Genomic DNA, 57,671 nt, shown 5'->3' with positions numbered 1-57,671 from the left:
TACAATTTAATCCAATCAATGTGATGTTCTACAGTGTTTGGATGTGCAATGTCTTTACCTACGGATAAAGTAACGTGGAATGTTTCACCTGCTTTTACAGTGTCAACTGTTTCGATAACAGGAACGTGTTTTTCAGTAGCGAAATCGCCAGATTTAATGTAATCATGTACAGCCATAGTTAACCTCCTGGTTAGTCTTATATACATACTTAATGTCAAGAATATTGAGCACCTCTGTGCTTATGACTATATTATACATTTTCGATATAGTTTTAGCAAGTTCTTTTTCGATTTTTTTCGATTTTTTTGAATTAAATCAAAATTCTATTCCTTTAGCAGCTTTTATGCCCTTTTCATAAGCATGCTTTACTACCTTCATTTCTGTTACAGTATCCGCCATATCAATGATTTCAGGTTTAGCATAACGCCCCGTCAAAACAACATGAAGCCTTTTTGGCTTATTGTTAAGCATTTCCACTACAGAATGCACATCGATAAGCTCATAATTAATGGCATTATTTATTTCATCCATAACAATTAGATCCCATTTATCGGAGTTTACTTCCTCTACTAATGTACGCCAAGCGGCTTGTGCTGCTTCTTTGTGGCGAGCAAGCTCAGCTTCCCCTACTTCATCCCGTTTATAGTAAATAAAGCCTTTTCCCATAGAGCGAATTTCAACTTGATCACCTAGTTTAGCGAGACCTGCCAATTCACCATAGCCATTGCCGCTCTTAATAAATTGTAATATAAGAACCTTGAAACCTTGTCCGACAGCACGTAAAACAACGCCTAATGCCGCTGTTGTTTTACCTTTACCATTCCCTGTATTAACTAGAATTAATCCACGTTCTTCCATAATAGCTCCTTTAATACGAACTGTCCCACAGAATGTAATTGTGATAACACATAGTCATATAAACCTATTAAATACATTTATACATCTATTACTTTTGGGCTTTATAAGCAGCACATGTATCAACAAAATGTTGTGCCCCTTCATCAGAGCCAGCAAAGTTCAAATGTAAGTAAGAAGCTAATACATTTTTTGTTGCATAGCCGCCGTCATACGATTGAGGTTTACGGCCTCCTTCTAAATGAAAAGCCCATGGGAAGTCATCTATAGTTGGCTCCATTGTAGAGAAATGGAACTCATGACCACGAATAGCTGTATTCATAGCGCCTAATAAAGTATCTCTCTTTGCAGTTGCTGTAACATACCCCACCTTTTGAAGCTTTTGTTGCATCACACAATTGGCAGGTACAATACCTACAGTTTTATATACAGAGCCTTCAAAGTCATGAATGCTTTCACAAAGATACATAAGGCCACCACATTCGGCATAAATAGGCATACCTTGTGCATTAGCTTGGCGGATAGATTCCTTCATAGACTCATTGCTAGATAACTGGAATAAAAACATTTCTGGAAAGCCACCCCCAAATACAAGTCCGTCTACATCGGGAATTACCGAATCATTAAGCGGACTAAAGTAAACAAGCTCAGCCCCTTTTTCCTCTAACGCAGCAAGACTAGCTGGATAATAAAAAGAGAATGCCTCATCATAAGCTACACCGATTTTCACACGTTTTTCAATGGATTTAACATCTATAGCATCTGGTAGTTCGATAGTTGGTGCATTGGTAGCAATTTCCAATAGTGCATCGAGATTTACCATCTTCTCAACAGCTTCTCGAATCGTATTAATCGCCTCTGTTGGATCGATTTCAGTAACTGGTGTAAGTCCTAAATGACGCTCTGGAGAATGCATACGATCATCACGATAAATGGCACCAATAACAGGTACACCAATTTTATCCATCCCTTCACGAACCATACGCTCATGATTAGCAGAGCCTAAGCGGTTCAAAATGACACCACCAAAGTTTACCTCTGGGTCATAGTCACGGAACCCTTTAGCAATAGCTGCTGCACTTTCACCCATAGCCTTACAATCAATAACAAGCACCACCGGTGCATTTAACTGTTTAGCAATTTGAGCCGTAGAACTAACGCCTTCTCGACCACCATCGTAAAGGCCCATAACACCTTCAATAATGGCAAGGTCTACATCATGTGCCATTGTAGCAAAGAAAGGAGTCAACTTGTGAGGTGGCACAAGCCACGTATCTAAATTATAGCTGTCACGGCCGGATGCAATTTTATGAAAGCCCGGATCAATATAATCCGGGCCCACTTTAAAAGATTGCACCGTACGTCCACCATTTGCATAAGCGGCCAATAAACCCGCTACGATAGTTGTTTTACCAACACCAGAGTTGGTACCAGCAATGACAACACGTGGAATCTGTACTGTGTTCATAGATATTACCTCGTAATACGATGTGTTTGTTAACGATCCTTGCGTTTTGCAAGAATTGTAGATAAGTAGTTGAGTTTAGTATCTTTTGGCATATTATCTAAACCTACGAATACTTGCTCATCAGGCAAACCTACACGGCTAATCATAACCGCATCATCTGCCATATTATGTTTAATCAAGGTTTCTTGTACTTCATCAAAGTTTTTATATACCTTCATAATAACTGCATCATCTGCAACAGCCAATACAGCATCGATTTTTTCTTTAGGCGCTGTAGCTGGAACGATGGCCAATACCTCTTCCTTCTCTACGATTGGATAGCCAAGGTGAGATCCGATAGCACAGAATGCAGTAACGCCAGGAATTGTTTCAATTTCATGCCCTGTGTTTTCAATCAAACGGTATACATACATATATGTGCTGTAGAACATAGGATCACCTAATGTTAAGAATACAACACTTTTACCTTCATCCAAATAAGACAAGATAACGCGTTTAGCCTCTTGCCAGCCTTCCTCTTGCGTAGAATCATCCAACACCATTGGGAATACTACGGGAACGATTTCTGTATGTTCTTGGATATATGGGGATGCGATATCAAGGGCTACGGAACCATCTTTCTTTTCTGTTTTAGGTGTGATAATAATATCTGCTTCTCCTACGATGCGAGCAGCTTTCACAGTCATTAATTCAGAATCGCCAGGGCCTACGCCAATACCATATAATTTACCTTTCATGGGTATCTCCTATTCTTATAGTCACACTCTATTTATAATTGCAATATCTTTTATTATAACCAATTTATACAATATATACAAAGATACTATTTAATATTTGGTATTGCAGGACGATGTGGGCTACGTTTGCCATACAAATCGTCGATACAATCTTGCACATGTTGACGGAAAATATCATGAATCGCTTCATATTCACCTAGAGCACTATGAATTGGTTTAACCTCATATCCTGCTCCAGCGAGTTCATTCACTATGCTATCCTCTTCGTCACCAAATAAATCATTTTGTGCATGATCCCCGAGTACCAATAATAAAGGATGTACATAAATTGTTTTTGGGCGTTTACCATCAAGCCATTCCCAAGGCATTGCTACATCTGACACATATGGTGCGTTTTCAAGTACAGCAATACGCACATTCGTAAGTCCATTACGGATTAGCTTAAACTGTAAATTACCATATGAAGAATTGCCAGAACCAAGACCTCCATGACCAACCAATAACAAACCATCATCTTTGGAAATATTAAGAGATTTAATGAAACGGTCAATCAAAATTTGGTAATCATCTGGATGCTCTTCTTGTCCCATGTAGTATACGAGAGGTCTACCTACACGCAACACTTCGAGTTGTCCTTCACCTTCATGAGCAAGGATATTATTTTTTAATTTATCGAACTCTTCACCACCGGTGAAATGAAGTGGCTGCACATATACATGTGTATAACCTTCTTGAATCAGTTTCTCTAACGCCCCTTGTTCAGTAGGAATCTCAATACCACGCTCACGTAAGCGCTTAACGATGATACGAGACGAAAAAGCTAATTCTACAGTATAATCCGGATACGATTTACGAATATGTTCTACTACAGAATCGATATTATGTACACGAGCACTGTCCACAGTGGACCCAAAGGCAACAACTAAGATAGCTTGTTTCATGAATGTCTCCTTATATTAACTAATAATGTATCTTAATCATACCATAGACCATTCTCTAGGGGCATACCATGGTACGTATAAAATGGAAATTATTCTTATCTTTCATGGTAAAAGTAAAAATCCTCCTCATTGGATATCCAACAAGGAGGATTTTTATTAATGTGAAGGAGTGCAGTAATGTATGTCTAATTATGTAATAGCAAATATCAAGAAATCAAACCTTGCGCTTCCAAGCGAGAATTTGTCATCACAGGTTTTACGGATTCTCTAGGCATGGGCCGCTTCCGATCAGACATGCGGATAGCTTGACCTAAATGTTTCAAAAATAAATCTTGTACATGTGGGTTTTCCCCAAGCCCTTCATTCCAGATATCAACATTATAGCCTTCCTCAGCGAGTAAAGCATAAATGGAATCGGAGCGTTCACCGCCAAGATAGTCCATTAAATGTGTAGAACCTATGAGAGCCAATGGTACAACTAATAAATCTTTATGCCCCATACGATCCAAGAAAGTAAGAGCTTGTTTAAAAGTAGGGAAACCATTTGTAGTAAATACTACTACGTTTGGTGCTGCACCATACATTGCCTTTAATTGCAATGTACTGAACTCTAATTGATTTTGGCCATTCGCCATGAGCACAACAGATTTATTAAGTGCTTTTGTATTAACGTGACGAACAATGCTTTCTAATGTTGCTTCATAATCATCGGCATAATTTTTTACACCTAAAGAGGTAAGCAATGGTTTACCGATATTTACCTGGCTAAAACCATATTCATTGCTATGTAAAAACTTTAATGCTTGTTTGCGCATTTGTTGGTAGCACTGATCTGCCACCAATGTAATAGGTTGAATGTACACCTCATCAATTCCCATGCGAGCGAAATCTTGCATAGCCTCTGTGAAAGAAGAAATCTTATCTTCGTACTTCTCATTCCACTTCTCTACTAATGCATCAGATAAGAATACGCGGCGTACCTCCATATCACTATACATGGAACGTACTTTTTTCTCTATACTGCCAATGGATTTCTCCACAGCATCTTGGTAAATTGATCCAAAGGATGCAATAATTATGCCTTTCATATGTGACCTCCATATTACTCATACATGAAACAACTTTCACAATTGAAAACTGTTATCAACTACTATGTAATAATAGTACAAGATTAATCTATAGAAGTCAATGAGAAAAAATATCAAAATTAATATTTATAACGATTAATTTAATTGTAGTAATATTATGGGGCCCCATCAAAATAATCCTAAATAAAATTACTTATATATTCACATATTCATATCCTTATAACCAACAAGAATATAATTATAAAATGTACTATCATACTTTATTCATCACATTAATTTATTAAGGATTTCTTAATTTCTCTATACTTCTAGGGGTATAGGGTTTATTGACACCCCTTTTCCCTTTTGCTACGATTGAAATAAGGTTATATATATGCGATGAATCCATAGTTTTCATTATAATAGAGCTATGTAAATGATTGCATATTAGTGTAGTTATAGTTATAGATAGGAGTATAGAAATGAAAAAACAATTAGCTTTAGCATCCGCTATTCTAGGTCTTGCAGTATCCTTTGGTGCACCAGTTGTATCTAATGCTGCATATCAATTAAATGAAGAAGTAAAAGATCCTACACCAGCATTGAAAGAAGCCGCTGCAATTGGTGTTCGTACACATAATACAGAAGCTTTACAAAACTTGCCAAACAAAGATGCTATGGTTGTTATGAGCTTTGGTACAACTTATAAAGATACTCGTGTGAAAACAATCGATGCTACTGTAGATGCTATTAAGGCAGCACACCCAAATACTAAAGTGATAACTGCTTTCACAAGCCATATTATTCGTGATCGTATCCAACAAAAAGAAGGTATAACATACCCTACACCTGAAGAAGCTTTAGCTGAACTTAAAAAAGATGGTTACACTCGCGTTGCATTGGCATCTCTAGATGTAATTCCTGGTATGGAATATAACTACGATGCAGCAGTATATAATTTATACAAAAATGATTTCAAAAAAATGACACTCGGTACTTCTCTTATGTACTGGATGGGTCAAGAAAACCAAACTGACCAAGTTATTGAAACATTAAAAGCTGTTCAATCCCAATTCCCTAAATTAGGTAAAGAAGATGGTCTTCTTATCATGGCTCATGGTACTCCAGATCCTTCCAATGCATACTATTCTGTAATTCAAGACCGTATCCATACTCTTGGCATGAAAAATGTATTCATCTACACAGTAGAAGGTACACCAAATCTTGAACAAGTTATCCCTCAATTGAAATTACATGGTATTAAACATGTTACATTGATGCCTTTCATGATGGTTGCTGGTGACCATGCAAACAACGACATGGCTGGTAACGAACCAGATTCCCACAAATCCATTCTTGAAAAAGAAGGCTTCAAAGTTGACACTTACATCCATGGTTTAGGTGAAAACCAAAACATCCGTAACTTATTCGTTGAACGTGCTAACGAAGCTTGGGATGCATTAGAAAAATAATCAATATAACTAAGATCGTTATTGCATATATAACATTCATAGGAGTACATCATGAAAAAACTACTACTCGGTAGTATCGCTTTGGTTATGATTGTACTAGCACTAGCTGGGTGTGGTAAAACCACATCCAGCTCTTCTGCTACTACGAAGGAATTGACCTTTAATGGCCAAACCTATACTGTACCAAAGGATCCACAAAAAATTGCTGTATTATCTAATTCTGTTTTATCTATGCTTTATGCTGTCGATGGTAAAGCCATTAGCCGTGCCAATACAACGGATAAATTAGCCCCAGAATTAGAAGCTCTACCCGCTCTTGGTCAAACTGCAAATATCAACATGGAACAACTATTAGGCTTGAAGCCAGATGTGGTATTGGGTTTAGTAAATCAACATAAAAAATATGAATCCCAATTACAAGCTAATAATATTCCAACCGTACTTTTTGATTACGATGGTATTAAAGATAATGTACCAATGTTAACATTCCTTGGCGAGTTAACCAATCATCAAGATAAGGCTAAATCTATTATTAATACCTATGAAAGCAATATTACCAAGGTAAAAGATGCTGTTAAGAATCAACAGCCTGCACGTGTTGCCGTATTACGTGCCACAGGAAAAGGTGTAACTGCCGAAACTGATGAAGCAGTTACTGCATCTATGGTAAAAGAACTAGGCATGACAAACGTTGTTGCCTCCCACTTAGAAGGTACAACCAAGGATAAAACTGTCCCTTACTCTCTTGAAACATTGACTGCAGATAACCCTGATATTATCTTTGTTGTTACAATGGGTAAAGAAGAAGAAATTACAAAAGCTATGAAACAAGCTATGACAGATAATCCTGCATGGGCTAATTTAAAAGCCGTACAAAATAACCGCGTAATATACTTACCATCTAAACTATTCCTATTAAACCCAGGACTACAAACACCTGAAGCTATGGCACGTTTAGTTAAAGAAGCATACGGTATTAATGTTACATTCTAACATATTGTATCATGCGAAAGAGGGCATCCCCCAAATAGGGAATGCCCTCTTTTTCTATTAGTATCAAGCTACTCAACTAATCCTTTTACGCGCACATATTTTTTATTATCAAATGTATCAAGTTGTACATCTACAGAGAATACATCTCTAAACAACTCATCCGATATAATTTTACTTGTCTCTCCTGATGCTACTAAATGGCCTTCTTTTATAACAGCCATATAATGTGAATATTGAACCGCCTGTGTTAGTTCGTGAAGTACCATGAGAACGGTTAAATCTTGTTCCTTATTTAATCGTTTCAATAACTCCATAATTTCTAATTGGTGATTAATATCTAAATATGTTGTTGGTTCGTCTAAGACTAATAATTTTGGTTGCTGTGCTAGCGCCATAGCAATCCAAACGCGTTGCCGTTCACCACCAGATAGGGATGGGATTAATTGTTCTCGCAAATGATTCGTTTTCGTGATATGTAACGCATAGTCAACAATCTCACGATCTTCTTTAGCCGTGTTTTTCCACCATGTTTGGTATGGATACCGTCCACAATATACCAATTCTTCTACAGTCATATCCTTTGGCATATTCGGTACTTGTGGCAAAAATGCCATTTGCCGTGCCAGATTGTTTTGAGAATATGATTGTAACGGTTTATCAAATATGGTAATACATTCATGAGGGCTATGAATATATCCGATCATAGATCGTAAAAGCGTACTTTTACCACAGCCATTAGGCCCTATTAATGTCGTAATTTTACCGATAGGAACCGATACATTAATGTCATGTAGAATATGACGATTGCCAAGAGTTACGGATAACTGTTTTACATCAATAGCGGTATTCATTAGTTATCCCTCCTCAATAGATACAAGAAGAACGGCGCTCCAAAGAATGCCATAATAATGCCCACTGGTACCTCTATAGGGCTCCACATAACACGTCCTATTGTATCACTAACAACAAGAACTAGAGCGCCTAATAATGCAGATCCAGGCAGTAAATATGCATAGTCATTACCGATTATAAGACGTAACATATGGGGAATAACCAAACCTACAAATCCGATAAGCCCAGCTATACTTACAGCACCAGCCGCTAAAAGAGCAGCCACTGCAGTCATAATAAACCGTGTTTGTTCTACCTTAAGGCCTAATCCCTTTGCAGTTTCATCACCCAAACTTAAAATGGTAAGTCGTTTAGCTCCTAAACAGGCAAAAATAAGGCCAACTATAGCATATGGAAACAGCACTTCTACCTGAGGCCAACTGCGTGCAGCGAGTCCTCCTACCATCCAAAGCAATGCCCCTTGTACACGATCACCGAAGAATACAAGTAGTGCTGAAATACCTGAGCCTAAAAAGGCTGCGACCGCAACACCAGCTAAGATAATACGACTAGGTCGCACTCCATTTTTCCATGCTAGTGCATACACCATGAGTGCTGCAGCCATAGCACCTAAAAAGGCTACCAACGGAACTATATGATCATACCCAGGGAATAAAATAAATATGATAACACCAGCCAGCCCTGCACCAGAGGATACCCCTACAATCTGTGGATCTGCTAGAGGATTTTTCATAACTGCTTGCAAAATTGCACCAGATACAGCTAGACAAGCCCCCACTAACGCAGCTACAATATTGCGAGGCAATCGAATATTCCAAATAATTTGTGAAGATGTGTCAGTTAGCTCACTAGACCATAATGTATGCCAAATCTCAGCTAATGATACGGATGTTGATCCCCAAATAAGAGATATAATCATGCTCATAATAACGGCGATGATTAAGATACAAATCACTGATACACGAAATAATTTTCGTTCATTACTAGATGCCATATGAACCCCCTCTCAAAACCTACCTAATGTAATATAAGTCTCTTATAAAATGAACTCTATTTTACAGATACTACATTATAAGAAATTTAATATAGCATAATTACTGTGTTTATCTAATTTATGTTTAGCAATTATTGTGAAAAATATATACAGTAAAACCCGAATCGCAAAACTACTAAAACACGATTCGGGTTTTGTACTATTTAGATTCTTTGCCTTCTACGAAGAGCATGTCATTGCGTTTTACGTCTGTGTAAAGTAATGCATTACATACGGAAGCAGCGATTGGGCTACCACCTTTGTTGCCTTTTACAGTGATGTAAGGAACCGGAGATACTTCCATCAAATAGTCTTTGGATTCTGCAGCACCTACGAAGCCTACAGGAATACCAATGATAAGAGCTGGTTTAATGCCTTCTTCTAAAGCAAGGCGCAATACTTCGTACAATGCAGTTGGCGCATTACCAATAGCTACGATTTGGCCTTCTAATTGTTTGCCAAATGTACGCATAGCTGCGATGGAGCGAGTCACGCCTAACTCTTTAGCCATTTTAGCTACGTTTTCGTCTTTAATCAAGCAGTGTACTTCGTTACCGCGAATTTTAAGAGCTGGTTTAGAGATACCTGTGCGAACCATTTCTACATCTGTATAAATATCTGCACCATTATCCAAGGCTTCAATACCTTTTTGAACAGCATCAGGGCTCATTTTTACAAGTTGAGCATATTCAACATCGCCAGACGCATGTACTGTACGAGATACAACGCGCACTTCATCATCTGTTAAGCCTAAATCCTTTACATAATCGTAAATGATTTCCATGCTTTTATCTTCAATAGCTTTAGGATTTTTAACGTAATCCATTAGTGTCCTCCCATAATTTAAAGAATTCATCATTTGATGATACCACGTGACTTTCAAGTTTAACACGGGGTCTATCAATAACAATAACATGGATACCAAGATCCATAGCTGCTTGTAATTTTGTATCAGCACCACCTACAAGGCCAGAGTTTTTCATAACTACAACGCTTGCCTGTGTATCGTGGAACATGATGCGGTTCATATCATAAGAAAATGGACCTTGGACAGCAACAATTCGTTTTGGACTTACATTGAGGTCTTCCATCATTTGTAACACCTCTGCGGTTGGCAAAATGCGTGTCCAAACTTCGCAATCTTGCAAGGCTTCAGACTTAGCAAAGATGTGCATTGTCTTACTACCAGTAGTCAAATACACATGGTTATTGTTTTCCTTTGCTAATTTTCCTGCCAAATTCGCTGCTTCTACTTCATCCACTACGATATGTAATTTATCATATTCTGGCAACGGCACCTCTTTACGTTCAAAGCGAACGAAAGGAATCCCTACTGCCTTTGCTGCATCTTGGGCAGTTGCCGTAACAACTGCTGCGTACGGATGGCTTGCATCGATTAATAGGCGCACATCGTGCTCCTTAATCAAGTTTTGCATAGCCTCTTGGTCAAGACGGCCCGTATGTACGGTAATGCCTTTATGAGCAGCAAGCTCTGCTCCATATTGGCTCACAACGGTAACAAGTACATCTTCACCTGTCCGTTCTTGGATATCTACCGCTAAGGTACGACCATCCAAGGTACCGGCAATGACCCAAATCATAATTTGTAGCCTCGAGGTGTAATCATACGACCATTTTCAACATATGTTTGACTGTTACCAATGATAACAAGTGTTTGCATATCTACTTCTTCTTTTGTGAAGTTTTCAAGGTCAGAGATTACCATTTGTTGACCTGAACGACCTGCTTTTTGCACAATGCCAACAGGTGTTTTAGGGTCGCGGTATTTAAGAACGATTTCACGAACTTCATCTAAGTGTGTGACGCGTTTTTTACTACGTGGGTTATATAAAGAAATAACCATGTCCCCTTGCGCACAAAGGTCAGCACGTTTTTTAATTAAATCCCATGGAGTCATCAAGTCACTAAGAGAAATAACTGCAAAGTCATGCATCAACGGAGCGCCTAAAACAGAAGCCGCTACGTTTACAGCACTAAGACCAGGTACGATGTCTACGGAAGGGCGTTTTTCTGCTGGCACTTTATTAGCAAGTTCCAACACAAGACCTGCCATACCATATACGCCAGAGTCACCAGAAGATACAACTACGACTTGATGACCTTCTACTGCTAAATCAACAGCTTGTTGGCAACGATCTACCTCTTGCATCATGGCAGTGCCTACAGTTTCTTTACCTTCGATAAGATCTTTAATCAAGTCAAGATAAGTCAAATAACCTACAACGCGGTCAGCTGCCAAAATAGCTTCGCGTGCTTGGGGTGTCATGAACTCTTCATCGCCTGGGCCGATGCCAATTACTTTGATGTTACCTGAGCAATGGCTACCGTTGTTTTGGGATAAATTGTTTTGTGCTGTATTAGTGTTCGGCTCTTGGCCGCTAGTAATGCCGTTGTCTCGCATACGTTTCCTACTCCTATAGTTCCTTTTACAAAATTTGATTCTTCTAATTTTTCTTCTTCAATGAGTGGTGCCATATCGTCCTGCGTATAGAACACGATAGGCCACCCCATAATTTGCATAGCCTCTAAAAGGCCTACTTCATCTTGTTTTACGATGACCGATGCAGCCGTTACGAGGCTCTTTGGTGAAAGCTTATGTACTGCTAGCGATTGTTGAATGGCGTCAAGGATCAATTCCTTTGGTGTGCCTCGACGACAACCAATACCCATCGTATACGTACGAGGGCGCAAAATCAATTGATGAACATATTCGGTAATTACTTTGTCCGTAATGACTACGCGAGAAGAATCCTCTTCAGCGCTTTCATTTTTACATGGTGTTTCACCAAGTTGCTCCATAGAAACAACATGAACCGATCCATGTTCGCCAATATGAGCTTTCGCAGCTTGCTCTAAATGTGCTGCATTCGGTAAGCTTGCATCGATATAATAATCAATACACTCTCCCCCAACGATGGCAGAGTTCACATTGATTAAGGTTTGAAAATCATCTACCAACAGATGCTCGTGGCGTGCCAACACGTCAGGCGCTGGCAATCCGTTTACATCCGTAGCCGTCGTAATAACAGGGTCCGCATCAATGGCCAGCGAAATGGACTGCGTCCATTCGTTGGCGCCCCCAAGGTGCCCAGATAATAAACTGATTACATGATGCCCCACTTCGTCCATTACGACTACCGCGGGATCTTTGGATTTATGCTCAATATATGGTGCAATCATGCGCACTACGATGCCAAGCGCCATAATACATAATACTTGGTCGTAATCCTTGAAAATCTGTCCAATATGGTTTTTGAGGGAATCAAAATAAATAGCCTCACCACCAGAAGGACGGTTTCCTTTTTCAAAGCAATCCGCATGAGGTGCCACCAAAGACTTGATGCGTTGCCCCAGCTTTGCTCCTCGTTCGGAAACAGAAAGAATAGCCGTTCTATTCTTCTTAGCTCCCGTCGTAGGCACAACAGTTTCTAGATCTTTCATCTTACTAGTCCTTAGCACTGCGGTACATGTGAGCAAAGCCTTTATCATAGAGTTTAGATAATTCGTATTCACTATCTAATACATGACTTACTACAATCATAGCTTGGCGCAATACGCCTTCTTTAGCTACAATATCCGCAATGGTTTCCAATGTGCCACGGATAATGCGTTGGTCTGGCCAAGAAGCTTTTACCACGATAGCCACTGGAGTTGTTTTGTCATAACCACCCTCGATGAGTTCAGCTACAACCTTATCTAACATTTGAACGCTAAGGAAAATACACATTGTCGCTTCATGAGATGCTAACATGCGCAATTTTTCCTTTGGAGGCATCGGTGTACGACCTTCCATACGCGTAATAATAACTGTTTGAGATACATTTGGTAATGTATACTCTTGTTTCAAAGCCGCTGCTGTAGCAAGGAAAGAGCTTACACCCGGCACGACTTCATAAGAAATGCCCATGCCAGCCAATGCATCCATTTGCTCTTGAATAGCACCGTAAATAGCAGGATCACCTGTGTGAAGGCGAACTACACGTTTACCAGCCTCAACGGCAGCTTTCATAACAGCTAAAACCTCATCAAGGTTCATCGTAGCACTGTTATGGATTTCACAACCTGGTTTACAAGCCTCTAAAATGGCAGGGTTTACCAAGGAACCCGCATAAATTACAACATCTGCCTCTTGCACTAAACGATACCCTTTGCGAGTAATTAACTCAGGATCCCCAGGGCCTGCACCTACAATATGTACGTCAACCATATTACTCTCCTTCTGCGATACGCGTTGCAGATACAATGAAAATTGGACTCAATGGGTCTAACAAATGATAGGGACCAGCCTTGCGGTAACGGCTGATGGACATTTGGTAACCTTCATACGTGAAAGGACGACCTTTCAACTCTTTCAAGATTGTATAACCAGTCTCCATCGTTACAGCAGTTACTACTAGACGGCCACCTACTTTTAAAAGACGTTGCGCTTCGTCCATGATGCCTGTCATGCCACCAGCGCTACCACCGATGATAACCGCATCAAGCTCTGGCAATTCTTCCATGCCTTCAGGAGCTTTGGATTTGATTACGGTCATATTATTTACATTGAATTTCTTTATATTCTCATTGATAAGGTCGATACCTTTATCAAAGCGCTCAATTGCATATACATGCCCTTTAGGAGCTGCCAAGGCTGCTTCAATAGAAATAGAGCCCGTACCAGCACCTACGTCAAGGACTATGCTATCCTCCTCGATGCGTGCCTCATTCATAACGGCTTTGCGAATTTCGCACTTCGTCATCGGCACATCGCCGCGGATAAACTCCTCATCAGGAATTCCGAAAAAATGTCTCATCCTAGTACCACCATTACAGAATGACCAAAGCCTTCGAGCTCAGTTAATACCTCTAGCGTAGAGTCTACGATTTTTTCATCATCATAACTCAAGCGCTCAAGGGCTGCAGCTCTCGTTTCTTTTGGCCAACCTGCATCTATTAAAATACGCGCAATATGCGCTGGATTATATTCAGGATCCGTCAAGAATCCCATCTTTTTACCTGCTTCATACACGAGTTTCTCTGGAGCCGGTTGGCGCCCATGAAAACTCATCAAGTCCGCATCATGCCATACCTCATTAAGACGGGCAAAGGCAAAGGTCATAGAACTAATGCCTGGTACCACCTCAATAGGATTAGCAGAGAATTTCTTCTTTAAATAGGGCAACAAGCTATAATAGCCTGTATCACCACTAACCATAACCACCACGTCATGGCTCTTAAGCTCATGCTTAATTTGTTCAGCTAGTAAACTAAGTTTACCCGTTACAGGATATGTAATTTGTCCAGGCTCTTGAAAGTCCTCTAAGGACCGTTCACTACCTACCAGTACTGTAGCATGTTTAATTAAATTAAGACCTCTAGGCACCACATAATCAGGATTACCCGGACCAATGCCTACGATATACAAGGTATGTGCCAATGTTCAAGTTCTCCTATCTCTTTTGCATGTTTATCCATTGCCAAAATCTCGCCTTTTAAGGTCGTAATGATGATACCCACCTCTGCTTCGTTAGCTATATAACGCTCACTACGTAGAGATGCACGATCTACAACACGTTGGTACACACCAGTCAGGCCTTCTCGCTCTAAGATAGGGAATGTAGACTCTGTAGTTTGGCAACTAAATAACTCTTCACAAACTGCTTGCGATGCCCCTTCTAAGGCAGCATAGGCCACGATGCTCTCCATACGTCCATCACTCATGCGATTATGAGTATGGAAGCTACCGCTAGCTAGTTTGATTAATTTACCGATATGACCGATGATTAAGATTCGCTTGAATCCAATCTGTACAGCCTTTTCAAGCATAAATCCGATAAAATTACTCGTTTCTGCCATTTGGTTCTTATGAATACCTAATACTTGCTCTGCAAGATCTTGACCGATACGCCCCGGTACGAGAACAGCTGTTTCACATCCGTTAGCCTTCATAACTTTCAACTGTGGCACTAACGAGTTCTTAAACCCTTCTTCACTCATAGGCTTAACAATACCGGTAGTACCAATAATGGAAATGCCACCTTCGATACCAAGTGTATGATTCAAGGTTTTCTTCGCTAATACCTTACCATTAGGAACACTAACGGTTACCGTTACACCTTGACCATGGACACAAAGCTCTTCAAAGACGATGTTCATCATCGTCCGAGGTCCTGGATTGATAGCCGGTTCACCTGGCGGCATAGCAAGACCTGGTTTCGTTACGGTACCTACACCAAAGCCTGCTCGGAATCGTAGCTCACCAGTATTATCAAGGGTCACTGTCGTTTCCACATCATTGCCATGAGTTACATCAGGATCATCGCCCCCGTCTTTCATAACGGTCACCTTCGCCTCTGTATCGGATATAACCTCTACCGCTTTAATAGGCACCTCAATATACTGCCCTTGAGGATTTTCAATAACCACTTGGTCCACAATATTCTTATCTAAGAGGGCCAATAAACCAGCTTTCATACCTGCCGTAGCACATGAACCTGTGGTATATCCACCCTTCATGTCCTCCACTCTCATAAGGCCTCCTACACTAATAGTATTAGCGACTCAAACGAGTCTAACTACCCCTATCCTATGGACATATAGTATTAAGAACGGAAGTTAACGAATTGCAATTCTACAGGGATATCCAATTGTTTTAACATTTGGATTACTGCTTGCAAATCATCTTTATCCTTACCAGATACGCGCACTTGATCCTCTTGGATAGATGCTTGTACCTTAATTTTCATGTTTTTAATTGCTTTTACTACTTCTTTAGCATTTTCTTTAGTAATACCTTTTTTAATAGTAATGATTTGGCGAACTGTTGCACCTGCTGCTGGTTCAACTTTACCGTAGTCAAGATTTTTAATCGCTACGTTACGTTTAACCATCTTGCCTTTTAAAACATCGATAATGGCATTCAATTTATATTCATCATCACCGATGATTTTGATAGTGTCGCCTTCAAGACTAATTTCTGCTTTAGAGCCACGGAAATCATAGCGCGTACCAATCTCTTTTTTCGCTTGGTTTACCGCATTATCCACTTCCTGCATATCCACTTCAGACACAACATCAAAGGAACAATCTTTAGCCATTTTATACCTCCTACACCTGAACCTGTTGGGCATAAGGTTCATAGCATTACTTTCATCATCCTCATATTCCAAGTGAAAGTGTAAAACTACACCAAATCGGAATACATCTCTATAATTATACCTTAAAATACGCTTATTTTCTAGGTAAATCGATTTTCTTAATTATAATTGTTAGCTATGTATTAATGAAGCTTTTATAAGTATAGTGAAAGTTCTCTAATACGGTTATGCAACGCAATATACAAGACAATAATATAAAAAACTAGCAACATACATAATACATGTACATTGCTAGTTTCTGTATAACGCTATTATGTTGTATTTAGTTTATAGCTAAGAACTATAACTAAAAATACTAATTAAGCCAAAACTAAAGACAATACAAATTCAAAGGAATTCTACAACCAATTATATTATAAAACGTTTACCGCATCATATGTAGGTTGTACAAGCCATTCGCCTTTGGAGTTCATGATTCCCCATTTGCCTTTAGACTTAACAGAGCTGAAACCATGGTTAAAGGACTTAGCGTCTTCAATAATTTTGTTTGTATCTTTAAATAAAATATGACCATTATTATCTATAATTGTATAGCCCTCTTTACCAGTATGAACCCATGTTACAGTATCGTTGTTGAACGGTTCAATAGTTGCTTCTGTTTGAGCAGAATACAAAGATTTACCACTATTCATATCGATAAGGTTTTTAACATGATCTTTCACAACCACTAAACGATCAGTCCCTGCAAAGGAAATAGAATCATATTTGAAGGTTACTACTTGCTTACCTGTTGATACATCGAAAATGCCCCATTTCTCAGTCTTATTGTCTCTTAACGCTAATAGACCATTTAATTTATCCATTTCACCTGCATCATAATCGCCTGGTTGAATAACAACTTCACCTTTACGGTTCACAAAGTATAAGTTACCAGCATCTTTAATTACCGTACCATAAGCTGTGATAGGCCATACTTTATCTTTTTTGCTGTCAATTACAATATTACCAGAACGATCAATATAGCCACGTTTTGCACCATCATAGGCAAAACCACCTACGTGATAATGTTGACCACCTAAAAGCGCACCTCCAAGGATACCGCCCACGATGAAGCCACCTACAAGGCCACCTAAATTAAAGCCACTCACGGAGCGGCGGTATTCAGCTAGACCATTACGGTATCTATATACCTCTTTAGATGGAGCATTAAATAATTCTTTACCAGTACCATCAATCGCTACGATTTTACCTTTAGCATTTTTAACAAAAGCACGGTCTTCGCTAAATCCAGTCACGATTTGACGGAATTGTGGAGCAATCACTACTTTATCATCAGTAGTTTTAAAGCCATATTTACCTTTTTCTTTAAACTCTACATAAGAATCACTTGCATACTCTTGAGTTGCTTCTTGTTTTACTCGTTCTTTTAAAGCTTCCTCTTCAGAGATTTCTATACCCTTAGGGGTAACCCAAGTGTCTGTTTTCTTATCTACTTGAGCTAACACATTGCCCGTTTTATAATCAACATCTTTAATTTCTTTATACTTAGGCTCAATGGCAACGGTACCATCTGGACGGATAACACCCCATTTACCACCTTGTTTCATAGCTGCCAATACACCATGTTCAAGGACTTCGTCATTTTTGAAAGTAGTGCCTTTACCAGATTTTAAAGATTTAGGTGCATTGCGATAAGGATTTAATGCGCTCGCCACATCAGCTGCGATATAGCCAGAAAGTGCACTACGCTCTTCAATTTTTTGAGGAGTCATAACGCCTACACTAGCTTTTGTATTTTTAGTGGAGCTAGAGCTCTCTGTACGAACAGTAGAAGTTGATGTAGTCGTTGTATGTTCCTCACGAGTTACACGTGTACTAGTAGATGTTGGTGTATCGTGGTTTGTTACCGTTGTGCTACTAGTAGATGTTGTAGTAGATGCCGCAAAAGTTGTTGTAGACATAGCCGCTAACACACATGCGACTAATACAGATTTCTTGTTAATATTCATAAACCTCTCCTTTTATAGAATAAGCTATAACCATACAGTCGTTAACATACATATATAGTTCATAAAATATACTGTATAACTAAACACACGGTTTTACAGTAAAAAAAGTTCACACATAAATAATGTATAAAATTTAATAATTCAAATTATACTATATGGACCTCCATAAAAACAACGAATCATGAAAAATTCTTCATTTTTATTTTATTTGTTATAATAATACGTATGAAAGTAGCAACAATAATCGACTTAATTGTAGATTCTGATGTACACACACAATCTATAAATCATGTTATAAAACAACAGCATATCTCCCATCGCATGAGACGACGTTTACGAAGTGATGCCATCATAACAGTTAATGGTAAACCTGCTACCTGGAATACGCTTATTCATGGTGGTGATCATCTCATTATGAAGTTAACACCAGAGCAAGAGTTTAGTTTAAGCCCTATGGAACTAGATATCATATATGAGGACGAATATATTTTAGTCATTAATAAGGCGGCTGGTATTCTTATGCACCCTACTTCTACCGTACGAGATTATACGCTAGCAAATGGTGTACTTCATTACTACCAAGAAACAAATCAGCATTATGATTTCCATCCCGTACACCGATTAGATAAGGATACCTCAGGTATTGTTATCATTGCTAAAACATCAGTGGTCCAACATGCTTTTGATAAAAAACACACCCATTTTTACAAAAGCTACGACGCCATTGTAGAAGGACATCTCCCTTCTGTGCCTATAAGCATTAACTGGCCTATAGGTCGTAAACCAGGCAGTATCATTGAACGTTGTTGTACAGACCAAGGAAAGCCGGCTCGCACGGATATAACAGTAGTTAGTAAAAATATAAGCAAAATTAACTATAGTAAAAACAACTCTGATGATATGATTAATAATAGTAATATATGTCCAGCTGACAACTCTATAATAGCTTATAATCACTTTACTCATGTGCAATGCTTATTACACACAGGGCGCACTCATCAGATTCGAGTTCATTTATCTCAACTAGGGTATCCACTAGCTGGTGATGACTTATACGGTGGTCATCTAGAATCTATTCAACGCCAAGCACTGCATGCATCGCGCATAAGCTTTTACCATCCCATAACAAATGAATGGCTCGAACTGCATGCAGAGATGCCAGAGGATATGAATGTATTGCTGAATGATTGATCTGATATAACACCACTAAATAAATGCTAACACACAGAAATAACCCACATGGGTCACAAAATAAGACGAAATTTATGCATTAGTTATACAAAAAATATTGGCCCTTTATAGTGTTTCTTGATATACTTAACTTGAATTGATATATGATTGCAATAACAGAAATTCATCTAGTTCTTACAAGCTAGAAATATTAGCAGTCACGGTATTAATAACATGATATAACAGGCCCTATGGCCAAGGAGGACAACATGCCATTAGTTACTACTACAGAAATGTTCAAAAAAGCCTATGAAGGCGGCTATGCTGTTGGCGCTTTCAATGTAAACAACATGGAAATCGTACAAGGTATTGTAGATGCAGCAAAAGAGGAACAATCTCCTCTTATCTTGCAAGTATCTGCAGGCGCACGTAAATATGCTAAACATATTTACCTTGTAAAACTTGTGGAAGCCGCTCTTGAAGACAGCAATCTACCAATCGCTCTTCACCTTGACCACGGCGATTCCTTCGAAATTTGTAAAGACTGTGTAGATGGTGGTTTTACATCTGTTATGATTGATGCATCTCATCATGATTTCGATGAAAATGTAAAAATCACAAAACAAGTTGTTGAATATGCTCACGCTCACGGCGTTGTAGTAGAAGCAGAATTGGGCCGTTTAGCAGGCGTTGAAGATGATGTAAACGTATCTGATGCAGATGCTCGCTTCACTGATCCTGAACAAGCTGCTGAGTTTGTCCATCTCACAGGTGTAGACTCCTTAGCAATCGCTATTGGTACTAGCCACGGTGCATACAAATTCAAAGGCAACCCTTACCTCGATTTTGATCGTTTGAAAAAAGTTGGCGAATTATTGTCTAACTTCCCAATCGTATTGCATGGGGCATCCTCCGTATTGCCTGAATTCGTAGCAAAATGTAATGAATTTGGTGGCAACATCCCTGGTGCACAAGGCGTACCTGAAGAAATGCTTCGCAAAGCAGCTCAAATGGCGGTTTGCAAAATCAATATTGATACAGACCTTCGCCTCGCTATGACTGCATCTGTACGCGAATACTTGGCTCAAAACCCATCTGAGTTTGACCCACGCAAATATTTAGGACCTGCTCGTGATGCTATTAAAGGCATGGTAGCTCACAAAATTAAAAATGTATTAGGTTCCTCTAACAAACTATAATCAATGGCTAGTGGATTTTTAAAAGGAACCTTAATTTTAACAATTGCCGGTTTCGTAGTGAAAGCCATCGGTAGTATCAACTGGATTCTTCTATCTCGCATCTTGGGTGGTGAAGGCATCGGTATCTACCAGATGGCCTTTCCTATCTATTTGTTACTATTACAAATTTCGAGCGCAGGTGTGCCGATTGCCATCTCTATTTTGACGGCAGAACGATTAGCCTTACACGACTTTGGTGGCGCTAAGAGAGTATTCAATATTTCTTTTACAATGTTGACTATAACAGGTTTTATCGCCAGTCTTGCCATGTACTTTGGTGCAGATTGGTTAATCTCTAGTGGTCTCATTGCTGAAAGCCGTGCCTACTACTCTATCATCGCGCTCGCTCCGGCAGTATTCTTTGTAACATGGATTTCCTGTTTCCGCGGATATATCCAAGGCTATGAAATGATGACGCCCACAGCGATTAGCCAAATTGTAGAACAATTGCTACGGGTTATCGTTATGCTCGGTGCTGCTGCTATTTTATTACCTTACGGTTTACCAGCCGCAGCAGGTGGCGCTAGCTTGGGTGCAGGTGTAGGTGCTTTTGGAGCCTTCCTGGTGCTGTTGTATTATTACTACAAATTACCTAAGGCTAGTAATACTGGTGAAAGCTATGATGGCCCTCGTGAATCAGCTAAAGAAATTTTGTCACGACTCTTAACATTGTCCATACCAATTTCCTTAGCAAGTATCATGTTACCGTTGACGGCGAATCTCGACTTGCTTATCGTACCACGTCGCTTATTAGATGCTGGGTTCCCGATGAACGAAGTAACAGAGCTCTTCGGTTACCTTACTGGGATGGCGGTGCCACTCATCAACTTGGCTACCATCATTACCGCAGCCCTTGCAACAAGCATTGTACCAGCTATCTCTCATGCCTTTGCAAAACGCGATCATCAAGGTATCTATGATCGCACTGCAGGCTCTATGCGACTAACATTTATGGCAACCGTACCATTTACAGTGCTATTGTATGTACTTGCTGCCCCCACTGTTACACTGATTTACAATGCGCCTAAGGCAGAACTAGCAACGCAAATCACGGCGTTCTCGATATTCTTCCTAGGTGTACATCAAGTAACAACAGGTATCCTACAAGGTCTCAACAGACCACGTATTCCAGTCATAAATATGGGGATTTCCCTCATAATCAAGGTCATCCTTAACTGGACACTGACTGCTATTCCTTGGCTGGGCATCGGTGGTGCCGCTTGGGCAACCGTTGCTGACATAGGCTTTGCCGCATTACTCAACTTAATTTATATCAAAAAATACACAGGCTACTTCCTTGATATTTCCCTTCTTTGGAAAAACGTGGTCAGTGCCGGTGTTATGGGTATACTTATTTTCATGAGTTACCATTACTTAATAGACATCCTACCAATGTGGGCCAACTTTATACTCACTGGTATCGAAGGCTTATTGCTCTACGTTATTATCATGGTCCTTTTAAAAGGCCTTAATAAAAATGATGGTGCTAGCATGCCACTCGTTGGTAGATTCTTTAGATAAGCTCTATATACTTACATAAAAATAGGTTCCTAATAGTCACCTATATGACCATTAGGAACCTATTTTTATTTCCTTATTTTAATCTTTTCCTTATTTTAAGCCTGTATACCTATCATTGTCAAAATTTCCATAATGATTGGAATTACTACAACAAATAGTATGGTACTAATCATGACTAGACCTGTAGCAAATGGCAAATCAGCTTTTGATTCATTAGCTACAATTGGCAATACTGCAATAACAGGTCCTGCTGATTGTACAACAAAGGTAATAATTGCAATTGGTTCTAGAACAATGCCTGCTCCATATTGTAAAGCCGTAATCAAACAGAACATGATAATCGGGGAAATAACAAATCGTCCTATAATCCCACCAATGGAGTCTTTATTTAAACGCATGCTTTTTAAGCCCGCATCATGAAGTACAATACCAATATAAATCAAGGATAATGGGGTTACCATATCACCTAAATAATTCAAGGTAGTATGCAAAATTGGAAGTAAAGGAATTTCAAAGAACAAGAAAATTAATGCCACAAAAAAACCTATCAATGGTGGGGGTAATAACTTCTTCCAATTAAATTTAGGCTTCTTGCTTTTGCCTTCAGTAGATACTGAACTACTATTTAAACTATCAATCTTATGGAGGCCATTATTAAAATCTGCTTCAGAATTTGGCAGTGGATCTAGTTCTATAAGGAATACCCCTACCATCCATACGGAAATAGTGTTACCGATGTAATATAACAGGAAATACGGCAGCGCATCTTGCCCAAAGAGTGCGATTTGCACTGGTAACCCAATAAACAAGCAGTTATCATTTACTACCATATTGATAAAAATACCACGTCGTCCTCTAGGAACTTTCAGCATTTTCATCATAATGAACGCTACGATATATGCAATAACATATGTTAGGACAACCACTAACATGCCATATCGTAAATTCCATATATCTGAAGTATGTAGGTGATGTAATACAGATACAAATACTCCCGCTGGTAATGCAACCGACATGATAAATCGCGATAAATTACCACTAAATGTGGGATTAAACATACCCCTCCCTTTTAATATATATCCTAACAAAATAAGTAGCACAATAGGTATGATACTTTGCAAAGATGTTAGAAAAACCATAGTAAACCTCCCGTACAGTTCATTCGTAGTTTATCATATCATGTTTCGCAATAAACTTATACAACTATATCTTGAAAGAAAATATAGTAAAATGTATCAACTTTAACATATTTTCTCTATTATAAGTCTTATAATTATATCTATTAGTAGTGTTTTTATCCATAAAAATCTGATACACTAACATCAGGTTGTACAGATTTTTACACATATGAGGTGATATTATGACGAAACCATTTATTGGCATATCTGGCAATATCTTACGAGATAATGGTGGTCCTTACGTAGATTTATTGCGTTCTTACGTAAACCAAGACTATCCTCGTTCTATTGAGGAAACTGGTGGCATTCCTGTTATAATTCCATTTACCGAAAATCTTGATGTAGCTCGCGAAACGGTAGCAAAGCTTGACGGCTTACTATTATCCGGCGGTCATGATGTATATCCCCTTCACTATGGAGAAGAACCTCTGCAAGGTCTTGGTGATGTATTTCCGGAGCGCGATCAATTCGACTTTGCTTTAATTAAAGCAGCAGAAGAAAAACAAATTCCTATCTTTTGTATCTGTCGTGGCTTACAAATCTTAAATGTTTATCGTGGTGGTTCTTTATTCCAAGACTTAAAATATGATCAAAACTGTACAATAAAACACTCTCAGAATCAAACACCTTCTCTTGGCACCCATACTGTAAAAATTGATTCCAAATCAAAACTAGCTGGTGCTATAGGTTGCAATACTTGGATTACGAACTCCCATCATCACCAAACAGTAAAAAATGTTGGTAAAGGATTACAAGTTGTAGCAAGAGCTAAGGATGGTACTGTAGAGGGTTTAGAGGATCCATCTTATCCTTGGTTAGTAGCCTGTCAGTTCCACCCAGAAATGATGTCTACAAATGATGAAAATGCAAAGCGTTTATTTACTGCATTCGTAAAAGCAACTCAAGAAAATATAACTAAATAGTAGGAAGATTGTATCATGAAAGAAACAGGAAAATTTGGCTTTTGGAGTATTGTACTCCTTGGCATCAATGGTATTGTAGGAACAGGTATTTTCCTACTACCAAACAAAGCATATTCTATAATTGGTTCCGCTAGCTTAGGCGTCCTGTTATTTGACGCCGTTATCGCAGGTTGTATCGCCCTTTGCTTTGCAGAGGCAGCTAGCCTATTTACACGTAATGGCGGTCCTTATCTATATGCAAAACATGCATTAGGTGATTTCTGGGCCTTTGAAGTAGGCGTTCTAAAATGGATCGTCACCGTTATTGCCTGGGCGGCTATGGCCGTTGGCTTTGCTACAGCATTAGGTGCTGCAGTACCAGCTTTAAGTGGTGATTTTGCAAAGGATGTCATTTCATTTATCTTAATTGTAGGCCTTACCATTGTAAATATATTTGGTGTTAACGTATCCAAATTCGTTAACAACTTAATCACTATTTCTAAGCTAGTCCCTCTTGCCCTATTTATTGCAATTGGTATTTTCTTTATAAATGGAGCTAACTTTACACCAGTCTTCCCTCAAGACATCTATCTAGATGGATCATTTGCTCAAGCTGCGGTTCTTCTATTCTTTGCCTATACAGGGTTTGAAGTTATCGCCATTGCTGCAGAAGATATGAAAAATCCTAAAAAGAATTTACCACGTGCTATTATCATGTGTATGCTTCTTGTATCGGTTCTATATATGGCAATCCTTGCCGTATCCATTGGTGTACTTGGTACAGATTTAGCAAATACTAAGGCTCCAGTACAAGATGCATTCAATGTGATCGTTGGTCCTATTGGCATGTATATCGTATTAATAGGCACCTTAATCTCTATGGGCGGTATCAACTTTGCTGAAGCTTACTATGCGCCTCGTGTGGCAACATCCATGGCGGAAGATGGTATGCTACCAAGTGCTTTAGCAAAACGCAATCGTTACAATGCACCATATGTAGCAGCCATCGTTACTGCCATTGCCAGTGTATTACTTGCCTGGTCTGGTTCCTTTACAACACTAGCAGCCATCAGTGCGGTATCTCGTTTTACACAATACCTACCAACTTGTTTGGCTGTTATTATCTTCCGTCGTAAATGGGCAGACAAAGCACGTTCCTACACAATCCCTGGTGGCTACTTAATCCCAGTCATCGCTATCGGCACATCCCTATGGATGCTTGCCCAGGCTCAAACTAACCAATTATTATGGGGTCTAGGCGGCTGTATCGTAATCTTGCCATTCTACTACTCCTACTGGAAAAAGAAAAAAGCTGGTCTCATTAAAGACCATGACGAAATGTAAATAATACAAAAAACTACCAGTTATTCACAATATCTAGTGACTTATCCTTTCATAGTAGAAGGTCTGTTTAAAAGATATATGTTTAACTGGTAGTTTTTATTTTATCTATTAATCGTAATTAAATTAGCTCTATCAAAAGAGTCGTATCGACTAATATAGATCCTCTTCTATAATAGTGTCCTTCGTTAAGTCCTCTTCGATATAACCAACTTCATCGGTAGCTTCGTCTTCGTCACGTGTATCGATATAGATACTAATAAGGGCTAATGCGCCTTCTTCATTGAGGGTTGCAATGGTACTCATAGGCCCATAGGTTAAAATAAGACCATCTTCTTCATCGCGAATGATATGAGGCACCGCATCAAAGTGTTGGTTCATTAATTGATCAAAGTAATCCTCTACATCTAGGCCGCTTTCAAGGGTTATAGATTCAGCATCGCCTTTTTGGAATACAACGCGTGTGTCTTCATCGATATATTGATAGAAATCGTCTACATCAACATTCGCGGTTTCAAGCCATATACTAAGGGCTGTAGTCCAGTCTTTCACAGTAGTAGGCGCAGAAATAAAGGCATATTCGCTTTCATCAGTGCCAAAACGAAGATCATCATACTCGATACTATAATTTTCTTGGCTTGAAACGATACGATCTACAAGTCCTTCATCATTTACGTCTACAAAAATCATGTACACGTAATTATCGTTACTTTCATAGGAAACGGTTAAACCATGACGCCCCTCGTGAAATAACGCATCCTCCTCATACACATCAGTAATATGCATGACCTTGCAAGTAACAGGTACATTATCAGCCTTGATGGACTCAGTCATAGAGGACAAAAACTCAACAGTTTCATTGCGGTTTCGTCCAATGATGCCACGGCCTGTAGACAGATACTCACAATCTTCACTTAACATATGTTCAATACCGTGAATATCTGCGGATTCAAGAATAGATTTTATCAATAAAAGAGCTTGTATTTCAGTCATTCTACTTCTCCAAATGTTTTTTAACTATATCTTCAATATTAGCAATATCAATATTACCCTTGAACTTCTCAGGAATAGTAACTAACTTAATATCAGTTAACATATTACGAAGTTGCTCTTTAGTATAGGGCATATTCGTATCATAATTTAATACACTAGTGAAATTCGTTTTTCCATCTTGTGTATAGAATAACATCATCCCCTCTTTATTAGCCTTTTCTTGTTCCACTAAAATGCCTGGCACACCATCATTCCATACAATGCGTTTAGCAAAGTAAACATAACCCTCAGGCGATTTAACCGAATTAATAATCACCTCATCCAAAAAGCTACTAAGCTCAATCGAATCTGCACTGCTTGCCTTCTCTACCGTTTCTACATAAACAGTGTGAGTTATACCAGAAGGGCTTTTATAAGACAAACCATTTTGAACATCTCTTACAGAACCTATAACTTTTGCATCATTAAGAATACGGTAGATAAAATTTTCACCCTCTTTTTTCGTTGTATGAGAATATGCATCACTATCTGTTAGTGGTTTTATAGATGGTAGCACGTAATTAACAAGTAAGGGACTGATTACCTGTCCCATATTCTGTTTGGCCTCAGTCAAACCTACATGATATCGAATAGTTGAATCATTAGCTAAAGCAAAGTTCAAATTAGAATAAAACTGAGCTTTATTATTTTTCTTAATTTTACCATATAAAGAATCCCAGTAACTATCCATTAATCCTGCATACGAAAAACTTGCACCATGAATATCTTCAGGTTTATAAGAAAGTGATCCAAACTCTTTTATGTTTGTTGGTCGTTCATAATCTTTACGTAAATCTTCTTCCGTAATCGAATCAAATGGCTTTCCCATGTAGTCAGAGCTTTGCCAATTCTGTTTATTTTCAACAATTAAGCCTATCGTCATATCATGTGAGAAAAGTTCATACGCTGTATATTTATCAGTTATATTATTTTTCTGCACTTTATAATAACTTATATAGGGTACAAGAAAACGAATTCCTTTTCCACTATGATCAATAATCTCTGTTTGTCCCTCATATATATTAAGAGGTCCTACATAGCTTTCTCGGATAACTGTTTCAGCCTCTTTTTCAGATAGACCATTATCTATATATAGCTGCTTAGTTTCATCATACAGCTTATTCTTTTGAAAGTCTCTCAAGGCTCCCTCTTGTATGCTTTTAATTGAAGAATCACTATGTATATAACTTTCATAAGCATTTACAGGAATTCTATGATCAGCACCGGGAATATTAACATCAACAGCCCCTACTAAACCAGTAATTAAGCTGATATATACTGAAAGTACTATTGTTTTACGAATCATTTATCTCTCCAATTTTAAAATTCCCAACTATAGTACGTTAATTGTAACATAGTCCAATTTTTTATGAAAATTTTCTTCGTCTGTCATATAATAGAATAGTTAATAATTACATTTGGAGGCTCCTATGAAATATACAACCATCGTTTTTGATTGCGACGGCACATTGCTCAATACAGCTACAGATTTAGCCAACGCCGTAAATCATGTACTACGTACACATAACTTCCCTGAAAAATCGCTAGCAGAGGTAAAAGCAGCACTCGGTAATGCAGTAACCTATTTGATGCGTCAATGTTTACCAAGTACAGTAGCTGATCATGAATTAGAGCCATACATTGAGGAGTTCAAAGCTTACTATGGTGAGCATTTAAAAGACACAACAGCTCCCTACCCAGGCATCCTAGATATGCTTGATGAATTGCGTGAGCAAGGTTATAAATTAGCCATCGTATCCAACAAAATCCAAGAAGGTGTAACACCGCTCAATAAAGAGTACTTTGGCGATCGTTTACCTGTTGCCATCGGTGAAAGACCAGGATTACAACGTAAACCTGCTCCAGACATGGTGTTACAAGCCTTGAAGGAATTAAACTCTCCCCCAGAAGAGTCTATCTATGTAGGTGACTCTGAAGTTGACGTAGCTACTGCAGAAAACTCCGGTCTACTTTGCATTGGTGTTACATGGGGCTTTAGAGAAGAATCTCTCCATCAAGAACTAGGCGTAACACATATTGCACGCAAAGCAGAAGATATTGTAAGCATTGTTGGAAACTTAAATAAATAATAATTTCCTTTAGGTAAAAGCATATTATAATAGTTTGAAAACTATATAAACTCTTGCACAATAAAAGAGGTTCCTAATGGTCACAAGTTGACTCATAGGAACCTCTTTTTAATTTACTTTTACTATACCCGTTCAGCTAAATATTACAGACTGACTAAATACATTAGGATAAACAAATATGGGCGTCTGATCAAATACACCTTATTTATAACTAAACCGCGCATCCATAATCATCTGGCGCAACTGCTCAATGCGAACACCATTTGGTAGCTTGTCTCTATAAAACTGCAACTTATAATAGTAACGAGTATCTTCATAATCAGTAACTAATACCATATCCGTCCTATTATGTAATGGCCAGCCATACATAAATTCGGCTAGTAAACTACGCACACCATCATTATCGACCTCTGTTACATCATACTTAATAGGCAATACCATCTTTGCAGTAGGTTCAGGAACCGTTCTATCTTTAACAATTTTTTCAATCTCATTATCTAAGGTCGCACTTGTATTATCAATAGTTCTAGCCTTCACATGCATGAAGACACCATCAGAGGTTCTAAAGGCTCTGCCATCTATATCTTTAGTTTCCCCTTTAGTCTCTACAGCATCCTTCAATACACGGAACTGATACGGTCCATAAAACTTGGTTGCTGTAATAGCATCTAATTCTTCATCATATTGGCCATTATGTACATTCGTAACATGTATGATAGGTCTTATATCCACTGCTTGTGAAAGCATTGGTGCTACAAAACATAAACCTAAAGTCAATAGCATAATATAACGTTTCATATGAGTTTCCCTCTCCCTAAAAACTATTATCTTATTTGTATTGTAACATAATTTATCTATCCTATAATAATAATTACAAAGCGAAAAAGGTTCCTATTGGTCACCTAGGTGACTATTAGGAACCTCTAATCTATTTACTTTTATTATCCACAACACTATATTGAACTTGAGGCCTCTAAATGGGTCCAGCCTTTGCTAATCTTCTAGAGATTGGCGGTGATCAATATGAGTACATTCAAAGTGTTATCATTAATGATTTCCTTTGGCATACTTGTGGCGACCATTATCATGGCAGCTAAATGAATTGACATCTAGCAAAAGTTAGCTTTTCACAGAATTAGGCTATGAAAAAAGGCCCGACTGTGAAGTCAGACCGTTTCTTCAACATTAAATTCTAGAAGCGAAGTCTGGCGACCAAACCATTTATGCCTCACTTTGATTTAAATTATATCATATCTAAACAAGGAAAGAAATCCAAAGATTTCTTTCCTTGTTTTCAATTATAAATCATCATAATGCATACGATAGTGACTTAGATCACCGACAAGATGTCCTTTCAATTGCTATATTTGTAATATATTCCTACTGGGCTGACGGATACGTAGAATTGACTACATGCACAGTAGCACACATCGTGTGATAGCCGACCGTCTGGGCAAGCTTTTGTTCAGATGGTCTTTTTTATTGCCTTCCCGTAACAAATGCTTCTTTATCTATATCTGAATATTCACCTATATGAAAGGAGTTTTCTTATGAGAAATCGTTGGTTTATTGCATTGGCAGCCATTGGTTTGCACATATCCATTGGTAGTGTATATGCGTGGAGTGTACTCACACGTCCTATTATGGCAGATATGGGTTTTACTTTATCGCAAACAACATGGACATTCTCATTAGCCATTTTAATGCTCGGACTATCTGCGGGCTTTCTTGGATCCTTTGCAGAAAAAATTGGCCCTAAGAAAAGTGGACTTCTCGCTATGTTATTCTGGGTAACGGGATTATTGGGTACGGCCTATGCACTTAGCATACACAATCTTACCTTACTCTATCTCTTCTACGGCATCATCGGTGGCATTGGACTAGGCATTGGTTATATAACACCAGTTTCTACACTCGTGAAATACTTTCCAAATCGCCCAGGATTTGCTACTGGTTTAGCTATTATGGGTTTTGGGTTTGCTTCTCTCATTGCAGGGCCTCTTATGCAATACCTTGTAGCTCAGGTTGGATTGGTAGATACTTTCATTATCCTCGGTGTAATCTATCTCGTAATTATGGGCGCCTCTTCGCTCTATTTGAAAGCACCTCAACCAAAACACCCAACTCGAACTACGAAAGATAAATCCGCCATGTACGTTCATACCCATGGCATGCTAGCCAATGATGCCATGAAAACTTGGCAATTCGGGGCCCTTTGGTGGGTGTTCTTTATTAATATTACCTGTGGTATAGGCCTACTATCCTTAGCGTCCCCTATGGCGCAAGAAGCCATTGGTATGACACCTACAGCAGCTGCATCACTGGTTGGTATCATCGGTATCTTCAATGGCGGAGGGCGCATTGCATGGTCTACTATCTCCGATTACCTTGGACGAGCACAAACTTACATACTATTCTTTATTATAGAAATCGTCGCATTCTATCTACTCGCCCAAACCAATAGTGCGCTAACATTCCAAATTTTAATTCTTCTCATTATCACATGCTATGGCGGCGGATTCTCCTGTATGCCAGCATATCTAGCTGACCTCTATGGTATACGTCAACTATCGACTATTCATGGCCGTATTCTAACTGCTTGGGGATTAGCGGGCATCGCAGGCCCTATGCTCGTATCATACTTTCACGAAGCAGGATATGGCTATACTACTGCTTTAGAATGTTTTGCCGCTCTATTTGTGTTAAATACAATTATTGCTATAATCTTAAAAATATACAGTAAACGAAGACTGCATAACTAATACGTACTGCCAAATAAGGAAATCTCCCTAGTTGCTATCATATTACAACTAGGGAGATTTTTTACTTATGTATATATCTTTTACAATTACTATTAAGATATGATCGAATTATAATAGTCGATTACATCCTTAAGGTTTATATATTCCTCACGAATATATAGACCATCAATGTGTTGTCTATCAACGTGTACTACAGTTCTCCTTTCACCTGATGTAGGTATGATTAAAGCATTTCTAATAATGGCATCTTTATATTTACCACGCAAATAATAGTAATAAAATGCTTGCTTATAATTAAATGCATTCACATCATTAGAAAAATACTTGGAATCAAACAATAAGATTAATGGTTGAGTTCTACTAGTTACAATTTTTAGGTAATGATCAAACTGTATTGAAAATCGACTACGTTCACCATTTTTACGTTGCTCGATATCCATGTTATCTGGTTTTATTATATTTAGCTTGGTAGGTTGTAGCTCCGTTGTAATTTCATAATCATCACCCGAGATTAGTACATGATTAGACAAATACGAATGTACCATACGTTCCCAAAACCATTCAAAATACAGAGTTAGAAACTTAGAGGACTTACTATGATTACTTTTCCATTGAAAGTATCTTATCAAAGAGTTCAACAACAACCGTTCATGATCCTTGAAAAGACGACCAATTAATGTTTGTAATTTAGAGATGCAAAAATTGTACTCGTCAAAAATAGGATTATAAAATTTACGTTTATAAGGATGGATATCATCTAATAAAGATTGAAATGATTTATAAAAATCATATAAGACATAATCCATACACTCAGTTATAAAAATTGACTCATCATATTCACAGTTAACTATAAATGGAGAATATATAAAATTTCCATCACTTAATAAAGGACGAATTGAATTTATTGTTTGATGCCAATTGATGTGCCCTTTATAACCTTTAGAGGTATCCCTTATTTGACGATGATATAATCCAAGCTCTAAATAATATCTAAGAATATAATGATATGCATCTACAGGAATCGTGTCAGTTAATTGTCCAGGCTCAACCCCATACAATTGTCTATCTTGCTCTATAATATGTAATATATCTTTCATCGATTGTAATATCCATAACTTCTCATCTCGTGAAGTGACTTTACCAACATTATAGTGCTTAGGAAAGGATAGTAGAATATTACCTTCTTTCACTACCATCCCTACAAACGAGCAGCTCAACCTCTCATTATATCGATCACAATATGGATAAATATCCCAATCGTCGCAAAAAGACTCTGTCAAATTATCACCATCATTAATAATTTCAAAGTGATAGTCCAATACATCCTTTTCCATATCATAACTTCCCATATTGCTCGATTACAGATTTACTTAAAATATTTTCTCGCTTCTCAAATGCATAATATAATTGACTAAAAGATGTTATACCGTCAGCAAAAAGGCTTCCACTAGTATACGAAACACGCTCTACATCCTGCCATAAGTAATGTAATAATTTATTAGCAACTTGATCTCTATTTAAGTCATCATTACCTTTATCCTTTAAGAAGAAAGGCCCTAGCTGTTTGTCTTCTGCTAATCCTAAATCATTTATTATAACATGATTGATTGCTTGATATAGTTTTACCCACTCATACTGATTGTCACTTGTAAAATTAATACTAAAATTATTGACGTAGCCATTATTATTTGACTTAACAGGTTCAACTCCGACATATTTAAAATCGAATCTTCGTTTAAACGCAGTATCAATAACATTAACATTTTGATCACTTGTATTAACGGTACCTATGATATGTAAATTCTTTGGAATAACAATCTTATATCCTGGCTTTATAGCTCCATTTAAAATAAGGTATTCATAAATGGATTTATTGTTAATACCATACATGCTTTTACCTGTATCATCTCTATCCAATAGCTGGAATATGTCACCAAAAATACTAGCAATATCACCACGAGACATTTCCTCTAAAATAAGATATACATCTATACCACTATCTTGATTTCTTAACGCAGCAAATAGAGCAGTTGTAAAAATTCCTGGTACAAATTCATAAGAAATTTTCCCATCTTTTGTTACAGGCATAATATTACCTACAAAATCAAAGTAAGAGTAATCACGATAAATAGTGGTACGGAAAACATAAGGGTTATCATCACATTCATTGAAGCTTGGATAACTTTGTCTTATTAAAAAGCTTATACTATAACTTTTGCCAGTACCAGGTGCACCATACAACATTATCTGTAGTGGATGTTCTCTTTGATCTATTGGTAAAAATATTTTACTACTTTTTATAAAGGGTGATAATTTAGGTATAATACTTTCAAATTTATTAATAATAATATCTGCTTGAGTATCTGAAATTGAGGCAAGCCCACCTTGAAGATTTAATGAACTTCCATCATTAAACCAACTATTAATCTCATAAAGACTTATTGGGTTATCAAATTTATGTACACAACGTAATACGGCTTTGTTAGTTTGTAAATCAGGTAAAATTAAATAATCAACAATTTGAAAAACACAAACTATGGAACCCGCAGGTTGATTAGAGCCCGCTCCAGAATCTTTATTATACCCTAAGCCAAATCTTCCGATTTCTATGTTCTTTTCAGTTGCATAGTTGTACGTAACAACATCACCAACTTCAAGTTGATACCAAGAGAAACCAGATTCTTTAAAGTTTGCAGTTGCTCTCCATAACAATCTCTTTTCATTTTTTGCTACATTAGCTGCCTTTGTTTTTTTCTTAGTTATCTTTTTTCGTCTCGCTTTCCAATAAACTTGCGCTTTAGCCCTAATTTCTTTTTCCACATTTAATGTTGATATATCTAGTTCTTGACCTTTTGGTGTTAATAAAATACTACTATTTTGACCTTTACCCTCACGACTTAAAATACCTAAAACTTCTAGCTCTTTAATTGCAAGACTAAATCTTTTAGTAAAATCCTTATAAGGGATTCCTGTTTTCTCTGAAGTATATACAGCTTCAGCATATTCAGCAATATATGGATCCATCTTAATTATTTGAGAGCGTAATTCTGCTGCCGTTAATGGACTACTCGATTGACTAAGTATCGTTAAAATAGGTTTTATTAAATAAGAAACTCTTTCCTCTGTTGTTAAATTATCAATATACCCCATATTTTCCCCTACATTTTTCCAATAAAAAAGTATACCAAATCTTTTAATCTAGCTATATTACTTATATTTTATCATAGATAAATCAAATTATGAATATTTCATGAACCACAAAAATATAAATATTTAGTACTGAAAATAGAAAAGGTCCTAATAGACAAATTAATGACAATTAGGAACCTTTCATATTTTTACTTTTATTATTACTAACACTATATTGAGCTTAATCCCGCTAAATGACCCAACCGTTACTAATCTTCTAGAAATTGACAATGAGAGATTATATGAAAAAAGGCCCGACATAGAAGTCAGACCGTTTCTTCAATTCAATAAATCTAGAAGCGAAGTCTGGCGACCAAACCATTTATGCCTCACTTTGATATAAATTATATCATATTAAACCAAGGAGAGAAATCTAATGGTTTCCTTCTCTGTTCTTTTTACACCTAATAGACAGGTTGCAAAGGTTATGAATGACTACATTAGTAGTCATTCATAAGACTTCCAATTCCAATTTCTTCATACCTTATTAATTTAACATCAGAATATCACTTCAAATATTGATGAAAAGCTCTTTCTGCTGCAATCATTTCAATGGTAATATCATTGATATCACCATTAGTATGATTTTTAAGTAACCCTAAAGATCCTGTTCCCAATATATAATCTTCATCCCCCTCAGTAGGCATTAAGAAGCTATTTTTAGTAATTATCAGATGATTCTCAGTAGCAAAATCACGATAGGCTAATTCATATAGAATCTGTTTTGTCAACGACTCAATGCCAGGTACATTACTTATATTCCCATTTTCATCAAAGGATGTATTATAATACTTAGCATCATAAATAACTAAATTATCATTTTCAAAAGTAACAATATCTGGCATTAAAGTATTAGTAGTATCATACTGATCTGACCCCTTTTGCCTCCATTTAGGTTTATCTATAATATTCTTTAAGTATGTCCGTTTTTCTACCATATGTTTATAGGTATATCCTAATTCAGACAGCTTTTTATCTAAGCTATTATTCTTAATAACTGCACAGACATCTTGCCATACTAGATTAAAACTATTAGTCCCAATAAAGGATATTTCATCAGAAAGATTATTCGATTTACTCTCTAATAAATAGTCTTTTAAAAGTTTTAGTATATTTTGTCTATCAGAGCGAAATTGAACAGATATCTCTTGATTTATACGATTAATAATATAATCAAGATCACCTAATGTACTAAGACTTTCTTCAGTAAAAAATACAGAGGTCATATTTAATATAGAAAATATCTCTTGAAACTCCATACAAATTAAAGTTAATACAATTCGATGCAAACGATAAAAGAAGTTATTAATATTATTCTCTTGATTTAGTGTAAACCAATCAAAATAAATTGGTGTATCTTCGATAATATAAGCATCACTCATAGAAACAGTCTGATTCCACAGTATTTGCCCATCACCATTAACTTCAATAATACTCTGCTCAGATTTATATAATCCGTTTTGCATATAATCCTTTAATAGTTGAATAGCAATAGATAACATATTAATAAAATCTGATTTTTCACTATCATCACTAACTTGTTTCTGCTCCTTATAATTATATTTTTCTATTACTTGTAAGATTAATTTAATGAGTGGGTATCCCAATTGACTATCATTAATATAGGTACTTTCATTAAGATACTTTGGATAAACAAATAAGTAGCTATCTCCTAATTTTAATATCCCTACATATTGAAAGTAATAAATATCCTTATTATTTTTACATAAAGAAATTAGAGATGATTCATCCATAAGTATTGATAGGTCTTTAACTTTTGATATTGAAGTACATTTTAATATATTTAATCTCCTAAGTTCACGAGCTACATAACTTAATTTTTTACCTTCTAGATTTAGTAAATCTGCCAATTCGTCGCGAGTATAAGCTTTCCATTCTTGAACTAATTTAATTTTCATCTGTCGAATCCTGATTATTGTTAGTACTAATAGGATTAATATCTATTTCTTCTCTAAATATAGTAAGCGGGTTATCATCAAAAGCCATACACAATTGTGAATAGGTTCCATAAATCCCCTCTTTAAACAATTTACCTCTAAAGGCACGTGCTGCATCCTCATATAAATACATTAGTACTTTATCTTTTAATACTTTTGAAATATATAATTTGTCATTATCGTTCAATACATTTTTAGATACGAAATATGGACCAAGTAATTTATCCTCTGGAATATTTAACTTAGAAAGTCTCTCATTAATCTGTTCACGATAATCATTCCATTTATATTCTTCATCACCACATTTAAATATATAGGATTCAAACTCATCAGAATTGTTATCAACAGCATCATTTACACCTAAATAGGTAAATTCCCAACGTCTCTTAAAAGCAGTATCCATAGGCATAACACCTTGATCAGCACTATTCATTGTAGCCCAAATATATAAATTATTAGGTAAATAAAGAGTAGAAAAATTTTCTCCTAATTTCTCCTGAATATTTTCATTTAATAATTCATCTATAAAGGCTTCATTTTTAAAGTAGTCTTGTAACTCTTTTGTAACAGCAATACTATATTCACTCTCACCATTACTATTCCGGTCTAATAATTGAAATAAGTCACCAAATACAGCTGCAACATTTGCTCGGTTGATTTCCTCAATAATAACTAAGTAGTTTTTATCTGGATTCTTCAATGCCTCAACTAGTTGATTAATCAATATACCAGGGACAAATTTATAAGTAATTTTTTCAGAATTATCTCCTGTAGGATATGGTTTATACTGCCCCACAAAATTACCATACATATAGTTAGGATGGAAAGTAACACGCATAAAATTCTCTCCAAAATACTGTTTTGACTCTTGATTTAACTTATAACTTTTGCCAGTTCCAGGAGCACCAAAAAAAATCCGCTGATGAGGAATATTTAACGGCTCAACTATAGTAGGTGTACTAAAAAAAGAATATTCATGTAAGTTTTTATAATTATCTAAATAAAAATAAAAAAGTTCCTTAGTAAATGCATAGACATATTCATTACCTTTTCTTTGTCTTGCAAATCCAGACGTAATTGCATCGGCAATTGTTTCAATTTTAATTTGTTTAGAAATAGTACCATTAGCATCTGAATATTTTAATTTCCAAGCACAAATAACAAGGTTATCATTATAATTATAGATACCTAAATGTAATACACACGCTCCATTTGTTAAAAGATGGTATGCATAATTAATATATTTAGAATATTGCTGTATTCTTTGTTCATTCTTTAAGCTATTTCTACCTCCCGGTGTACAATTTTTTATACATACATAGAATGTATAATTTTTACGGAAATTTGATACATTAATTTTATAAATCTCAGGATAATCTTCTACCGCTTCAATACTATTTATTGTGTTACCATTAACCATTAACACTTCTTCTAAAAGATTTTTAACATCTATATTAGTTAACGAATAATTATATTCTCCTGAAATAATTTCTCCGCAATTAGTAGCCCACTGGTATTCAGACATATTTTACCTCATTTTTTAAAATACTGATTCATTATTGCATTTGCAACTACTTCTACCATTTTAACTGGTACAGCATTTCCAATTTGTCTCCATTGTTCACGAAAATCCCCACTAAACTCATATTCATCTGGAAACGTTTGAAGTCGTTTAATCTCATTTATTCGTAAAAATCTATTTTTCCAATGAAACGGCCCCATATTATTAGAAAAACTAGCTTGGATAGTCCAAGATGGTTTTTTAGGTGATAACTTTAGCAAAAAAGACCAATATCTAGATCGCCATTTAAATATCGGATTTGGATAACCTCGCTTTTCAGTAAAATATAAATAATTATCACCAGGAGGTACCAATTTCAATAATTCTTTATGTTTTGATCCAGCCTGCATTTCACTATCAATAGGTAAATCATAATCCAAATCACCTATTGCTTCTCCACATGTGACCCAAGGTTTTCTTTCAAATAATTCAACTTCTTTATCTGGATTATAATGTGTCGGTTCTGGAAATAAAAATCTTTCACCAAAGTCCTCTCTAACGCCAACACATATAAAGCGTTCTCTCATTTGAGGTACCCCATAATCTGCAGTATTCACTACTTTATAAGTTAACTTATAGCCCAATTTTGTTGATTCACTAATTAGCAAATCAAACGCAGCTTTATGCGGTTTATATACAAAACCAAATACATTTTCAAAGAAAAACACCTTAGGCTTTAAAATTTCTAAAGCTCTAAAATACTCATACAAAGTAAATGCATTCTCATCTTCTAATGCACGTTTTTTTTCAGTACGATAAAATCTTGACTTTGAATAAGCCGGACAAGGTGGTCCACCAACTAAAACATCAATATCATCAACAGTATAATTTATTGATGATAAAAGTTCTGTATAATTTATTTTTCTAATATCATCACAAACTACCAAAGAAGATAAATGATTATTTTTTAATGTTTCACATGCTGGAGGCCAATAATCCGTAGACATCAAAATATTAAATCCTACAGATTTAAAACCTATATCGATTCCTCCACCCCCAGAAAATATACTTACGACATTAGGCATTACATTAAACTCTCCTTTACATACTCAATCATTGCTGCCCCCATTAAACAAGGTACTGCATTGCCAATTTGTTTTTGTACACTTCGTCTACTTCCTTTAAATATATAATCCTCAGGAAATGTTTGCAATGCAGCTATTTCTGGAACACGTAAACGTCGATTCTCCCAATGAAAAGGCCCCACCCATGGGCCTGGTTGCGCAGTTATAGTCCAAGATGGCTTATCTGGTGATAACTTTAATAGAAAACTCCAAAATCTTTTATCCGCTATAAATTTAGGATTAGGATAACCTGCCCACGCTGTTAAAGCCTTATAATTCTGCCCAGGAGGAACTTCACATAGATCATCATAATATGTTCCTCCTTTTGTTACCTCATAAGGTTCGAAATATTCATCTCCAGAATATGGTGCCAATACATTACCAACAGATACATATGGTAATAACCCCTCTTGTAAAGAATCCGGATTTCCATGTGTTTTCCTTGGTGCTTCAGATATAAAATCTCCTTTTATACCAACTATAAATAACCGTTTTCGTTTTTGTGGAACTCCATAATCTAAAGCGTTTGCCCTTATAATTTTATAATTATATCCTGCCTCTTGAATCAATTTAATAAAAGAATCAACAATAACTTTATTAGTTGGGTGGAGTAAGCTTTCAACATTTTCAAAAACAAAACCATCAGGAGATAATTCAAGAACTACACGTAAATATTCATCAACTAAAAAGGCTCTAGGATCATTAATGCCTTTTCTAGTTTCATGTCCAACCCAATATCCTGCTTTAGAAAATGGTTGACAAGGTGCTCCGCCTATCACTATGAATTTATCAAACTCATATTGCATTATTTTATCTCTAATAATATTACTCGAAATTTTACTCAAATCACCTTGAATAATAGTAGTATTCTTGAAATACTTTTTATTAGACTGAAGTGTCTCAATGCAATCTTTTTCTATATCAGTACTAAAAATAACTGGTACATCTGCCATATGACTAGCTATATCTAATCCACCAGCACCAGAAAATAAACTAATGGCTACTATTTTATTCATATAAACTCCATAAGATACTAAAAAACTATATACAAAAATATAGTATTAAATAATAGTTATATAGCAAAATAGATATTTAATGTATACTCCAAAGGGAACATATATTCTATTATACAAAATTAACTTTAATTTATCTATATATCATTTTACCTTCTAATTGTATTATATTAGTAATATAATACAACTTATAATTATATTATGTTCAATAAAAAATTCATACTTTTAATTTTAAGTAAGTAAAACTAGAAAATATTAACACTATGATTATCTACTCTTCCACAAAACAATCCTTCATCCAAGATTTCGAACAAGGTGTCTTGGTAAAAAAGCTACATCAAACGTTAACAGAAAAATATCGTCGTGTAGGCGAATCTGAAATTCATTCATGGCAAACTTCATTATCTTATATGGCTAATGTCATGCGTGATATAGCAATACCAGACTTGGCCGGTGTTGCCATTGAATATATTGTTCCAAACACCCAAAAGCGTGTCGATTTTATAATTACCGGTCTTGATCAACATAATAAAGAACATGTTATTATCGTTGAATTAAAACAATGGGGCGAAGCTTTCAAAGTAGCAGATAAGGATAATATTGTATCTACCTATCTCCGTGGAGGACTCCATGAAGTTACGCACCCATCCTACCAAGCCTGGTCCTACTGTAGCCTCATTGAAAACTTCAATGAAGATGTACAGACGAGACCTATTGAATTACATCCATGTGCATTTTTACATAACTTTGATGAAAGCATCTCAACTGAATTACGAGATTCAATCTATAGCGCTATATTAGACATATCCCCTATGTTTACATTAGGCCAAATGAATAACTTACGTAACTTTATCAAGACCTATATTCCAAAACCTGACACAACAAATATCATAGAGTCTATCGAGCATGGTAGGCTCAGACCATCTAAAGCACTTCAGGATTCGATTCTAAGTATGTTGAAGGGCAATAAAGAATTTGTTCTTATTGATGACCAAAAGGTTGAGTTCGAACGTATAAAAAAGCTGCCCTAGATGCTATTAAGAATAATCAAAAAACGGTATATATAGTTCGTGGCGGGCCCGGCACTGGTAAAAGTGTTGTAGCAATAAACTTATTAGCTGAATGTATCCATAACGGCTATATAGCGCAGTATATTACATCTAATGCAGCACCACGAAATGTATATAGTACCATGTTACAAAAAGGATTCAAGAAAACAGAGATTAAAGCATTATTCCAAGGTAGTGGCACATTCCATACACGTTCTAAAAATGCACTTCAAATTGCAATTGTTGATGAAGCACATAGATTACGTGAAAAATCTGGAATGTACCAAAATGAAGGGGAAGACCAAATCAAAGAAATTATTAATGCCTCCCTCTTTAGTGTCTTCTTTATTGATCGAAATCAACGTGTTACTTTTAAAGATGCAGGTACTATCGATAAAATATTAAAGTTTAGTACTGAGCAAAAGGCTCTTGTTTATGAGGGCGCACTAGAATCCCAGTTCCGTTGTAATGGCTCTGACGGCTATTTAGCTTGGTTAGACAACGTTCTTCAAATTGCAGAAACAGCAAACTATGATGGTTTTGAAGGTGATTATGACTTTAGGATTTTTGATGATCCTAATGCTATGTATGCTGCTATAAAAGCAAAAAATGAGATAAACAATAAGTCTCGAGTTTTAGCAGGCTATTGTTGGGATTGGCCTAAGGAAGGTCGAACAACTTCTCTTGTAAAAGATATCCAAATACTGGAACATAATTTTGGAATCAGCTGGAACTTAGAAAATTCTACCACATATGCAATAGATCCAGATTCTATTAATGAAGCAGGCTGTATTCATACCACTCAAGGCCTTGAATTTGAATACGTAGGTGTTATTATCGGTGATGATCTACGTTATGAAAATGACAAACTCATCGTAGATATTAATAAACGTGCTAAAACAGATCAGTCTATCAAAGGTATCAAAAAACTTTTAAAAGAAAACCCTGAAGAAGGACATCGTATTGCAAATGAAATTGTAAAAAATACATACCGTACATTAATGACACGTGGCCAAAAAGGTTGCTACATCTACTGTACAAATAAAGACTTAGCCAATTACTTTAAATTAGCCTATAATCATCAGTTAAGCTATACTTACGATGAATCTCAAGTTGTTCTAGCGACACAACCAATGGCCGCCGATAAAACGAGTTCTAATACAACAAAATAGAGTCTTAAAGACTTGATATAGTAAAATGAGCCTGTGGCACTATAATAATATAGTGCTACAGGCTCATTTTTAATTATTATTCAACTCATAAATAACGACTACTTAGTATTCTTAATATCATAAGTAACCATTTCTTTTGGCATCTTAGCCCCCAGTCCACTTTGGAATGTATGATAGTAGTCCTTATTGTTATTAGTATCTACATATTGCACAATATCACGATAGTCTTTTACCAATAGATTACTATTATTAGACATAATAAAGTGCGTATATACAAATTGTTTGTCATGAGATATTAACATATACAAAGTTGTATTAGGGCGCTTAATTTGCAAGTATACAGATGGCATAGCATCATTCCATACAGTAGCAAATTGAATTGGTTGTCGCATCGAATATTTGTCAGACATAATGATACTTCGTACAACTTTTGGGAATATATTCTCTAGATGTTGCATATCAGTATCTGCTATTGGCATCACCATAATCCCTTCTTTATAATGATTGCTATTATGTATGTACATATACGAATCGCTTTTATCTACCCGTACCATTTTACTTGTTTTTAGTATTAAAAATGTAAAATCATTAATTTTCAATGTCTTACTTTTAGAAAAGATATCCTTAGCGGGTTCAATAGATGGTAGAACATAGTTTACCAAAGGTGACATTATAATTTCTTTAGTCTTATCTACACCTTGTTTCTCCAATGAATTCAACTGTTTTTTAGGTGTCAAATTGTAACCGATATGATAGGAAATTGTAGGTGTATCCTTCATTGTAAAATTGATACTCCCTACCATCGGAGTCCCCTTAGCATATGTTACATCCCATGTGGCTTTTTCTATAGTAGGATACATAAATTTATCAGCATATAAAGAAGGATTAGGCGCTTTATACACTCCAGCTGTTTTCTCTGCAATAGCTTTCATATCATCAATAGTCAACTTGTTATATGAAATCTTACTATCTTCCCAATTATTTCCAGCTGGTTGATGTCGTAATTCATAGGCCATAATTCCATTAGGACTCATAATTATTGCCTGTTTGAAAGCAGAGGTGCCATCTGAAATTTTTTCAGTATTACCATACCTACTTGGATATGGCATAGTAAATTTTATATTTGCTCCATCCTCCTTTAAAATAAATACTGTTGAAGAAAAATTTAACGAATGGTTTAACTCACGATTTGAATAAATTACCTTATCTAAATCTATATCACCATTACCTACCACAGCTTTGGGCATATAATCTTTTATTTCTGCTTCAACCTCACGTTCCATCTTGTGTACATCTAAATCAGTCTTGCGATAATTTTGATATGCATCCTTTGATATTGTAGGATCCGCACCTGGTATATTAATATCAATCGCATGACTTCCTAACGTAACACAGCTAAAACATAGTGTAGCCATCAATATACGTTTCATAATAGACTCTCATCCTTTCACATAATGCCTCTCAAATAGTATATATGTATAGAATATCATATTTTAGTTGACATTTAGTAGTACAATATAAGTATAGAAATGAGGAGGTGATACCTATGAAGTTTACAAAACGTATGATTGTCATGACGCTTTTAGCCGTGACAGCGGCTGTATCTACAGGATTTGCTTATGATTATGTATGCAATGGATCACAAGCAAATTGCAATACCAATGCTCAGTATAAATGTAATACAGATACTCAATACAATTGTAATACAAACGCTCAATACAACTGTAATAATAACAATACAGTTTGTAACAATACTAGCCAAAGTTACTGTAGTCAAAACTCTAATACTAGAGGATGTGGCGGATATAGAAGATAATATGATAAGTACACTAAAAGCCTATAGTACAGTATATGTACTATAGGCTTTTATAGAGTTTATAACAAGAATACTATTTAATGCATCAATGTACTGATAAGACACAATTTAAAGCTACACTTGTATTAGGAGTTCATGCGGTTAAAGTATTCAATGGCTTTTGGTGTAAAACCAATATAGGTATTACCAGCTGCGTACGGTCCTAGTTCATATGGTTGGTAAACTAAATCAATGTTCCCCTTACCACGTAAGCAATAGTTATCGGTTACATATTTTACACTCCATCCACTTGGAATATAGCTCTTTGTATGATTACCTGTATAATAACTTAATACATGGGATCGTAAGCCGTTATCCAATTGTGCTTCATTCGCAATTTTTATATAGTTATATAATGGAATGCGTTGACCTGTTACTTTATTATATACAAGACCTCTTGTATTATACATACCATGAGCAGCTCCGGCGTAGTAATAATAGGTAGTTAGTAGGATTGAAACAACTTGACTATCCTCATAGGTAACCTTATAGTTTTGAGAAACTTGATAAATATGTTGGTTGTAATACATATCCTTTGCTTCGAGTACATAATTTGCAATATCTGTATTAATAACTCTTTGAGCATAAGCATGATCTGTATAAACTAAAGGATACTTTAAATCTAAATTTACATCTGATTGACTGCCTGTAACAACAGTTGCATACGTTGGTACAGTTAACATAACACCTAACATAGAGATCATACATAGCTTTTTAAAGATTCCCATAATAATGTCTCCTTTTACAAGCACCTTAAATAGGTTTATTACTATGTTAGTTCTACAAGCTATAATAAAACTCCTCTTTTATATTTTACTTTTTTGATAGTTTATTTCACTTTATAAAACAGCTAAAATGATTTAGTATTTTACACTAAAATATAAATGTAGCTATATCATACTTTCACCATACAAAAAGGACCCTCCAAAGAGAGTCCTTAATCTGTATTATTATGCTATTAAGCGTTTTTAGCTACTTCCATAAACTCATTTATCTTATTTCTTATGAAGAGTCATATTTTCAAAAGCTGTACCATAAGCTTCTTTAAAGATATAGTTACCTACAACATATTTAGGATCACGCAAAGCTACATCAACGTATTGTTGTTGAATATTACCGAAATTTCCCAAAGCCACACCTTCATAATTAAAATCTTCCACACTATTTATCGTTAATTTCATACCAGAGCTAGCTTGTTTAGCATATATGAGGAGTGAATAGTCTTGTGCATACTGTGGAGTACGTAATACGCTGGCTACAGAATGGTTTATATCATAACGATAAGTAACTAAAACCTTGTGAATATATGAGTTAGTTCTACGACTATTATTATTTTCAACCTCATATACAACTGCCTGTGCTTTATAAATAAACTGGTTCTCTTCTATTCTTTTAATGGAACTCTTATCTACAAAATACGTAATGGCATTTTCCCCTGTAAGAATAGGAATATTATTCTTATCATTTTTAATAGCTTCCAGCGATATAGCTTGAATTTGTAATGGTATTACTATACATACTAACAATAACATAGAAAATAACTTTTTCATTAATTTGAATCCTCTCTTTCAATATTTATCACACACATTCTATGTATAGAATATCATATTATAAAAGTATTGATAATCTATTACTTTCACCACATAAAAAAGGACCCTCCAAAGAGAGTCCTCAATATATATATGGTTATGCTATTAAGCGTTTTTAGCTACTTCAACAAGTTTAGCGAATGCTGCTGCATCGTTAACTGCCAAGTCAGCCAACATTTTACGGTTAACTTCAACGCCTGCTTTAGCTAAACCAGCGATGAAACGGCTGTAAGTTGTACCGTTGATGCGAGCCGCTGCGTTGATACGAGCGATCCACAATTGACGGAATTCGCGTTTTTTTGCACGACGGTCACGACGAGCGTAGTATAACGCTTTCATTACTGTTTCGTTAGCTTTTTTGAACAAACGGGAACGTGTACCACGGTAACCTTTAGCTAATTTTAAAATCTTTTTATGACGTGCATGAGCTGTAACGCCCTTTTTCACTCTTGCCATTGTATATTCCTCCTAAATTACGATGTATCGATCTAATAGTTAACGATTAAGCGTATGGTAAGCATTTAGCTACGCGTTTATGGTCAGCTTTTGCAACCAATGTAGCTTTACGTAAATTACGTTTACGAGCTGGAGATTTTTTCTCAAGAATGTGGCTTTTGAAAGCTTTCGCACGCTTGAATTCACCAGTACCAGTTACTGCGAAACGTTTAGCCGCTGCGCGACGAGTTTTAATTTTTGGCATAATATAATCCTCCCAATACCTTATTTACTTACTAAAATCATGGTCATGTTACGACCTTCTAATTTAGCTGCTTTTTCAATAGACGCTGTTTCTTTGAGTTCTTCAGCAAAACGTGTCAACACTGCCATGCCTAGTTCTGGATGTGAAAGTTCACGACCGCGGAACATAATGGTTACTTTTACTTTGTTACCTTCAGCCAAGAATTTGGATGCGTTTTTCATTTTTACGTAAAAGTCATGGTCTTCAATATGTGGACGTAATTTGACTTCTTTCAAAGTTACGATTTTTTGTTTCTTTTTCGCTTCTTTCTCGCGTTTTTGTTGTTCATAACGATATTTACCGTAGTTCATAATGCGAGCTACTGGTGGTTTAGCGTTAGGTGCAATTTCCACAAGATCAAGATGCTGTTCTTCAGCCAATGCCAAAGCCTCACGGCCAGACATAATACCGATTTGTTCGTTTTCAGGACCTACGACACGAAGTTCACGAGCACGAATTTCTTCATTAATGCGTGGTGTATCCTTGCTAATAGCGTTCACCTCCAAGAGAATAAAAAAAACGGACGGCAAACACCATCCGAATAGAATTCTCTATATTAACCTCATACTTCTTGGTATTAGGTGAGTGGCGGATGGCCTCTGCTTCATAAATTACTTAATTATAATAACAAATTAGATAGTGAAAGTCAACAACAATCTTAGATTGCTCTCAGCAATTTATTATTACAACTCTTACAGTATAACAGAGATTATAAGTTCTGTATATAGGTATACTTACTGACACCTATCCCCCTTTATGTATACAATATTTCTATAATATAATTATTAATTCTATAGAAAAATACGATACAATAATATATATAACATATTCTACCTAACTAGGTATTATTCTAACTGAGTATTATCTAACTGAGTATCATCTAACTAGGTATTGTCTAGCTAGATATTATATAGTAATAGGTATTACACAAATTGAAAGGGGTTTTATTATGAGTGTAACAACTAGTTTGCCTTCTCAAAAAGCGCGTACAACAGTTCAAAATATAGGTCTTATTCTTGCCTTTATTGTTTTAGGCAGCATTTTATTATTACCAACGCCAGAAACATTATCTACCGGTGGTCATCGCATGATTGGTGTCCTCGCCTTTGCTATCATCTTGTGGATGACATCGGCTGTATCCTATCCGGTAAGTGCGACCATGATTACGGCACTCACAGCCTTGTTACTAGGCTTCTCTCCAAATCCAGAGGCGCCCATGAAAGCTATGGGCACAGCTAATGCCTTAAAATTGATTATTTCAGGTTATTCTTCCCCAGCAATGATTCTTGTAGGTGCCGCTATGTTTATTTCCGTAGCCATGCGTAAAACAGGTCTAGATCGTCGTATTGCCATGCTCGTGTTATCTAGTGTAGGCACAAAGGTAAGCCGCATCTATTTAGGCGTTATTATTACAGGTCTTATTCTTGCCTTTTTTGTACCGAGTGCAACGGCACGTATCGCTTGTCTTGCTCCAATTATTATCGGTATCGTTGAAAACTTAGGTATTGAACGTAAAAGCCGTGTAGCAGCCCTACTCATGGTAGGTGCCGTACAAGCAGATACATTTTGGAATATTATGATTCAAACAGCTGCCGCTCAAAACCTCGTAGCTGTTGGGTTTATGCAAACACAGATGAATACATCTGTAAGCTGGATTGATTGGCTTACAGCAGCTGCACCGTTCTCCATTATTATGGCTATCATTACCTACTTTGTAACGCAAGCTTTAATTAAACCTGAATTTAAAGAACTCGTTGGCGGTGATGTACAACTCGCTAAGATGCGTAAAGAAATCGGTCCAATGACCTTTGATGAAAAGAAACTATTATGCATCTCTATTGGTTTATTAGCATTGTGGGCAACGGGAGGTAAATTACATACCATCGATACTACAACAACTACAATTATAGCAATTGCCTTATTCTTTATCCCTAAAATTGGCATTATGGACTGGAAATTTGCACAGCCAAACATCGACTGGGGATCGATTGTTATGTTTGGTGCTGGTATCGGTCTTGGTTCCGTATTACTTAAAACGAAAGCGGCCACCTGGCTCGCTCAAGTATTTGTAAATGCCTTTTCCCTTGAAACGGCAAGCGTATTCCTTTTGATTGCTATTATGGCTACCTTCTTGATTTTAATCCACCTTGGATTTGCTTCAGCTACAGCCCTTTCCTCTGCCATGATTCCTATCGTAATCTCTATAGTTATGGGACATTCCGCAGAAGGACTTAATCCACTTGGCGTAACAATGCTCATGCAATATGCAATCTGCTTCGGTTTAGTATTACCAGTAAACTCTCCACAAGGCATGGTAGCTTACGGTACAGATACATTCGACGTAAAAACATTTATGACTACAGGTATTCCATTAACCATCATCGGTTATATAATGATGCTCGTATTTGCACTTACATACTGGCACTGGATCGGAATTGCTTAAGTCTAAATATTCTAAATAGACCAAATATTCTAGATAATTCTAATATTTTAAATTAAACATACTATAAAAGGCTCTGTCTTATGACAGAGCCTCTTGATTTTTATATGCCTTTCAATATAAAACGTCTATGTTCTTTTCAATGTAAAGCTTTCACAGATATTTATTTATTCTAATTCCTTACCTTTTAGTTCAGGAATTAAGAATACAGTTGCTAAAATATCGATTACATAGATAATCGCGAGGAAAGCGATTGCCACTTGATAAGAGTACAATGAGATAATCATACCTACTACCATTGGGCTAAAGCCACCTACGGCACGACCGATGTTAAATAATACGTTTTGAGCTGTTGCACGAGCACTTGTTGGGTATGCTTCCGCCATTAAGGCACCGTAGCCACCCATCATACCATTTACAGAGGCCCCTAATATAGCACCGGCAAATAGCATAGCTGTTGGATCAGATAGTTGAGAGTAAATCAAGATAGATGCCACAGCACATATTTGGAACAAAATAAATGTCGGTTTACGACCAATTTTATCAGCCAATCGTCCGAATAACCAAATGCCGACCATCATACCACATACAGTTACGGCAGTCCACAAACCCGATTTTGTAAGGGAAAACCCTAATTGCTTACTCAAAAAGTTAGGCAACCAAATCATAATACCGTAATAACCAAAGTTTTGAACAGATGTTAAAATAGCAACACCTATAGAGGTCTTTGTAGTTCTTACATCTTTTACTAATAACTTGAATGAGTTCGTATGGGAGTGTTCTTTAATTTCTTTACTTTGAACAAAGATTTCTGGTTCATGTAATTTCGCACGGAAGAACCAGGCTACAAAGGCAGGAATAATACCAACCATGAACATACCACGCCAGCCAATATAAGGAAGTAATACGGGCGTTAACAGTGCTGCGGCCAATACGCCTAACTGCCAGCCGATGGCAACATAGCTCGTCGCTTTTGCACGGTGTTGTGCAGGCCAGGCTTCAGCTGCTAAGGCCATACCAATACCAAATTCACCGCCTAAGCCGATACCGGCAATTGTACGATATATGAGAAGATCCCAATACCCTTGTGCAAAAGCACATAGGCCAGTGAATACAGCAAATAATACAATAGTCCATGTCAACACACGAACACGACCAAACTTATCTGACAAGGTACCAAAGATAAAACCACCAATTACAGCACCTACCAAGGTCCACGTCACAAGGGAACCTGCTTGACCTGTGGTCAAACCTAAGTCCCCTGAAATTAAGCTCAACATAAAGCCGAGAATCAAGAGATCAAACCCATCCATGGCATAGCCAATAGAGGAACCAATAACAGCTTTCCAACCGTATGAATTTACTTTTTTCATAGTCATTTCCTTTCGCTACTCACAGGTAACAATTAAAGCGAATATAATACAAAATCCCCCTCTTATAATCTCATCACTATTAAATTATACAGACTAATTTAAATTGTGCAAGATGTGAGGGGGATTTATAACATTATAATTACTAGGAGAGTAAATAATTAGTTGCGTTCTTTAATTTCAGTTTTAATAGAATTGAAGAATTCTTCGAATGGTACGGAGCCCAATTCGTCACCACCGTGTTTACGAACGTTAACTGTGCCTTCTTCGACCTCTTTATCACCCACAACAAGCATGTATGGAACCTTTGCCATTTGTGCTTGGCGGATTTTATAACCGATTTTTTCGCTGCGGTCGTCTACTTCTACGCGTACATAGTCACGGTGCATTTGTTTTGCCAAGTCCTTAGCATATTCAACGTGTTTTTCAGAGATAGGCAAGATTTTAACTTGTACAGGAGCCATCCATGTTGGGAATGCACCTGCATAATGTTCAGTTAAGATACCGATAAAACGTTCCATGGAGCCGAAGCATGCACGGTGAATCATAATAGGGCGATGTTTTTGACCATCTTCGCCAACATATTCAATTTGGAAACGTTCTGGCAAGTTCATATCCAATTGGATAGTACCACATTGCCATGTACGGCCCAAGGAGTCTTCAATATGGTAGTCAAGTTTAGGACCGTAGAATGCACCATCACCAGGATTAATTACGTATGGAATGCCTTTTGCTTCGATAGCATTACGCAATGCTTCTGTCGCTGCTTCCCAAATCGCATCATCACCCATTGCATTGTCAGGTTTAGTGGATAATTCCACATGGTATTTCAAGCCAAATTGGCTATAAATGCGGTCGAATAATTCGATAACTTTCATCAACTCAGATTGCATTTGGGATGGCAACATAAATACGTGAGCATCGTCTTGTGTGAAAGCACGTACCCGGAACAAGCCGTGTAATGCACCAGATAATTCATGACGGTGAACTAGACCAAGTTCAGCGTAACGCAATGGGAAGTCACGGTAAGAGTGCATTTCGTTTTGGTAAACCAAGATACCGCCTGGGCAGTTCATAGGTTTAATTGCATATTCTTCTTCGTCGATAATTGTAGTGTACATATTTTCACGGTAATGGAACCAGTGACCAGATGTTTCCCACAATTGTTTGTTCAAGATGATTGGTGTACGGATTTCTTCGTATTCAAATTCATGGTGAACTTCGCGCCAGAAGTTTTCTAATTCGTTGCGAAGAGCCATGCCTTTTGGCAAGAAGAATGGGAAACCAGGACCTTCTTCTTTGATAACAAACAAGCCAAGTTCTTTACCAAGCTTACGGTGGTCTCGTTTAGCCGCCTCTTCAAGCATGTGAAGGTATGCATCCAGTTCTTCTTTTTTCTCGAATGCTGTACCGTAAATACGTTGTAACATTTTATTTTTTTCATCGCCACGCCAGTATGCACCTGCAATGCTTTGTAATTTGAAAGCTTTCACCTTACCAGTAGATGCCACGTGAGGTCCTGCACAAAGATCGATGAAATCCCCTTGAGAGTAGCAAGAGATTACAGCATCTTCAGGAAGATCTTGAATCAATTCTACCTTGTAATCTTCATTTTTAGCTTTAAAGAATTCGATAGCTTCTTGACGAGGCATAACGGATTTAGTAATCGGTAAATTTTCTTTTACAATACGGCTCATTTCCTTTTCGATTTTACCCAAATCTTCAGGAGTCAAAGTATGTTCCATATCGATATCATAGTAAAAACCCTTATCGATAGCAGGACCGATAGCCAATTTAGCTTCAGGCCATAAACGTTTAACCGCTTGTGCCAAGATATGAGAAGCTGTATGGCGCAAAGTATGTTTGCCTCCTTCATCTTCGAATGTTAAGAACGCAACTTCAGAACCATCTACAAGTTCTTCGCGAAGGTCTGTTAATTCGTCATTTACGTTTGCAGCTAGTACTTTTTTAGCCAAGCTGTTAGATAGTTGTTTTACTGCTTCCCCAAGAGTAGTGCCAGCAGCGTATTCCTTTGCACTACCATCAGGTAAAATGATTTTTACATCTGCCATTTTTCTTTCCTCCAATTTATAAACTAGGATAGCTTTGATTTTTCACTGTCCCCAATAGACCTACTTACCACACAATACATATACAGTGAGTAAATATCTTGAAGAAATTGGGTAATAAAAAAAGACCCTCTATCCCTACAAACAAGGGACGAAGATCATTCGCGGTTCCACCCTAGTTAACTACCTATACGAATATATGTGTATAGTTAATTCACTTCATTAAGCCCGATAACGGTGGCGGCCGTACTTGCCTACTTAGGTTCGACAAATCAGTTTAAAGGGGGTAACTCTAATATATGTGTAAGGCATTTCCAGCATCTGCCTCTCTCTGGTACACAGGGATAAAAGAATCATGTCCTTTGCATCACTTTTACTAGATTATAGTATCATAGAGGACTAAAAATTTCAATACAGTTTAACTGGAAATTTAATAAGAACTATAAATTGTAATTGTTGTTAGAGCAATATACTATAAACTTCACCTTTATTTTTACCTATATACATTTATTTTTAAAAGAAAACGGCCCGAGAATGATATGGCCCCCTTTACTAGACAACCAGTGAAGGCGGAACATATCAGAATCTCGAGCCATTTTACATACATTATTTGCAAATTAACGTTTGAAGTTTGTAGACAGCATAGCACCAATTACTTTTTCCAATTTGCTAGTGGAAAGGTCTGGGCCTTTGTAAAGTGTTAAGAGTACATCATTAGAGTTATCTTGTTTAGATACCATCATAACGCCACTACCGCGAGCCCCGTTATCATCGTAATCTTTCGCTACGATAACAAGGTTCAAATAATGGTCCTTCATGTATGTATACACCTTGCTTGTACGCGCAGAGGAACCGATCATTTTTGCCATGTTCATACCACGGTTAAATACGATTGCATTTGCATTATGAGGATTTGCCGCTAATTGTTGCTTCTCTTCTTCATTTAGAGGCATGAGGTTTACCATGAGGGAATCACCCATCTTGCCGCGGAACATGGCTGGCATCGTTTCGCGTACGTCATCAGGAATACCTGTGTCAGCAGTCAATTTCAATTCCTTAGGAACGGTCATGTATAAAACGCCCTTGCTATTGCGTCCCACCTCTGTCGTACTGAGGTCTACAGCGCTAAGCATAATGGAATCTTTAATGGTCGCCACTTGATTAGCCAACGGTTTTTCAGGAACGCCACGGCTCGCCAATTGTACATCGCCAGATTTAGTTTTCTTCAATGTTTCCACATTCCAACTTGCACCTTTTTTGTCTGCATCGCTAGCTTCTGTGAAAGCATTCGCCCCATCCTTTGTACCTACATATACATAGGTTTGAGCTGGGATGATGGTATCTGGTGCACCAGATTTATTGAATGCCGCACCATATACTACATTAGGAATCACAGTAGAGCCAATTTGTAAATTGTTGTTAGTTTGGCTTTCCACATCAAAATTGATATTCCCTGTGAAAGTCATATCAGGACCGTGGTTGATAACAACCACATCTCCTGCTTGAGGAATGATTACAGGACCAACAGGACCCGCCATAGCTACACCTGCCATCGATACTCCAAGGCAAGCTGTTAATAATGCGCGTTTCAAAATAGATTGTTTCATAGATATACTCTCATTTCTCTATAATTTGTATACATTTGATGTAATTGTAAATCTAGTATAGTCATAAAATTCCCTCATACGATTTACAATAAAAATTATACTTAACCTTCTATAGTGACATAGTCGGATAAGCTACTTAATACTTCAAGCGCCAAGGGCCTTGTAGATGGTGTACAGCGCAACATGCACCGCCCACTCGTATCTACCGAGGTCATAACACCTAAATATTCATAGCCTTCAATGATGCGATTGATGAAATTCGTATGCTTAGGATCAATGTGAAAGTACACATACGCTTCTTCTCCAGAGGTGGTTAAGTCGGGTACATCTGGAAATGCACCGATTGATTTACTCGGCTCTAAAGCTGTACTGCTCATAAACTATTCATCTTCTTTAGATTTGCACTCACGGCGCATCATGGAGTAAGGTTCAAGAGGTGTATCCATATAAATGCGAACTTTCATTTGTGCATGCGGTGCTACATCGATAGGATTGCCATCTTCATCTGTCATTTTTTCGATTACCGTTTCAACGAGTTCCCCTTTTGGCTGGCAGAATTCTACCTTATCGCCTACCTTGAAGTTATTACGTTGTTCAAGATCAACGTATTTTTCTTCTTCGTTGTAACCCATAACTAAACCGATGAAATCATGGCTCTGAGTATTCGTAGATTTACCATAGTTTTGAGCCGTTTCATCAGGGCGACCTTCTGCAAAGCCGTCTGTATAAGGGCGATGGGAAATCTTTTCTAATTCTGCAATCCATTCTGGACGAACGTACCAATCTTTACCTTCTTTAAGGTATGTATCAATCGCTGTGCGATATACTTTTGCCACTGTGGCACAGTAGTGAACGGATTTCATGCGACCTTCGATTTTAAGGCTATCAATACCAGCTTCATATAGATCTGGAATGCGGTGAATTAAGCACAAGTCTTTAGAGTTAAAGATATACGTGCCATGTTCATCTTCTTCGATTGGGTAATATTCACCAGGTCGATTAGATTCCACAAGAGAATATTTCCATCGACAAGATTGAGAACATTGACCACGGTTCGCATCGCGATTACCTGTCATATAGTTAGACAATAAGCAGCGACCAGAGTAAGAAATACACATAGAACCATGTACGAAGGACTCAATTTCAATATCTACATGATCCTTCATTTCTTTAAGATCTGCTAAGGATACTTCACGAGCCGCTACAACACGTGTGGCACCAAGCTCTTTCCACATCTGAACTGTATGCCAATTCGTAGTAGAAGCTTGTGTACTTACATGAAGCTCTAAACCTGGAGCCACGCGCTTAGCAAGGCTAAAAATCCCCATGTCTGCAACGATGATAGCATCAACACCGATGCTTTCAAGAAATTTCAAATACTCCTCTAAACCTTCGAAGTCCTCGTTATGAGGAATGATATTACATGTAACATGAATCTTTTTACCATGTGCATGTACAAATTCTACAGCTTCCTTTAATTCCTCATCGGAGAAATTAGAGTTACCTGCGCGCAAGCCAAAACGTTTGCCTGCACAATATACGGCATCCGCACCATAGCGGATAGCCATTTTAAGCTTGTCCATATTACCTGCAGGACAAAGCAATTCCATAAAATGTTCTGCCATTATTTGTTGTGCCCTTTCCACACACTCACACTCATACCATCACCCATTGGGTAAATAGTAGTGTTAAACAATTCTTTATTTTCAACATATGTTAAGTATTCTTGTAACCGTTTTACGATGGTTTTGAACCGTTTTGGTGGTTCCTTATCGCCCCTTACATAGCCTCTAAAGAGTACATTATCTGCAAGAATGACGCCCCCTTCTTTCACATGTGGCAGAATAAGTTCAAGTTGTTTTAAATATTGCCCCTTTGGACCATCTAAAAACACTAGATCATATTCGCCTGTGAGTTCCGTTAAGACTTGAGATGCATCGCCTTTCAGCAATGTAATATTATCGGCATAATCGGATTGGTTAATATAGTATTTCGCCATTTCGTGACGCACATCATCCAGTTCAATGGATGTAATATGCCCCTCTTCCTCGTCGAGTAGCGGAGCCATCAACAAAGCGGAGTAACCAATGGCGGTGCCCACCTCTAACACAGAGGTGGGCCGGTATAAACCTATTAACTCTTCAAATAGATGAACCTCAGACTCTCGTAAAATCGGCACATCATTAATCATCGCGTAAATACGCTGTTCATTTAAAATATCATTTAATGTCATGAAAGTAGATTAAATCTCCTACATTATCTATTGTTAGTACCACTAGGAACTACCAACGTAGAGCGTTCAGCAGGATTTGCAGGTTCTACCTGAATTTGTGGTACTTGTTGTGCATTAGGAATAACATTCTGCATCGATTCAGGTACAGGTGTCGTCGTTGGTACATACGTATTGTTATTTGTATTATTTCCATAGGATGGAGCAGCCGGCGTTACTTGCGTCGATGATTGATTTTGTGTTGAACCTGGTACCGGATCTGCAATCTCAGCTGCTGGAACTGTAGTTGGTGTGTATTTATAACTAGGCTCTACATCAACATATTGAGAATCTGCTTCCACAGCTTCTGCAGAACTATAATTATAATTAGGCTCTGTAGTCGCTACTGCTACGTCATAGTTAGGGCCAGCTTGTGCAGCTACTTCAGTATTAGCAGAAGAATTTTTAACTGTATCAGCACCATAAATTTTATTAACCGCTGCTAAATGTTCTTCGTATGATTTAGAGAAGTGATTATGCCCCTCTTTATCTGCTACGAAGTATAAATAATCTGTATTTTCAGAATGTAATACTGCATCTAGAGCTTTTTTACCAGGATTTGCAATTGGACCTGGTGGTAAACCTTTAGATACATATGTATTATATGGGCTTTGCAATTGTGTATCCCCAATCGTTACATTTTCCTTTGCATAACCAAGCACATAGGAAATAGTCGCATCAGATTGTAATGGAATACCATGAGCTAAACGCTTTTTGAATACCCCTGCAATAGTTGGACGGTCTGCATCAAATAAAGACTCTCGTTCAACGATAGATGCCAAGGTTACAAAATCATGGATACTCATATGTTGAGCTTGAATTTGTTTCTTCACAGCTGGTGTAAGGTAACGATTCATTTCGTCAGCCATCATTTGAATAACATCACGAGGCGTAGCACCTACGGGGATTTCATACGTGCTTGGGAACAAGAAGCCTTCTACAGGATATGTAGCAGGTTTTGTGCCT

At 37.0% G+C, this 57,671-nt stretch carries 55 protein-coding genes, 1 riboswitch and 1 other annotated feature (2 of these 57 running past the window's edge); of the genes, 14 read left to right on the top strand and 41 right to left on the bottom strand.

Annotated features, from left to right (window positions below):
- The 6 genes from E7L28_RS01315 to E7L28_RS01290 form a co-directional block, all read right to left on the bottom strand.
- Window positions 1–176, bottom strand: the 5' end (the start) of a protein-coding gene (locus E7L28_RS01315; RefSeq protein WP_004696242.1) for a class II SORL domain-containing protein. The gene continues 214 nt to the left of window position 1, outside the view; the window shows 176 of its 390 coding nt (coding positions 1–176); its start codon is at window positions 174–176; its stop codon lies beyond the left edge, outside the window.
- A 139-nt stretch (window positions 177–315) separates the two neighbouring features.
- The gene (gene cobO / locus E7L28_RS01310) at window positions 316–858 is read right to left on the bottom strand and encodes a cob(I)yrinic acid a,c-diamide adenosyltransferase (RefSeq protein ID WP_008714156.1); all 543 of its coding nucleotides are present in this window, start codon (window positions 856–858) and stop codon (window positions 316–318) included.
- 88 nt (window positions 859–946) lie between these two features.
- On the bottom strand, window positions 947–2,323 hold the full coding sequence (locus E7L28_RS01305; RefSeq protein ID WP_021148280.1) for a cobyrinate a,c-diamide synthase: 1,377 nt from the start codon (window positions 2,321–2,323) through the stop codon (window positions 947–949).
- A 29-nt stretch (window positions 2,324–2,352) separates the two neighbouring features.
- Window positions 2,353–3,060, bottom strand: a complete 708-nt coding sequence (gene cobI / locus E7L28_RS01300) for a precorrin-2 C(20)-methyltransferase (protein ID WP_012864519.1) — start codon at window positions 3,058–3,060, stop codon at window positions 2,353–2,355.
- Between the two features lie 86 nt (window positions 3,061–3,146).
- The gene (locus E7L28_RS01295) at window positions 3,147–4,001 is read right to left on the bottom strand and encodes a sirohydrochlorin cobaltochelatase (protein ID WP_120055323.1); all 855 of its coding nucleotides are present in this window, start codon (window positions 3,999–4,001) and stop codon (window positions 3,147–3,149) included.
- Window positions 4,002–4,207: 206 nt separating this feature from the next.
- A complete protein-coding gene (locus tag E7L28_RS01290; RefSeq protein ID WP_004696252.1) occupies window positions 4,208–5,089 on the bottom strand; it encodes a sirohydrochlorin cobaltochelatase in 882 nt (293 codons plus the stop codon).
- A 461-nt stretch (window positions 5,090–5,550) separates the two neighbouring features.
- Here E7L28_RS01290 and E7L28_RS01285 point away from each other — a divergent pair, with 461 nt between their 5' ends.
- Complete coding sequence (locus E7L28_RS01285; protein ID WP_004696254.1) at window positions 5,551–6,540, top strand: sirohydrochlorin cobaltochelatase; 990 nt, start codon at window positions 5,551–5,553, stop codon at window positions 6,538–6,540.
- 51 nt (window positions 6,541–6,591) lie between these two features.
- Window positions 6,592–7,533, top strand: coding sequence for an ABC transporter substrate-binding protein (locus tag E7L28_RS01280; RefSeq protein WP_120055325.1), 942 nt, complete (start codon window positions 6,592–6,594; stop codon window positions 7,531–7,533).
- Between the two features lie 68 nt (window positions 7,534–7,601).
- Here the strand turns inward: E7L28_RS01280 and E7L28_RS01275 are convergent, their stop codons facing one another.
- The 12 genes from E7L28_RS01275 to E7L28_RS01220 all read right to left on the bottom strand — a co-directional run bounded on the left by E7L28_RS01275 (window position 7,602) and on the right by E7L28_RS01220 (window position 18,527).
- Window positions 7,602–8,384 carry an ABC transporter ATP-binding protein gene (locus E7L28_RS01275; RefSeq protein WP_105086614.1) on the bottom strand — a complete coding sequence of 261 codons (783 nt, stop codon included), beginning with the start codon at window positions 8,382–8,384 and terminating at the stop codon, window positions 7,602–7,604.
- On the bottom strand, window positions 8,384–9,379 hold the full coding sequence (locus tag E7L28_RS01270; RefSeq protein WP_021148283.1) for a FecCD family ABC transporter permease: 996 nt from the start codon (window positions 9,377–9,379) through the stop codon (window positions 8,384–8,386). The genes E7L28_RS01275 and E7L28_RS01270 overlap by 1 nt, the downstream gene beginning before the upstream one ends.
- 199 nt (window positions 9,380–9,578) lie before the next feature.
- Window positions 9,579–10,244: a precorrin-8X methylmutase gene (locus tag E7L28_RS01265; RefSeq protein WP_004696261.1), complete on the bottom strand. Its 666-nt coding sequence runs from the start codon at window positions 10,242–10,244 to the stop codon at window positions 9,579–9,581.
- Entirely contained in the window at window positions 10,231–11,019 is a 789-nt protein-coding gene (gene cobK, locus E7L28_RS01260; RefSeq protein ID WP_316692011.1) for a precorrin-6A reductase, read from the bottom strand. The genes E7L28_RS01265 and cobK overlap by 14 nt, the downstream gene beginning before the upstream one ends.
- Window positions 11,016–11,705 (bottom strand): precorrin-3B C(17)-methyltransferase, encoded by a 690-nt coding sequence (gene cobJ, locus E7L28_RS01255; protein ID WP_298713373.1) that lies wholly within the window; start codon window positions 11,703–11,705, stop codon window positions 11,016–11,018. The genes cobK and cobJ overlap by 4 nt, the downstream gene beginning before the upstream one ends.
- Window positions 11,706–11,734: 29 nt before the next feature.
- The gene (locus E7L28_RS01250; RefSeq protein ID WP_278451682.1) at window positions 11,735–12,880 is read right to left on the bottom strand and encodes a cobalt-precorrin 5A hydrolase; all 1,146 of its coding nucleotides are present in this window, start codon (window positions 12,878–12,880) and stop codon (window positions 11,735–11,737) included.
- Window positions 12,881–12,884: 4 nt separating this feature from the next.
- Window positions 12,885–13,646: a precorrin-4 C(11)-methyltransferase gene (cobM, locus tag E7L28_RS01245; protein WP_004696269.1), complete on the bottom strand. Its 762-nt coding sequence runs from the start codon at window positions 13,644–13,646 to the stop codon at window positions 12,885–12,887.
- Window position 13,647: 1 nt separating this feature from the next.
- Window positions 13,648–14,235, bottom strand: coding sequence for a precorrin-6Y C5,15-methyltransferase (decarboxylating) subunit CbiT (cbiT, locus tag E7L28_RS01240; protein ID WP_004697307.1), 588 nt, complete (start codon window positions 14,233–14,235; stop codon window positions 13,648–13,650).
- Window positions 14,232–14,858 carry a precorrin-6y C5,15-methyltransferase (decarboxylating) subunit CbiE gene (gene cbiE, locus E7L28_RS01235; protein ID WP_128114219.1) on the bottom strand — a complete coding sequence of 209 codons (627 nt, stop codon included), beginning with the start codon at window positions 14,856–14,858 and terminating at the stop codon, window positions 14,232–14,234. Before cbiE ends, cbiT begins: the two co-directional genes overlap by 4 nt.
- Complete coding sequence (gene cbiD / locus E7L28_RS01230) at window positions 14,834–15,952, bottom strand: cobalt-precorrin-5B (C(1))-methyltransferase CbiD (protein WP_128114220.1); 1,119 nt, start codon at window positions 15,950–15,952, stop codon at window positions 14,834–14,836. Before cbiD ends, cbiE begins: the two co-directional genes overlap by 25 nt.
- Before the next feature lie 71 nt (window positions 15,953–16,023).
- Entirely contained in the window at window positions 16,024–16,518 is a 495-nt protein-coding gene (locus tag E7L28_RS01225) for a YajQ family cyclic di-GMP-binding protein (protein WP_004696277.1), read from the bottom strand.
- A 413-nt stretch (window positions 16,519–16,931) separates the two neighbouring features.
- Window positions 16,932–18,527 (bottom strand): WG repeat-containing protein, encoded by a 1,596-nt coding sequence (locus E7L28_RS01220; protein WP_278451683.1) that lies wholly within the window; start codon window positions 18,525–18,527, stop codon window positions 16,932–16,934.
- Window positions 18,528–18,752: 225 nt separating this feature from the next.
- Between E7L28_RS01220 and E7L28_RS01215 the strand changes: the two genes are divergently transcribed.
- From E7L28_RS01215 to E7L28_RS01205, 3 genes are all read left to right on the top strand, one after another.
- Window positions 18,753–19,718, top strand: a complete 966-nt coding sequence (locus E7L28_RS01215) for an RluA family pseudouridine synthase (RefSeq protein WP_278451684.1) — start codon at window positions 18,753–18,755, stop codon at window positions 19,716–19,718.
- Between the two features lie 248 nt (window positions 19,719–19,966).
- Window positions 19,967–20,896: a class II fructose-1,6-bisphosphate aldolase gene (fba, locus tag E7L28_RS01210; RefSeq protein ID WP_278451685.1), complete on the top strand. Its 930-nt coding sequence runs from the start codon at window positions 19,967–19,969 to the stop codon at window positions 20,894–20,896.
- 3 nt (window positions 20,897–20,899) lie between these two features.
- Window positions 20,900–22,456: a putative polysaccharide biosynthesis protein gene (locus tag E7L28_RS01205; RefSeq protein ID WP_278451686.1), complete on the top strand. Its 1,557-nt coding sequence runs from the start codon at window positions 20,900–20,902 to the stop codon at window positions 22,454–22,456.
- Window positions 22,457–22,551: 95 nt separating this feature from the next.
- On the opposite strand, the gene E7L28_RS01200 is transcribed toward E7L28_RS01205, so the two are convergent.
- A complete protein-coding gene (locus E7L28_RS01200) occupies window positions 22,552–23,595 on the bottom strand; it encodes an AEC family transporter (RefSeq protein WP_060918796.1) in 1,044 nt (347 codons plus the stop codon).
- Between the two features lie 221 nt (window positions 23,596–23,816).
- On the opposite strand from E7L28_RS01200, the gene E7L28_RS01195 reads away from it, so the two are divergent.
- On the top strand, window positions 23,817–24,557 hold the full coding sequence (locus E7L28_RS01195; protein ID WP_316062313.1) for a gamma-glutamyl-gamma-aminobutyrate hydrolase family protein: 741 nt from the start codon (window positions 23,817–23,819) through the stop codon (window positions 24,555–24,557).
- A 15-nt stretch (window positions 24,558–24,572) separates the two neighbouring features.
- Window positions 24,573–25,880 (top strand): APC family permease, encoded by a 1,308-nt coding sequence (locus tag E7L28_RS01190; RefSeq protein ID WP_316073186.1) that lies wholly within the window; start codon window positions 24,573–24,575, stop codon window positions 25,878–25,880.
- Between the two features lie 150 nt (window positions 25,881–26,030).
- Here the strand turns inward: E7L28_RS01190 and E7L28_RS01185 are convergent, their stop codons facing one another.
- Together E7L28_RS01185 and E7L28_RS01180 are read right to left on the bottom strand one after the other, a co-directional pair.
- Window positions 26,031–26,870, bottom strand: coding sequence for a hypothetical protein (locus tag E7L28_RS01185; protein ID WP_077708530.1), 840 nt, complete (start codon window positions 26,868–26,870; stop codon window positions 26,031–26,033).
- Between the two features lies 1 nt (window position 26,871).
- The gene (locus E7L28_RS01180) at window positions 26,872–28,215 is read right to left on the bottom strand and encodes a hypothetical protein (protein WP_316711408.1); all 1,344 of its coding nucleotides are present in this window, start codon (window positions 28,213–28,215) and stop codon (window positions 26,872–26,874) included.
- Between the two features lie 124 nt (window positions 28,216–28,339).
- Here E7L28_RS01180 and E7L28_RS01175 point away from each other — a divergent pair, with 124 nt between their 5' ends.
- Window positions 28,340–28,999, top strand: a complete 660-nt coding sequence (locus tag E7L28_RS01175; protein ID WP_205112480.1) for an HAD family hydrolase — start codon at window positions 28,340–28,342, stop codon at window positions 28,997–28,999.
- A 201-nt stretch (window positions 29,000–29,200) separates the two neighbouring features.
- On the opposite strand, the gene E7L28_RS01170 is transcribed toward E7L28_RS01175, so the two are convergent.
- On the bottom strand, window positions 29,201–29,797 hold the full coding sequence (locus tag E7L28_RS01170) for a hypothetical protein (protein ID WP_227065242.1): 597 nt from the start codon (window positions 29,795–29,797) through the stop codon (window positions 29,201–29,203).
- Window positions 29,798–30,022: 225 nt separating this feature from the next.
- On the opposite strand from E7L28_RS01170, the gene E7L28_RS09805 reads away from it, so the two are divergent.
- Window positions 30,023–30,100 carry a putative holin-like toxin gene (locus tag E7L28_RS09805; RefSeq protein ID WP_223209338.1) on the top strand — a complete coding sequence of 26 codons (78 nt, stop codon included), beginning with the start codon at window positions 30,023–30,025 and terminating at the stop codon, window positions 30,098–30,100.
- 273 nt (window positions 30,101–30,373) lie between these two features.
- Window positions 30,374–30,461: riboswitch (ZMP/ZTP riboswitch) on the top strand.
- A gap of 88 nt (window positions 30,462–30,549) precedes the next feature.
- Window positions 30,550–31,761 carry an L-lactate MFS transporter gene (locus E7L28_RS01165; protein ID WP_077708535.1) on the top strand — a complete coding sequence of 404 codons (1,212 nt, stop codon included), beginning with the start codon at window positions 30,550–30,552 and terminating at the stop codon, window positions 31,759–31,761.
- A 92-nt stretch (window positions 31,762–31,853) separates the two neighbouring features.
- On the opposite strand, the gene E7L28_RS01160 is transcribed toward E7L28_RS01165, so the two are convergent.
- The 6 genes from E7L28_RS01160 to E7L28_RS01135 form a co-directional block, all read right to left on the bottom strand.
- The gene (locus E7L28_RS01160; protein ID WP_187658821.1) at window positions 31,854–33,095 is read right to left on the bottom strand and encodes an LlaJI family restriction endonuclease; all 1,242 of its coding nucleotides are present in this window, start codon (window positions 33,093–33,095) and stop codon (window positions 31,854–31,856) included.
- A 1-nt stretch (window position 33,096) separates the two neighbouring features.
- The gene (locus tag E7L28_RS01155; RefSeq protein ID WP_077708537.1) at window positions 33,097–34,911 is read right to left on the bottom strand and encodes an AAA family ATPase; all 1,815 of its coding nucleotides are present in this window, start codon (window positions 34,909–34,911) and stop codon (window positions 33,097–33,099) included.
- 545 nt (window positions 34,912–35,456) lie between these two features.
- Entirely contained in the window at window positions 35,457–36,869 is a 1,413-nt protein-coding gene (locus tag E7L28_RS01150) for an LlaJI family restriction endonuclease (protein WP_316711407.1), read from the bottom strand.
- Window positions 36,859–38,433 carry an McrB family protein gene (locus tag E7L28_RS01145; RefSeq protein ID WP_077708539.1) on the bottom strand — a complete coding sequence of 525 codons (1,575 nt, stop codon included), beginning with the start codon at window positions 38,431–38,433 and terminating at the stop codon, window positions 36,859–36,861. The genes E7L28_RS01150 and E7L28_RS01145 overlap by 11 nt, the downstream gene beginning before the upstream one ends.
- Before the next feature lie 8 nt (window positions 38,434–38,441).
- Complete coding sequence (locus tag E7L28_RS01140; RefSeq protein ID WP_077708540.1) at window positions 38,442–39,494, bottom strand: DNA cytosine methyltransferase; 1,053 nt, start codon at window positions 39,492–39,494, stop codon at window positions 38,442–38,444.
- Window positions 39,494–40,549, bottom strand: a complete 1,056-nt coding sequence (locus E7L28_RS01135; RefSeq protein WP_316711406.1) for a DNA cytosine methyltransferase — start codon at window positions 40,547–40,549, stop codon at window positions 39,494–39,496. Before E7L28_RS01135 ends, E7L28_RS01140 begins: the two co-directional genes overlap by 1 nt.
- Window positions 40,550–40,809: 260 nt before the next feature.
- On the opposite strand from E7L28_RS01135, the gene E7L28_RS01130 reads away from it, so the two are divergent.
- Both E7L28_RS01130 and E7L28_RS01125 read left to right on the top strand, forming a co-directional pair.
- Complete coding sequence (locus tag E7L28_RS01130; RefSeq protein ID WP_316711404.1) at window positions 40,810–41,577, top strand: hypothetical protein; 768 nt, start codon at window positions 40,810–40,812, stop codon at window positions 41,575–41,577.
- Between the two features lie 5 nt (window positions 41,578–41,582).
- The gene (locus tag E7L28_RS01125; RefSeq protein WP_316711422.1) at window positions 41,583–42,767 is read left to right on the top strand and encodes a DUF2075 domain-containing protein; all 1,185 of its coding nucleotides are present in this window, start codon (window positions 41,583–41,585) and stop codon (window positions 42,765–42,767) included.
- A gap of 98 nt (window positions 42,768–42,865) precedes the next feature.
- Here E7L28_RS01125 and E7L28_RS01120 read toward each other — a convergent pair whose 3' ends face one another.
- On the bottom strand, window positions 42,866–44,197 hold the full coding sequence (locus E7L28_RS01120; protein ID WP_077708543.1) for a hypothetical protein: 1,332 nt from the start codon (window positions 44,195–44,197) through the stop codon (window positions 42,866–42,868).
- Between the two features lie 116 nt (window positions 44,198–44,313).
- Here E7L28_RS01120 and E7L28_RS01115 point away from each other — a divergent pair, with 116 nt between their 5' ends.
- Window positions 44,314–44,583 carry a hypothetical protein gene (locus E7L28_RS01115; protein WP_316711402.1) on the top strand — a complete coding sequence of 90 codons (270 nt, stop codon included), beginning with the start codon at window positions 44,314–44,316 and terminating at the stop codon, window positions 44,581–44,583.
- Between the two features lie 125 nt (window positions 44,584–44,708).
- Here E7L28_RS01115 and E7L28_RS01110 read toward each other — a convergent pair whose 3' ends face one another.
- From E7L28_RS01110 to infC, 5 genes are all read right to left on the bottom strand, one after another.
- Window positions 44,709–45,350: a PdaC/SigV domain-containing protein gene (locus E7L28_RS01110; RefSeq protein ID WP_004696331.1), complete on the bottom strand. Its 642-nt coding sequence runs from the start codon at window positions 45,348–45,350 to the stop codon at window positions 44,709–44,711.
- 267 nt (window positions 45,351–45,617) lie between these two features.
- Window positions 45,618–46,172, bottom strand: a complete 555-nt coding sequence (locus E7L28_RS01105; protein ID WP_316711400.1) for a hypothetical protein — start codon at window positions 46,170–46,172, stop codon at window positions 45,618–45,620.
- Between the two features lie 144 nt (window positions 46,173–46,316).
- On the bottom strand, window positions 46,317–46,667 hold the full coding sequence (rplT, locus tag E7L28_RS01100; protein ID WP_004696335.1) for a 50S ribosomal protein L20: 351 nt from the start codon (window positions 46,665–46,667) through the stop codon (window positions 46,317–46,319).
- 46 nt (window positions 46,668–46,713) lie between these two features.
- Window positions 46,714–46,911 carry a 50S ribosomal protein L35 gene (rpmI, locus tag E7L28_RS01095; RefSeq protein WP_004696338.1) on the bottom strand — a complete coding sequence of 66 codons (198 nt, stop codon included), beginning with the start codon at window positions 46,909–46,911 and terminating at the stop codon, window positions 46,714–46,716.
- Window positions 46,912–46,931: 20 nt separating this feature from the next.
- Window positions 46,932–47,450, bottom strand: coding sequence for a translation initiation factor IF-3 (infC, locus tag E7L28_RS01090; protein WP_038150063.1), 519 nt, complete (start codon window positions 47,448–47,450; stop codon window positions 46,932–46,934).
- A 449-nt stretch (window positions 47,451–47,899) separates the two neighbouring features.
- Here infC and E7L28_RS01085 point away from each other — a divergent pair, with 449 nt between their 5' ends.
- On the top strand, window positions 47,900–49,393 hold the full coding sequence (locus tag E7L28_RS01085; protein ID WP_316711398.1) for a DASS family sodium-coupled anion symporter: 1,494 nt from the start codon (window positions 47,900–47,902) through the stop codon (window positions 49,391–49,393).
- Between the two features lie 164 nt (window positions 49,394–49,557).
- On the opposite strand, the gene E7L28_RS01080 is transcribed toward E7L28_RS01085, so the two are convergent.
- The 7 genes from E7L28_RS01080 to mltG all read right to left on the bottom strand — a co-directional run.
- Complete coding sequence (locus E7L28_RS01080) at window positions 49,558–50,763, bottom strand: MFS transporter (RefSeq protein WP_156697621.1); 1,206 nt, start codon at window positions 50,761–50,763, stop codon at window positions 49,558–49,560.
- A 158-nt stretch (window positions 50,764–50,921) separates the two neighbouring features.
- The gene (gene thrS, locus E7L28_RS01075; RefSeq protein WP_316589129.1) at window positions 50,922–52,832 is read right to left on the bottom strand and encodes a threonine--tRNA ligase; all 1,911 of its coding nucleotides are present in this window, start codon (window positions 52,830–52,832) and stop codon (window positions 50,922–50,924) included.
- A 141-nt stretch (window positions 52,833–52,973) separates the two neighbouring features.
- Window positions 52,974–53,206, bottom strand: a binding site (T-box leader).
- 240 nt (window positions 53,207–53,446) lie between these two features.
- Window positions 53,447–54,436 carry a hypothetical protein gene (locus tag E7L28_RS01070; protein WP_120055385.1) on the bottom strand — a complete coding sequence of 330 codons (990 nt, stop codon included), beginning with the start codon at window positions 54,434–54,436 and terminating at the stop codon, window positions 53,447–53,449.
- Window positions 54,437–54,537: 101 nt separating this feature from the next.
- Entirely contained in the window at window positions 54,538–54,813 is a 276-nt protein-coding gene (locus E7L28_RS01065) for a DUF4911 domain-containing protein (protein WP_195213129.1), read from the bottom strand.
- 3 nt (window positions 54,814–54,816) lie between these two features.
- Entirely contained in the window at window positions 54,817–56,061 is a 1,245-nt protein-coding gene (locus tag E7L28_RS01060; protein WP_155086119.1) for a peptidase U32 family protein, read from the bottom strand.
- Complete coding sequence (locus E7L28_RS01055; protein ID WP_004697053.1) at window positions 56,061–56,669, bottom strand: O-methyltransferase; 609 nt, start codon at window positions 56,667–56,669, stop codon at window positions 56,061–56,063. The genes E7L28_RS01060 and E7L28_RS01055 overlap by 1 nt, the downstream gene beginning before the upstream one ends.
- 23 nt (window positions 56,670–56,692) lie before the next feature.
- Window positions 56,693–57,671, bottom strand: partial view of an endolytic transglycosylase MltG gene (gene mltG, locus E7L28_RS01050; RefSeq protein ID WP_316692213.1) — the 3' portion only. Its footprint extends 455 nt past the window's final position; the window shows 979 of its 1,434 coding nt (coding positions 456–1,434); its start codon lies off the right edge, out of view; the stop codon is at window positions 56,693–56,695.

Source organism: Veillonella parvula (assembly GCF_032575955.1).
Classification (GTDB): Bacteria; Bacillota; Negativicutes; order Veillonellales; family Veillonellaceae; genus Veillonella; species Veillonella parvula_J.
The sequence above is the reverse complement of the archived record's forward strand: the minus strand, read 5'-3'. Positions and strand labels throughout refer to the sequence as shown.

Excerpts from the sequence above, each read along its gene's own strand:
- E7L28_RS01065 (WP_195213129.1), bottom strand. The coding sequence starts at position 54,813 with ATGAGCAGTACAGCTTTAGAGCCGAGTAAATCAATCGGTGCATTTCCA.
- E7L28_RS01275 (WP_105086614.1), bottom strand. The coding sequence starts at position 8,384 with ATGAATACCGCTATTGATGTAAAACAGTTATCCGTAACTCTTGGCAAT.
- fba (WP_278451685.1), top strand. The coding sequence starts at position 19,967 with ATGCCATTAGTTACTACTACAGAAATGTTCAAAAAAGCCTATGAAGGC.
- E7L28_RS01205 (WP_278451686.1), top strand. The coding sequence starts at position 20,900 with ATGGCTAGTGGATTTTTAAAAGGAACCTTAATTTTAACAATTGCCGGT.
- E7L28_RS01200 (WP_060918796.1), bottom strand. The coding sequence starts at position 23,595 with ATGGTTTTTCTAACATCTTTGCAAAGTATCATACCTATTGTGCTACTT.
- E7L28_RS01105 (WP_316711400.1), bottom strand. The coding sequence starts at position 46,172 with ATGAAAAAGTTATTTTCTATGTTATTGTTAGTATGTATAGTAATACCA.
- E7L28_RS01170 (WP_227065242.1), bottom strand. The coding sequence starts at position 29,797 with ATGAAACGTTATATTATGCTATTGACTTTAGGTTTATGTTTTGTAGCA.
- E7L28_RS01270 (WP_021148283.1), bottom strand. The coding sequence starts at position 9,379 with ATGGCATCTAGTAATGAACGAAAATTATTTCGTGTATCAGTGATTTGT.
- E7L28_RS01165 (WP_077708535.1), top strand. The coding sequence starts at position 30,550 with ATGAGAAATCGTTGGTTTATTGCATTGGCAGCCATTGGTTTGCACATA.
- E7L28_RS01250 (WP_278451682.1), bottom strand. The coding sequence starts at position 12,880 with ATGAAAGATCTAGAAACTGTTGTGCCTACGACGGGAGCTAAGAAGAAT.
- E7L28_RS01140 (WP_077708540.1), bottom strand. The coding sequence starts at position 39,494 with ATGCCTAATGTCGTAAGTATATTTTCTGGGGGTGGAGGAATCGATATA.
- E7L28_RS01180 (WP_316711408.1), bottom strand. The coding sequence starts at position 28,215 with ATGATTCGTAAAACAATAGTACTTTCAGTATATATCAGCTTAATTACT.
- E7L28_RS01055 (WP_004697053.1), bottom strand. The coding sequence starts at position 56,669 with ATGACATTAAATGATATTTTAAATGAACAGCGTATTTACGCGATGATT.
- E7L28_RS01215 (WP_278451684.1), top strand. The coding sequence starts at position 18,753 with ATGAAAGTAGCAACAATAATCGACTTAATTGTAGATTCTGATGTACAC.
- cobJ (WP_298713373.1), bottom strand. The coding sequence starts at position 11,705 with ATGACACCCCAAGCACGCGAAGCTATTTTGGCAGCTGACCGCGTTGTA.
- E7L28_RS01070 (WP_120055385.1), bottom strand. The coding sequence starts at position 54,436 with ATGAAACAATCTATTTTGAAACGCGCATTATTAACAGCTTGCCTTGGA.
- E7L28_RS01290 (WP_004696252.1), bottom strand. The coding sequence starts at position 5,089 with ATGAAAGGCATAATTATTGCATCCTTTGGATCAATTTACCAAGATGCT.
- cobM (WP_004696269.1), bottom strand. The coding sequence starts at position 13,646 with ATGGTTGACGTACATATTGTAGGTGCAGGCCCTGGGGATCCTGAGTTA.
- E7L28_RS01265 (WP_004696261.1), bottom strand. The coding sequence starts at position 10,244 with ATGGATTACGTTAAAAATCCTAAAGCTATTGAAGATAAAAGCATGGAA.
- E7L28_RS01175 (WP_205112480.1), top strand. The coding sequence starts at position 28,340 with ATGAAATATACAACCATCGTTTTTGATTGCGACGGCACATTGCTCAAT.
- cbiT (WP_004697307.1), bottom strand. The coding sequence starts at position 14,235 with ATGAGACATTTTTTCGGAATTCCTGATGAGGAGTTTATCCGCGGCGAT.
- E7L28_RS01060 (WP_155086119.1), bottom strand. The coding sequence starts at position 56,061 with ATGGCAGAACATTTTATGGAATTGCTTTGTCCTGCAGGTAATATGGAC.
- E7L28_RS09805 (WP_223209338.1), top strand. The coding sequence starts at position 30,023 with ATGAGTACATTCAAAGTGTTATCATTAATGATTTCCTTTGGCATACTT.
- E7L28_RS01085 (WP_316711398.1), top strand. The coding sequence starts at position 47,900 with ATGAGTGTAACAACTAGTTTGCCTTCTCAAAAAGCGCGTACAACAGTT.
- E7L28_RS01110 (WP_004696331.1), bottom strand. The coding sequence starts at position 45,350 with ATGGGAATCTTTAAAAAGCTATGTATGATCTCTATGTTAGGTGTTATG.
- cobK (WP_316692011.1), bottom strand. The coding sequence starts at position 11,019 with ATGATTTGGGTCATTGCCGGTACCTTGGATGGTCGTACCTTAGCGGTA.
- E7L28_RS01135 (WP_316711406.1), bottom strand. The coding sequence starts at position 40,549 with ATGAATAAAATAGTAGCCATTAGTTTATTTTCTGGTGCTGGTGGATTA.
- cbiD (WP_128114220.1), bottom strand. The coding sequence starts at position 15,952 with ATGAGAGTGGAGGACATGAAGGGTGGATATACCACAGGTTCATGTGCT.
- E7L28_RS01160 (WP_187658821.1), bottom strand. The coding sequence starts at position 33,095 with ATGGAAAAGGATGTATTGGACTATCACTTTGAAATTATTAATGATGGT.
- E7L28_RS01150 (WP_316711407.1), bottom strand. The coding sequence starts at position 36,869 with ATGAAAATTAAATTAGTTCAAGAATGGAAAGCTTATACTCGCGACGAA.
- rpmI (WP_004696338.1), bottom strand. The coding sequence starts at position 46,911 with ATGCCAAAAATTAAAACTCGTCGCGCAGCGGCTAAACGTTTCGCAGTA.
- E7L28_RS01190 (WP_316073186.1), top strand. The coding sequence starts at position 24,573 with ATGAAAGAAACAGGAAAATTTGGCTTTTGGAGTATTGTACTCCTTGGC.
- thrS (WP_316589129.1), bottom strand. The coding sequence starts at position 52,832 with ATGGCAGATGTAAAAATCATTTTACCTGATGGTAGTGCAAAGGAATAC.
- E7L28_RS01155 (WP_077708537.1), bottom strand. The coding sequence starts at position 34,911 with ATGGGGTATATTGATAATTTAACAACAGAGGAAAGAGTTTCTTATTTA.
- E7L28_RS01195 (WP_316062313.1), top strand. The coding sequence starts at position 23,817 with ATGACGAAACCATTTATTGGCATATCTGGCAATATCTTACGAGATAAT.
- E7L28_RS01295 (WP_120055323.1), bottom strand. The coding sequence starts at position 4,001 with ATGAAACAAGCTATCTTAGTTGTTGCCTTTGGGTCCACTGTGGACAGT.
- E7L28_RS01120 (WP_077708543.1), bottom strand. The coding sequence starts at position 44,197 with ATGAAACGTATATTGATGGCTACACTATGTTTTAGCTGTGTTACGTTA.
- E7L28_RS01130 (WP_316711404.1), top strand. The coding sequence starts at position 40,810 with ATGATTATCTACTCTTCCACAAAACAATCCTTCATCCAAGATTTCGAA.
- rplT (WP_004696335.1), bottom strand. The coding sequence starts at position 46,667 with ATGGCAAGAGTGAAAAAGGGCGTTACAGCTCATGCACGTCATAAAAAG.
- cobO (WP_008714156.1), bottom strand. The coding sequence starts at position 858 with ATGGAAGAACGTGGATTAATTCTAGTTAATACAGGGAATGGTAAAGGT.
- E7L28_RS01185 (WP_077708530.1), bottom strand. The coding sequence starts at position 26,870 with ATGACTGAAATACAAGCTCTTTTATTGATAAAATCTATTCTTGAATCC.
- cobI (WP_012864519.1), bottom strand. The coding sequence starts at position 3,060 with ATGAAAGGTAAATTATATGGTATTGGCGTAGGCCCTGGCGATTCTGAA.
- E7L28_RS01285 (WP_004696254.1), top strand. The coding sequence starts at position 5,551 with ATGAAAAAACAATTAGCTTTAGCATCCGCTATTCTAGGTCTTGCAGTA.
- E7L28_RS01080 (WP_156697621.1), bottom strand. The coding sequence starts at position 50,763 with ATGAAAAAAGTAAATTCATACGGTTGGAAAGCTGTTATTGGTTCCTCT.
- E7L28_RS01225 (WP_004696277.1), bottom strand. The coding sequence starts at position 16,518 with ATGGCTAAAGATTGTTCCTTTGATGTTGTGTCTGAAGTGGATATGCAG.
- E7L28_RS01115 (WP_316711402.1), top strand. The coding sequence starts at position 44,314 with ATGAAGTTTACAAAACGTATGATTGTCATGACGCTTTTAGCCGTGACA.
- E7L28_RS01305 (WP_021148280.1), bottom strand. The coding sequence starts at position 2,323 with ATGAACACAGTACAGATTCCACGTGTTGTCATTGCTGGTACCAACTCT.
- E7L28_RS01145 (WP_077708539.1), bottom strand. The coding sequence starts at position 38,433 with ATGTCTGAATACCAGTGGGCTACTAATTGCGGAGAAATTATTTCAGGA.
- E7L28_RS01220 (WP_278451683.1), bottom strand. The coding sequence starts at position 18,527 with ATGAATATTAACAAGAAATCTGTATTAGTCGCATGTGTGTTAGCGGCT.
- E7L28_RS01280 (WP_120055325.1), top strand. The coding sequence starts at position 6,592 with ATGAAAAAACTACTACTCGGTAGTATCGCTTTGGTTATGATTGTACTA.